We start from the raw sequence: 57,428 nt of genomic DNA, 5'->3' as shown, positions 1-57,428 counted from the left end.
GTTCTCCGGCTACGACCCGGAGACCGGGACCTACGATCCCGCGTCCTGGGCGTACTCCGCCCCGGGTGAGGACGGGAAGGTCTCCGACGCGAGCGCCTTCGAGGGCCGGGAGGGCTCCCACTGGACCGCCGGCCGCGCCGGCGCCGGCGAGGCCTTCGGATCGGGCGGCCCGCCGCTCGAGCACGGGGTCCCCGCACGCGACGAGACCCTGCAGGACCCGCACACGGTCCTCCAGATCCTCAAGCGCCACTACTCCCGGTACACCCCGGAGATGGTCACCGAGGCGTGCGGCATCTCCCGCGCGGACTTCGACTACCTCGCCCGCGCGCTCGTGGAGAACTCCGGGCGCGAGCGCACCACGTGCTTCGCCTACGCGGTGGGCTGGACCCAGCACGTGGGCGGCGCCCAGTTCATCCGCACCGCGGCGATGCTGCAGCTGCTGATGGGGAACGTGGGCCGTCCGGGCAGCGGGATCATGGCGCTGCGCGGCCACGCCACCATCCAGGGGTCGACGGACATCCCGACGCTGTTCAACCTGCTGCCGGGATACCTGCCCATGCCGAAGGCGGGGTCGCACGACGATTTCCAGACCTACGCGGACTCCATCGGCCGCAAGGAGCAGAAGGGCTTCTGGGCCGAGTCGCGCACGTACGCCGTGAACCTGCTCAAGGCGTGGTGGGGCGAGCACGCCACCGCGGAGAACGACTTCGCCTTCGACTACCTGCCGCGGCTCGACGGCCCGGCCGGCACCTACCAGACGCTGATGCGGATGCTCGACGACGGCGTGGACGGCTACTTCCTGCTGGGGCAGAACCCGGCGGTGGGATCGGCGAACGGCCGCATGCAGCGCATGGGCATGTCCCACCTGAAGTGGATGGTGGTGCGGGACTTCTACATGATCGAGTCCGCGACCTGGTGGAAGGAGGGCCCGGAGATCGACTCGGGCGAGCTGCGCACGGAGGACATCGGCACCGAGATGTTCTTCCTGCCGGCGGCGAACCACACCGAGAAGGCCGGCTCCTTCACCCAGACCCAGCGCCTCGTGCAGTGGCGCGAGAAGGCCGTGGATCCGCCGGGCGACGCGCAGAGCGAGCTCGAGTTCCTCTATGAGCTGGGCCATCGCATCCGCGAGAAGCTCCGGGGCTCGACCGATCCCCGGGACCGGCCGCTGCTCGACCTCACCTGGGACTACCCCGTGGACGAGGAGGGCGAGGTCGACCCGGAGGCCGTGATCGCCGAGATCAACGGCCGCTACGAGACCGGCCCGAAGGCCGGGCAGCCGCTGAGCGGCTACACGGAGATGGCCGACGACGGCTCGACCTCCGGCGGCTGCTGGATCTACACCGGCGTCTACGCCGACGGCATCAACCAGGCCGCCCGCAAGAAGCCCGGGTACGAGCAGGACGAGTTCGCCCACGAGTGGGGATGGGCCTGGCCGATGAACCGGCGCATCCTCTACAACCGCGCCTCGGCCGACCCCGACGGCAAGCCCTGGAGCGAGCGCAAGAAGCTCCTGTGGTGGGACGAGAAGGCGGAGAAGTGGGCCGGCTCCGACGTCCCGGACTTCCCCGCGGACAAGGCCCCGCACGATCCGGGTGACGTCGAGGCGGGCGGGGCGAAGGGCCTGGCCGGGAACGACGCGTTCGTCATGCAGTCCGACGGGCGCGGCTGGCTGTTCGCGCCGACGGGACTGGTCGACGGTCCGCTCCCGACCCACTACGAGCCCGTGGACTCCTCGATCCCGAACCCGCTCTACCCGCAGCAGGCGAACCCGACGCGGGAGTTCATCCAGGACCGGGACAACCTCAACGCCCCGGGGATGACGGGGGACGCCCGCGAGGACGTGTACCCGTACTACTTCTCGACGTACCGCGTCACCGAGCACCACACGGCGGGCGGCATGAGCCGCTGGCTGCCCTATCTCGCCGAGCTCCAGCCGCAGCTGTTCTGCGAGATCTCCCCGGAGCTCGCCGCGGAGGTCGGCATCGAGCCGTACGGCTGGGCGACGATCATCTCGCCGCGCGCCGCGATCGAGGCGATCGCCCTGGTCACCGAGAGGATGACGCCGCTGACGATCTCCGGACGCACGGTGCACCAGATCGGCCTGCCCTACCACTGGGCGCAGGGGACGCACGCGGTCGTCGAGGGCGACAGCGTCAACGACCTCATCGCGATGAACCTCGACGCGAACACGCAGATCCAGAACTCGAAGGTCACGGCCTGCGCGATCCGGCCCGGCCGTCGGCCCCGAGGTGCGGCGCGCCAGGAGCTCGTCGAGGAGCTCCAGCGCCGCGCCGGGCTCCAGCTCGACACCGGCGACCAGCTGCTCACGGCGCCCGACTTCCCCGAGGGCACCGAGAGGCAGGACATCGACCTGCAGAGCGGGGAGTCGATCGAGGAGACCTTCGACCTGCCGCCCCACGAGCGCGCCGACGAGGACCACCGCACCGCCGGAACGGAGGAGGACTGATGGGACTGCTGTCCGGACCCGAGGAGGACCCCGCCGCCGACTCCGGGTGGGGCCACGACCACGCGCGCAAGGGATTCTTCACCGACACCTCGATCTGCATCGGCTGCAAGGCCTGCGAGGTCGCGTGCAAGGAGTGGAACCGCAACCCGCAGGACGGCGACCTGAAGATCCTGGGCTCCTCCTACGACAACACCGGCTCGCTGGGCGCGAACACCTGGCGCCACGTGGCCTTCGTCGAGCAGAAGAAGGACCGCATCGAGGAGGCGCGCGAGTCGGGGCGCAAGCTCGTCTCCCTCGGCATGCCCACGATCGGGCCCCGCAGCGGCGCCGCCGCGCCCGGCGGGCGCGCGGGGGAGGACCTCACCGGGGTCGACACCACGCCCCCGGACACGCCGGAGTTCCGGTGGCTGATGTCCTCGGACGTGTGCAAGCACTGCACGCACGCCGGCTGCCTGGACGTGTGCCCCACCGGGGCCCTGTTCCGCACCGAGTTCGGCACCGTGGTGGTGCAGTCCGACATCTGCAACGGCTGCGGCACCTGCGTCGGCGGCTGCCCCTTCGGCGTCATCGAGCGGCGCGACGACGGCACGGTCTCCCCGAAGGAGGATCGCGGCCGCGTGCAGCAGGAGGTGCCGAACAAGGGCACCGCGAACAAGTGCACTCTGTGCTACGACCGGCTGGTCGAGGGCGAGGAGCCCGCGTGCGCGAAGACCTGCCCCACCACGTCCATCAAGTTCGGGGACCGCTCCGACATGGTCGAGCAGGCGCATGAGCGCGTCGCCCAGCTGCACGCGCAGGGCATGACCGAGGCGCGCCTGTACGGCGCGAACCCGGAGGACGGCGTGGGAGGCACCGGTTCGGTGTTCCTGCTGCTGGACGAGCCCGAGGTCTACGGACTGCCGCCGGACCCGCAGGTGCCCACGGCCGACCTGCCGCACATGTACCGCACCGCGGCCGTCGCCATGGGCGGCATGCTGGTCGCGACCGCTCTCGCGTTCCTGGGAGGACGTCGGTGACCCATTCCGAGTACGACGAGTACCGACCGCCCGAGCCCCCGCGCCGACGGCGGCGCGGCGGCCGGGGCGCGGGTCCCGGCGGCAGGGGCAAGCGCCGTCGCGACCTGACCGAGAGCGGGGGCGGCGACGGCTCGCGCGAGATGGCGATGGTCGAGGACGTCGAGTTCGAGTCCTACTACGGCCGTCCCGTCGTGAAGGCTCCGCCGTGGGAGACCCCCATCGGGATCTACCTGTTCGTGGGCGGTCTCGCGGGCGCCTCCGGGCTGCTCCAGGCCGGGGCCGCGCTCACGGGGAACGCCGAGCTGCGCCGCAGCGCCCGCCTGGTCGCGATCGCCGCGGTGGGCGTCGGCACGCCCGCTCTCGTCATCGACCTGGGCCGGCCCGAGCGCTTCCTGCACATGATGCGCGTGTTCAAGGTCAGCTCCCCGATGAGCCTGGGCACCTGGATCCTCAGCTCGTACGCGAGCGGCGCCGCGTTGACCGCGGCCAACGAGGTGGACCGGATGACGGGCGAGCGTCTGCCCTTCGGGCCGCTGCGCCCGCTGCTGCGCCTGGCGGAGGGACCGTCGGCCGCCCTCCAGGGCGTCATGGGCGCGCCGCTCGCGGCGTACACCGCCGTGCTGCTGGGCGACACCGCCGTGCCGACCTGGAACGCGGCCCGCCACGGGCTGCCCTTCGTGTTCGTCTCCTCGGCGAGCCTCGCCGCGGGCGGAATGGCGATGGCGCTGACCTCGCGGAAGAACGCGGGCCCGGCGCGGCTGCTCGCCGCGGCGGGCGTCGTCGGCGACCTCGTCGGCATGCACTTCACGAAGTCGACGATGCACCCGCTGGAGTCCGAGCCGCTCGAGGAGGGCAGGCCCGGCACCCTGCTCAGATGGGCCGAGCGCCTCGCGGTCGCGGGCGGCATCGGGACGCTGCTGGCGCGCCGGAGCCGGACGGTGGCCGTCGCCAGCGGCCTGGCCCTCGCGGGAGCCTCCGCCCTCACCCGCTTCGGCGTCCTGCACGCGGGCCACGAGTCGGTGAAGGACCCGCGGCGCGTGATGATCCCGCAGAAGGACCGCCTCGAGAAGCGCCGCGCCGCCGGCATCACGGACGACTCGATCACCACCGGGTGGTGAGCCGGCGCCCGGCACCGGCCGTCGGCCCGCAGATCAGGAGCGGATGCTGAGCGTCCCCGCAGGAGCGTCGGCCGAGGCGGGCACCGTCCGGCCGATGATCGGATACCCGGGCACCTCGCCGACCACGAGCAGGCCGCCGGAGGTCTGTGCGTCGGCGAGCAGCAGCAGATCGTCCTCGGTGATGCCGGGGCCGGCCTGCACGTGCTCGCGCACCCAATCCAGGTTCCTGCGCGTGCCGCCGGAGACGAAGCCGTCGCGCAGCGCCTCCGCCGCGCCGTCGACGAGCGGCACGGCGCCGCGGTCGATCTCCGCAGCGACGCCCGAGGCGCGCATCATCTTGAACAGGTGACCGAGCAGGCCGAATCCGGTGACGTCGGTCGCCGCGCGCACGCCCGCCGCGAGCGCAGCCTGCGAGGCGTCGCGGTTCAGCGTCGTCATCGTCTCGATCGCCGCGGGGAACACCTCGGCCGTCGCCTTGTGGCGGTTGTTCAGCAGACCCACGCCGAGCGGCTTGGTGAGCGTGAGCGGCAGACCGGCCCGGGCCGCGTCGTTGCGCAGCAGGCGCTCCGGATGGGCGGTGCCGGTGACGGCCATCCCGTACTTGGGCTCCGGATCGTCCACGCTGTGCCCGCCGATCACCGGGACGCCGGCCGCCGCCGCGACCTCGAGGCCGCCGCGCAGCACCTCGCGCAGCAGGTCGTAGGGCAGCGTCTCGCGCGGCCAGCCCACGAGGTTGATCGCGACCACGGGGTCGCCGCCCATCGCAAAGATGTCCGAGAGCGCGTTCGCGGCGGCGATGCGGCCCCAGTCGAAGGCGTCGTCGACCACCGGGGTGAAGAAGTCCGCGGTCGAGAGCACGGCGAGGTCCTCGCGCACGCGCACGGCCGCGGCGTCGTCGCCGTCGTCGAGGCCCACGATCACGTCGCCCGCGCTCTGGCCGGCCAGCGCCGAGACCGCCTCCTCGAGCTCGCCCGGGGGGATCTTGCTCGCGCAGCCTCCGCCGTGCGCCATGGTCGTCAGCCGCACCGAGACCGAGGGCAGCGCGGAGGGGATCGGTCCGGTGGGGGCCTGGGAGTCGTCGGGGCTCATGGGGGCGAGTCTAGGCAGTGCGCTCGCGTGCGGGGCAGCGCGACCGGGACCGAGGAGACCCAGGTGGGCGATAGGATCGACGACGGAGGCGTACGTGTCCTGGTGGGCGCCCCAGTCTTCAAAACTGGTGAGACCGAGCATCTCGGTCTGGCGGGTTCGATTCCCGTCCGCCTCCGCCAATCCGCCCATCCGCCCCGGCGACGCGGCCGCGCGCCGGACGCGCCGGGCACCCACCGTGGCACCGCGCCGAGGAGGAGCCGAGACCGTGGCAGAGTCCGATCCCCGCCGCCGCATCCCGCGCACCGACCGCCTGCTGGCGCTGCCGGAGGTCGAGCGGGCGAGCGCGCAGATGGGGGAGCGCGTGGTGCGCGAGCTGATCCGCGCGGTCCAGGACCGCGCCCGCAGCGGCCGGATCGCCCCCGAGCAGGTCGAGGCCGAGCTGCTCTCCGGGCTCGGCACCGCCGGCGCCCACTCCCTGCACCCCGTGCTCAACGCGACCGGCGTCATCGTCCACACGAATCTCGGGCGCGCGCCGCTCTCCGATGCCGCGCGTGCCGCCCTGCAGGACGCCGCCGGGTACACGGACGTCGAGTTCGACCTCGCGTCCGGTCGGCGCTCCCGCCGCGGGGCCGCCGCCCGGGCCGCCCTCCTCGCCGCGTGCCCCGCGGCCGAGGACGCGCTGGTCGTCAACAACGGCGCCGCCGCGCTCCTGCTCGCGACCACGGCGCTCGCCGGAAGCGGCGAGGTCGTCCTCTCGCGCGGGGAGATGATCGAGATCGGCGCCGGCTTCCGCCTGCCCGAGCTCATCGCCTCGACCGGCACCCGGATCCGCGAGGTGGGCACCACCAACCGCACCCACGCCGAGGACTACGCCGCCGCGCTCGACCCCGCGACCGGCTGCGTGCTGCGCATCCACGCGAGCAACTACCGCATCAGCGGCTTCACCTCCGCCGTCCCCGTCGCCGAGCTCGCCGGGCTCTGCCATGACGCCCGCCTGCCGCTCGTCGTCGACCTCGGCAGCGGCCTCGTCGACCCGGACCCCGCCCTGCCCGAGGAGCCCGCACTCTCCACGGCGCTGCGCGACGGGGCCGACGTCGTCATCGCCTCGGGCGACAAGCTGCTCGGCGGGCCACAGGCCGGGATCCTGCTGGGACGGGCCGACGTCATCGCCCGCCTCGCCCGCCACCCCATGGCCCGCGCGATGCGAGCCGACAAGCTCGCCCTCGCCGCGCTCGAGGCCACCCTGCGAGGCCCCGAACCGCCCGTCCCGTCGGCCCTCCACATCGATCCCGCGCAGCTGCGCGCACGCACCGAGGCCGTGTCCGCGCAGGTCGGCGGCCGCGTCGTCGACCACGACGGCCGCGTGGGCGGCGGAGGCGGCGCCGAGGTGCCGCTGCCCGGCGTCGCGATCGCCCTCCCCGAGGACCTCGCCGAGACCCTGCGCCGCGGCGACCCGGCCGTCGTCGCCACCGTGCGCGACGGCGCCTGCCTGCTGGATCTGCGCTGCGTCCCGACGGACCGCGACGAGGACCTGATCCGTGCGGTGAAGGCCGCGCAGGCCGCCCGGGCCGCGAGCGCCGCCTCGGAGCACCCATGATCGAGCGCGTCGTCGCCACCGCCGGGCACGTCGACCACGGCAAGTCCACCCTGGTGCGGGCGCTGACCGGCATCGAGACCGACCGCTGGGAGGAGGAGAGGCGCCGGGGCCTGACCATCGACCTCGGCTTCGCCTGGACGCGCCTGCCCAGCGGCCGCGAGGTCTCCTTCGTCGACGTCCCCGGCCACGAGCGCTTCCTGGGCAACATGCTCGCCGGGCTCGGACCCGCCCCCGTCGTCTGCTTCGTCGTCGCGGCCGACGAGGGCTGGCAGGCGCAGTCCGACGACCACCGCGACGCGCTCGCCGCCCTCGGCATCGAGACCGGCGTCCTCGTCATCACCCGCGCAGATCTCGCCGAGCACGGCGGCCGTCCCGCCCTCGCCCGGGCCCGCACGGAGCTCGCCGGCACCGGCCTCGCCGGCGCCCCCGCGGTCACCGTCTCCGCGCGCACCGGCCAGGGCATCGACGAGCTGCGCAGCGTGCTCGACGACGTCCTCGAGCACGCCCCCGCACCGAGCGCGGCCGCCCCCGTGCGGCTGTGGATCGACCGGGCCTTCAGCATCTCCGGGGCCGGGACCGTGGTCACCGGGACCCTCGCGACGGGGACGCTGCACCCGGGCGATCAGCTCACCCTGCTCGGCGCGCACGGGGAGTCCGCGGGCGAGCGGGGCACCCGCGTCACCGTCCGCGGTCTGCAGAGCCGTGAGGAATCGGCGCGCGAGCTCGGCCCGGTCTGCCGGGCCGCCGTGAACCTGCGCGGCACCGACCTCGAGGAGATCGGCCGCGGCGACGCCCTCGTCACCCCCGGCGCCTTCGAGGCCGTGGACCACGTGGACGTGCGCCGCACGACGGGCGAGGCGCTCGACGAGGTGCCGCGCGAGGTCATGGTCCACGCCGGCACCGCCGCGGTCCCCGCGCGCGTGCGCGACCTCGGCGCGCAGCACGCCCGCCTCGCCCTCGGGCGGCCGCTGCCGCTGCGCGTGGGCGACCGGATGCTGCTGCGCGGCAGCGGCGAGCACGCCGTCCTCGTCGGCGTGCAGATCCTCGACGTCGACCCGCCCGTGCTCACGCGGCGCGGCGCCGGGAAGCGCCGCACCGCTGAGCTCGGATCCATGGACCCGCACGGGGACGCCGCCCACGAGACCGTGCGCCGCGGCGCGGTCCGTGCTGACCTCCTCGTGCGAAGGGGGATCGCGGTGCTCGATCCGCTGCCGCGAGGGATCCTCCGGGCAGGGGAGTGGCTCGTGGCCGAGCAGGCGATCGCCGCCTGGGCCGGCGCGCTGCGCGAGGCCGTCCGCGCCGAGCACGCGAGGGATGCGCTCTCGGCCGGGATCACGCGCGGCGCGGCGCTCGACCTGCTGGCACGGGGCGGCACGGCCACGACGTCGGCTCAGGCGTCGGCCCTGCCGATGCCCGACGACTCGCTGCTCTCCCTGGTGCTGCCCGCCGCCGGTCTCGCCGCGGAGGGTGGCCGCATCGTCGACCCCGAGCGCGCTGCGGGCCTCGGCGCGGCGGAGACGCAGGTCGCCGCGCTCGAGGAGCGACTGCGTGCGCATCCGTTCCGGGCTCCGGAGGCCGACGACCTCGCCGCCCTGCGCCTCGGCGCCCGCGAGCTCGCCGCCGCCGCGAAGCAGGGGCGCCTGCTGCGCCTGCCTGACGGTGTGGTGCTGCTTCCGTCGGCCCCGGCCCTGGCGATGCGCGAGCTCGCCCGGCTCGAGCAGCCCTTCACCGCGAGCGCGGCCCGTCGGGCGCTGGGGACCACGCGCCGCGTCGCGATCCCGCTGCTCGAGCACCTGGACGCGCGCGGCTGGACCCGCCGCGTCGACGGATCCAGCCGTGAGGTGGTGCGCTGAGCGCGGGAGCGCTCTGTGTTAGCCCGGTGTCAGGTCTGTGTCAGCCCTGGTTCCGCGGCTTTTTGACCGGGGGCTCGCCGAGCTCGACGTCGCTGGTCGCGATGCCCTCGACCTCGCCGCCGGTGATCGTGAGCGCCTCGATCCGGCCCAGGGCCGTGAGGTCCCCGCGGGCCGCCTCGAGGTGCGCGATCGCGGACTCGGGGGCGGTGACGGTGACCTGCAGGATCGGGGTCTTCTGCGAGACCTTCGCATCGGACTTGATGCGCCGCAGCACGATCGCGGCCTGCTCGACGGTGCCCAGCAGCGAGGCGTCCTGCCCGGCCGCGGCCTCGCGCAGCGCGTCGGACGTCGGCCAGGACTGCGTGTGCACGCTTCCCTCGCGCCACCACGACCAGACCTCCTCGGTCGCGAACACGATCACCGGGGCGAACAGGCGCAGCAGCACCTCGAGGGCGATCGCGAGAGCGGCGCGCGCCGAGGCCGCACCCTCCTCGCCGCTCGCGGAGGCGCCGTGGGCGCGATCCTTGATGAGCTCGATGAAGTCGTCGCAGAACGTCCAGAAGAAGGGCTCGACGACCTCGAGGGCCCGCGCGTAGTCCATCTCCTCGAAGGCGGCCGTCGCGGAGTCCACGACCTCGGCGAGCGCGGCGAGCATCGCCCGGTCCAGCGAGTGCGTCACGGCCGACGGGTCCGCGGCCAGGCGGCCCGACGGGTCGGCCGGGGCCTCGCCGAAGCCGAGCGCGAACTTCGAGGCGTTGAGGATCTTGATGGCCAGGCGTCGACCGATCTTCATCTGGCCCTCGTCGAACGCGGTGTCCACGCCCTGGCGAGCGCGGCCGGCCCAGTAGCGCACGCCGTCCGAGCCGTGGTCGTGCAGCAGGCCGATCGGGGTGACGACGTTCCCCTTGGACTTGCTCATCTTCTTGCGGTCCGGATCCAGGATCCAGCCGTTGATCGACGTGTTGTACCAGGGCAGGGAGTCCTGCTGCAGGTGCGAGCGCACGATCGTGGAGAACAGCCAGGTGCGGATGATGTCGTGGCCCTGCGGGCGCAGGTCCATCGGGTACACCTTGCCGAACAGCTCCGGATCGGCGTCCCAGCCTCCCGCGAGCTGCGGGGTCAGGGAGCTCGTCGCCCAGGTGTCGAGGATGTCGGGATCGGCGGTGAAGCCGCCCGGCTGGTCGCGCTGGGACTCCTCGTAGTCGGCGGGCGCGTCGGTCGTCGGATCGATCGGCAGACGCTCGAGCTCGGGGGTGAGCACGGTGTCGTAGTCGGTCTCGCCATGGGCGTCGAGGGCGTACCAGACGGGGATCGGGACGCCGTAGAAGCGCTGGCGGGAGACCAGCCAGTCACCGGCGAGGCCCTCGACCCAGTTGCGGTACCGGGACTCCATGTAGGCGGGGTGCCAGGTGATCTCGGCGCCGCGGGCGATCAGCGCGTCGCGCAGTCCGCCCTCGGAGGCGTCGCGGCCGCCGTTGGTGAGGTACCACTGGCGGCTGGTCACGTACTCGAGGGCCTTGTCGCCGTTCTCGTAGAACTTCACCGGATGGGTGATCCGCTTCGGCTCGCCCACCAGGTCGCCGGTCTCGGTGACCATCTCGACCACGCGCTTCTGCGCGCTGAACACGGTGAGCCCGGCGAGCTCGGCGTAGCGCTCGCGGCCCTCGGTGGAGGTGATCCACGGGGCCTCGGGCAGGAAGCGGCCGTCGCGGCCGATGACGCTGCGGGTGGGCAGCTCGAGCTCGCGCCACCAGGTGACGTCGTTGGCGTCGCCGAAGGTGCAGATCATCGCGATGCCCGCGCCCTTGTCGGCCTGGGCGAGGGGGTGGGCCAGCACCGGCACCTCGACGCCGAACAGGGGGGAGGTCACCGTGGTGCCGAACAGCTCCTGGTAGCGCTCGTCGTCCGGGTGGGCGACCAGGGCCACGCACGCGGGCAGCAGCTCGGGGCGCGTGGTCTCGATGTAGACCTTCTCGCCGCTTCCATCGGCCTTCGTGAAGCCGATGCGGTGGTAGGCGCCGTCGCGCTCGCGGTCCTCCTGCTCGGCCTGGGCGACCGCGGTGCGGTAGGTGACGTCCCACATCGTGGGGGCCTCGGACTGGTAGGCCTGGCCCTTGGCCAGGTTCTCGAGGAAGGCGCGCTGGCTGGTCGCGCGGGAGCGCGCATCGATGGTCTGGTAGCTGTGGTTCCAGTCGACGGAGAGGCCGAGCGTGCGGAAGACCTCCTCGAAGGAGGCCTCGTCGATCTTCGTGAGCCGCTCGCACAGCTCGATGAAGTTCCGGCGCGAGATCGGCTTCTGGTTCGCGGCCTTCGCGGACTTGTTGTCCCCGCCCTCCTGCGGCGGGGTGAAGTCCTCCTCGTAGGGGAGCGAGGGGTCGCAGCGCACGCCGAAGTAGTTCTGCACGCGGCGCTCGGTGGGCAGGCCGTTGTCGTCCCAGCCCAGCGGGTAGAACACGTTCTTGCCGCGCATGCGCTGGTAGCGCACGATCATGTCGGCCTGGGAGTAGCCGAACACGTGGCCGATGTGCAGGGAGCCCGAGGCCGTGGGCGGCGGGGTGTCGACGCTGAACACCTGGTCACGGGTGGTGTCCGCATCGAAGGCGTAGACCTGCGCGGCGTCCCATACGCGGTCCCACTTGTCCTCGAGGCCCTCGAGGCTGGGCTTGTCGGGGAGAGCGGACGCGGCGTTCGGGCGCGGGGCGGTGTCGGTCATGGCGCCCATTGTTCCAGGCATCGTGCCTGAGAGCGCAATCCTGCGACGTGATCAGGGGCGCACGGAGCGTGCCGGGCTCCGGGCGGCCGTTCGCGCGATGGACACCGGGATGTCGCCCGGGCCATCGAGGGGGTTCACGCCGCACCTGTTGCATCGATCGGGTGCGTTCGGACGGCGCCCGCCCGGTCTCGTGCCCGGCGGCGTCGTCCCTCCCGACCCATCCGCCCGAGACCCAGGAGATCCCACCCATGTCGCAGGCCCCGCAGTCCCACCCCGCGCAGACGACGCAGCCGATGCCGAGGACCGCCTCCCGCCGAGCCGTCATCGCGGGTCTCGGCGCGTTCGCCGCGCTCCCTCTCGTGCAGGTCGAGGCCGCGAGCGCCGACGGGTCGTCGCACAGCTCGTCGATCGAGGACCTGGTGCTCCTGGTCGGGTCCGACGAGACGCAGCGCAACCTCGCCTGGTTCAGCACCGACGGCGGCCGACAGGAGGTGCAGCTGGTGCGTCGGAGCGAATACTCCCGCGGACACGGATTCCCGCGTGCGGGCACCCGGCGCGTGCGGGCCACGAGCGGCGAGGCGCTCACCGACGGCTACCACTTCCATCACGCGACGCTCGAGGACCTCCGGGCCGACACGCGCTACCTCTACCGCGTCGGGTCCGCGCGCGCCGGCTGGTCGGACGTCTTCGAGTTCCGCACGCTCGCCCGCAGCGGCTCCTTCGAGTTCCTGGTGGTCGCGGATCCGCAGATCGGAGCGAGCGGGGACAACGAGGCCGACGGCGAGGGCTGGGCCACCACGCTGCGCTTCGCCGAGAAGAAGTACCCGCGCGCCGCCTTCATCCTCTCCGCGGGCGACCAGATCAACACGACCGGGGACCTCGCGGCGATGGCGGAGGAGTACACCGAGCTCCTGGCCCCGCGACAGCTCGCCTCCCTGCCCGTGGCACCGGTCATCGGCAACCACGACGAGGGGTCGGACCTGTACAGGCAGCACTTCCACGTGGCGAACCAGTCGACGAGCGTGGGAGTGGTCGCCTCCTCGGGCAACGCCGGCGGCAACAGCTGGTTCCGCTTCCAGGACGTGCTCGTGGTGGCGCTGAACTCGAACAGCACCGACAACGCGGCCCATCTGGACTACGTCGCGCAGACCATGCAAGAGCACGAGGATGCGCGCTGGGTGCTCGTCACGTTCCACCACTCGGTGTTCAGCACCGCCGACCACGCGATGGACAGCGACATCATCGAGCGCCGCCGGGTGCTCCCTCCCGGGTTCTCCGAGCTCGGCGTGGACCTCGTGCTGATGGGGCATGACCACCACTTCACCCGCTCGTACCTCATGAACGTCACCGACGACGAGGACGGCGACGGCGTCCCCGACAATGCGCTCAGCTCCTTCGAGACGGCAGGGACCGTGCGGGGGCGCGTGGTCGCCGAGGACGGCGACGTCCTCTACCTGACCTGCAACTCGTGCAGCGGCAGCAAGTACTACGAGACCGACGAGGAGAACGTCGACTCGTTCTACTGGATCGCCGAGGACGAGCAGCGGCACCACCCCAACGTGACGCGGGTGCGGGTCGAGCGCGACGCCCTGACACTGGTGACCCACGACGTCACCGACGGCCGCGTCGTCGACGAGGTCGAGCTGGTGCGGGGATCGCGCGGCCACGGCGGCCACGGGCACGGCCATCATGGCCGGGGGAAGGGCCGCGGCTGAGGACGACGACGGTCCGCCGAGGCGCGTGAGCGGCGGGTGCGGCAGCAGCCGTCCCGCCGCTCACGGCACGCGCTGGGTCCACTCCTCGGTGGCGAACTTGGTGTCCACGAGGTCCCGCGCCGCGGCGAGCTCGCCCTCGGTGTACGCCGACTCGTGGGTGGCGTACTTCCCGCGGAAGTAGTCCAGGAAGCTGTCGATGATCGCCTCGCGGCTCATGCCGGTCTGCGAGCGCATCGGGTCCACGCGCTTGTTCGCGCTGCGGGTGCCCTTGTCGGAGAGCTTCTCGCGCCCCACGCGCAGCACCTCGCCCATCTTGTCGGCGTCGATGTCGTAGCTCATGGTGACGTGGTGGAGCACCACGCCGTCGGCGAAGCGGCGCTGGGCGGCGCCGCCGATCTTGCCCTTGTCCGAGGCGATGTCGTTCAGCGGCACGTACCGTGCGCGCACGCCGATCTCCGCGAGCGCGCCCATCACCCAGTCGTCGAGGTAGGCGTAGGACTGCTCGAAGCTGAGGCCCTCGACGAGGGAGGACGGCACCACGAGGGAGTAGGTGAGGCAGTTGCCGGCCTCCATGAACATGGCGCCGCCGCCGGTGATGCGGCGCACCACGCCGATGCCGTGCTTCGCGGCGCCCGCGGGGTCGATCTCGTTCTTCACGCTCTGGTAGGAGCCGATCACCACGAGCGGGGAGTCCCAGTCCCAGATCCGCAGCAGCGGCCGACGCCGACCCGCGGCGACCTCGTGGGGGATGACCTCGTCGAGCGCGACGTGCATGATCGGCGCCATGGTGACCGGCCCGATGACGTCGAACTCGTGGTCGTCCCAGCTGGTCGCGTTGCCCAGGGCACGGCGCACGGCGATCGCGACGGCGTCCGCGTCGAAGCCGATCATCTGGACGTCGCCGTGCCGGGCGGCGAGGCGCGCGGAGATCGCCTCGGTGATCGTGGCGGCGCTCGCCTTCACGGGCAGTCCGACGATCGCGGCGTCGATGTCCTCGAGGGCCTCGTCGGGCTCGAGGAAGAAGTCGCCGAACACGTGGGCGGAGGTGATCACCCCGTCCGAGGCCTCGACCTCGACCGAGACGAGCTTCCCTCCGCGGACCTTGAACGAGCCGTTCACCCTCGGTGCCTCCTGCGACCTGGTTGCGGCGCCCCGGTGAGGGCGCCCTCAGCTGTCATTGTCCCAGCCGCCGCGCGCCCGCGGGATGTGAGCCGCGCATCGTTCCCGGGGAGGCCCGCCCGCCGCGCGCCCGGAGCCGCGCTCAGGGCTTGGTCGCGAGCGAGTGCAGGGCCTCGTGGACGCTCGTGACGAGGTCCTGGACGGAGTCGGACTTCTTGGCCTGCACGACGTAGGTGCGGTGGTCGTACTCGCGGGTGACGCGCGGCAGCAGGGTGCGCCAGGTGCTCGAGCCGCCGATCGAGACGAGGAAGGTGCCCGAGCGCGGGATCGACGGGGCGTGCACGCGCACCGAGAGGCGGTCCGCGGTCATGTCGGGCTGCTGGCGGGGGACCAGCGGGAAGCCGCTCGCCTCGAGACGGCCCGGGTCGAGGACCTCCCAGAGCAGGGCGCGGGCGTCCTCGAGCTTCCGGGAGGCCGGGGTGCCGATGTAGGAGTCGGGCTCGAAGGTGAGGTCCGCGTCGTAGCGCCAGTCGGGGCGGGAGGCGATCGCGCGCAGGCGGGCGATCGCGGCCTCGCGCTCCTCGTCGTTGCCGAGCGCCCCGATCTCCAGCGGGAAGGACCGCTGGGGGCGGGAGCCGACGAGCCAGATCGCCGAGCCGTCCTCGACGGCGTCGAACTCGACGCCGAGGTCGTTGCCGCTCCCGCCCGCGTGCAGCCACGCCCGCGGGTGGCTGCGCGAGGAGGAGAAGCGCGGCGCGCGATGGATGAGCTCGTCGCTGATGAGCAGCATCGAGCGCAGGTGGTCGCGCAGCTCGGTGGTGACCTCCTCGTCGAGCAGGACCTTCGGCGCGACGGGCTGCTGGGCGTCCTCGACGGCCTGGTTCTCGCCGAACTCGGCGAGAGAGGTCCACAGCTCGGCGCTCTCGGGGTCGTGCGGCACGAGCCGCTTGGCGACCTGCGCCCAGGTCACCATGCGGATGCGGCCCGTGGGGTCGTCGACCTCGCGCACGGCGGACCGGCGCGAGCGCGGCACGATGAGCAGCAGGCGGCTGCCCGGGGTCCTCTCGAGGGAGTCCAGCAGGGACCGCAGACGCTCCTCGGAGAGGTCCCCGTCGATCACGAGCTTGACCGCGAGGATCTCGGAGGAGCCGGTCGAGGGCGACTGGCCCACCAGGTCGAAGGCGTCGGCCGCGCTGCGGGTGGTGGTGCGGAAGGCGGGGACGGAGCCGGAGACGTCGGCGATGCGGCGGGCGAACTGCCGGCGCGCACGGCGGTCGCGCAGCACGTGGTCGAGCATCCCTCGCGCCATCGCCTCGTGGCGGGTGCGCGGGGAGTCGTGGCGGAGCATCTTCGGCACGGCGTCCAGACCGCTCGAGATCATCCGGCCGACGGACGGGGTGGCGGGGCTCATGTGCTCTCCTCGCTCGCTGCGGGTGGGTGCTGCGGATGGATGCTTCGGGGTGCGACAGGGCCGACGGGCGGGCCCGCAGCGAGGATACGTGGCAGCGCGGCCCGTCGCCCGCCGCTCTCACCGGCCCCGGGCGTAGATCTCCCGCACGAGGTCCTCGATCGCGGGCTCGGCGAGGGAGAGATCGGCGATCTCGGCCTGCGCGCCGATCGCCGAGAGCAGGGCGGGCACCGTCATCTCGCTGCCGCGGAAGGCGACGCGATGGCGGATCCCGTCGGCCTCGACCGCGAGCACCTCGGCCTCGGGAGGGAGGGCGAGCGCCTCCCGCGGCGCGGCGAGATCGACGACGAGCTCGCGGGGCGCGCCGAGGGACTCGCGGAAGCCGGCGAGGGGACCGTCGAAGGCGACCGTGCCGGAGTTGACCACGACGATCCGCTCGCACAGCCGCTCCACGTCGCCCATGTCGTGCGTGGTGAGGAACAGGGTGGTGCCGCGCTCGTCGCGGTCCTCGCGCAGGAAGCGGCGCAGCCCCTCCTTGGAGATCATGTCCAGGCCGATCGTCGGCTCGTCGAGGATGACGAGGCGCGGGGAGTGCAGCAGCGAGGCCGCGACCTCGCCGCGCATCCGCTGGCCGAGCGAGAGCTGGCGCACCGGCCGGTCGAGGAATCCCTCGAGGTCGAGCCCCTCGACGAGTCGCCCCAGGCGCCGCACGCGCTCGGCCTCGCTCAGGCGGTGCATCGCCCCCAGGATCCGGAAGGAGTCGCGCAGGGGGAGGTCCCACCAGAGCTGGGAGCGCTGGCCGAAGACCACGCCGATCTCCCGGGCGAGGCGTCGGCGCTCGGCGACGGGGCGCCGACCCAGCACCCGCACGTCGCCGGAGGTGGGCTGGAGGATGCCGGTCATCATCTTGATGGTCGTGGACTTCCCGGCACCGTTCGCGCCCACGAAGCCGACCGCCTCCCCGGACTGCACCTGCAGGGTCACGTCGTCGACGGCGCGCACGACCCTGCGGGCGCGTCGGCCCAGCGGTCCCGAGCGCACCACGTAGTCCCGGCGCAGGGCGCGCAGGTCGATCGCGGGCTGGGTCGTGTCATGGATCGTCATCCGCCGGCTCCTGTGTAGCGACGGACCCCCGCGCGCCAGAGCAGCGCGGCGAGGATCCAGGTGAGGACCGCGACCGGCAGGCCCAGCCAGCCCGTCCACTGCGGCAGCAGCGGCGGGCCGGGCAGGTCCAGCAGGGCGAGGGTCGGGGTGTAGGCGACGAGGGTCGTCGGGATCACGAAGGTGAAGAATGCCCGCAGGGGCAGCGGGAACACCGCCCCGGGGTTCGTGGCCACGTAGTTGCCGCCGTAGGTGAACGCGTTCGCGAACTCGCGGCCGTCCACGAGCCAGAACTGCATGGCTCCGGCCATCGTGAACAGGGCGCCCATGATCGCGGCGCCCGCGAGCGGCGCGATCACCAGCAGCGCGAGCGTCTGCGGGGTGGGGGAGAAGCCCGCGATCGCGAGCGCCGTCACGGTCATCGCGATGCCGACGGCGATCCGGCCCAGCCGGCGCAGGGAGAGGTCGAGGCTCGAGATCTGCAGCAGCATCGGCACGGGGCGGATCATGAGGGTCTCGAGCGTCCCGGAGCGGATCGCCGTGGAGAGCCCGTCGATCTCGCCGAACAGCATGTCGGCGATCCCGAAGGCGAGGGCTCCGAGCCCGTAGACCACGGCGACCTGCGGAAGCGTCATCCCGCCCAGCACGTCGACCTGGGAGAGGATCACCCACAGCTCGAGGAACTCGGTGCCCACGATGAGCACCTGGCCCAGCAGGTCCATGAGGAAGCTCGTGCGGAACGAGGCCTGGGAGCGGATCCGCGAGCCGTAGAGCGTCGCCACCATCCGCAGGGTCGAGCCGGGACGGGCCGACGGGGTCCTCTCAGCCACCCTGCACCTCCAGCGAGCGGATCCCGCGCTGCAGCATCGCCCAGGCGGCCAGGGCGAGGACGCCCGCCCACAGCGCCTGCACGCCGATCTCGGGGAGGGCCTCGGCCGTGCTCACGCGCGCCGAGAGCACGTCGATCGGGGTCTGCACCATGGCGGGGAACGGGGTCGCGCGGGTGAGGGCGATCAGCCAGTCGGGGAACCAGGCGATGGGGATGAGGAATCCGGAGAGCAGGTTCATCACGGCCGTGTAGACGACGGTGAGCCCGCGGGTCTGCAGGATCCAGAACGCCGCGAGGTTCACCAGCATGTCCGCGAGGAAGGCGACGGTGATCGCGAGCAGGATCGCGAGCAGTCCGAGCAGCCAGGCCACGGGGTCCGTCGGCAGGGAGATGCCCGTGAGCGCCGCGCCCACGAGCATCGGCGGGATCCCACGGGCGAGCAGCAGGAAGGCGGAGCGGCCCAGCTTCTGCGCGTACTGGAGCCGGAGGAACCCGAGGGGCCGCAGCAGGTCGATGGCGACGTCGCCCTGGTGGACGCGCTCGGCGACCTCCCGGGTGCCGAAGGCCTCGACGGGGGCCAGCAGCGCCTGGCCCAGCCACACGTAGGTCGCGGCCTGCAGGGCGTCGTAGCCGCGCAGCTCGCCCCCGGCGGTGGAGACCGCGGCCAGCAGGATCGAGGCGCGGATCAGGCCGAACACGGAGTTGGTGAACACTCCGGCGACGGTGGCGACGCGGTAGGTGGAGTACTGCCGGAAGGAGGCGGCGAGGATCCTCCAGAAGGCGAGCACCCGCGCGAGTCTAGGGTGCGGCCGACGCGCGCGGGAGGGGTTCGGGGAAAGCGGTGCGGATCGGTACCCTGTGCCGATCCCTCTTCCCCCGACGAACCGGATGATCGATGACTCCTCCTGCCGACACCCCGCCCGCCGCTCCCGCGCCCGTCGACGGCGAGCCCGCCGCTCCCTCCCGCCGTCGGCCCCGCTTCGGCCTGCTGCCGCGGATCGTGGTCGCGATCGTGCTGGGCATCCTCCTGGGCCTGGTGATGCCCGAGGCACTCGCGCGCGTGTTCACCACCTTCAACGGGCTGTTCTCCGCCTTCCTGGAGTTCCTCATCCCGCTGATCATCGTGGGGCTCGTGACCCCGGCGATCGGCGAGCTGGGCCGCGGGGCGGGGAGGATGCTCGCCCTCACCGCGGGCATCGCCTACATCTCGACGATCCTGTGCGGGCTGCTCGCGCTCGCCGTCTCCGCCCTGCTGCTCCCGCGCATGCTCGCCGGCGCGAGCGTGGGGACCCTGGAGAACCCCGAGGACTCGGCGATCGCCCCGTACTTCACGATCGAGATGCCGCCCGTCTTCGAGGTGATGACCGCGCTCATCCTCGCCTTCTGCCTCGGGATCGGGCTGACGCTGGTGCGCCGCGGGGCGCTGCAGGAGTCCTTCGAGCAGCTGCGCACGATCGTGGTGCGCACGATCGAGGCGATCATCATCCCGCTGCTGCCGATCTATATCTTCGGGATGTTCCTGGGCCTGACCATGAACGGGCAGATCTGGACCGTCATCGGCACGTTCCTCGCGGTCGTGCTCATGGTCTTCGTCCTCACGGTGATCGTGCTGCTCGCCCAGTACTGCGTGGCCGGCTGGGCGATGCGCCGCAATCCCCTGAAGATGCTGTGGAGGATGCTCCCCGCCTACGCGACGGCGCTCGGCACCAGCTCGTCGGCCGCGACGATCCCCGTGACGCTCCAGTGCACCAAGCGCAACGGGGTGGCGGCTCCGATCGCCGACTTCGTGGTCCCGCTGTGCGCGACGATCCACCTCGCCGGCTCGACGCTCAAGATCACCTCCTTCGCCGTCGCGATCATGGTGGTCACCGGGATGCCGCTGGATCCTGCGAAGCTCGTGGGCTTCGTGCTCATGCTCGGGATCGTCATGATCGCCGCGCCGGGCGTGCCCGGGGGAGCGATCATGGCCGCCGCCGGGATCCTCTCGTCGATGCTCGGCTTCGGCGAGGCCGCCGTCGGTCTCATGATCGCCTCCTACATCGCGATCGACTCCTTCGGCACCGCCACGAACGTCACCGGCGACGGCGCGATCGCCGCGCTCGTCTCCCGCCTCGCCCGCGGGCGCGTCTCCGGGGACCTGGAGGCCGACGACGGGGTCGAGCTCGCAGGGGTCTGAGAGGGGCCGGCGCCGCCGCGCTGGCATCCCTTGACCGCTTCTTCGCCGTGGACCTACCCTGAACGTATGAACACATCGTCATATGTGCAGACCCCGGAGCTCGCGGAGAGCGCTGAGCCCGCGGAGGGCTGCGCGAGCGACGTCGTGGACGCCGGGCGCGTCGCGCTCGCCGCCGAGCACCTGCCGCGCCCCCGCGACGTGGCCGACACGGCCGACGTGTTCTCCCTGCTCGGGGACCCCAACCGTCTCACCCTCCTGCTCGCCCTGCTCGAGGGGGAGCTGTGCGTGCACGACCTCGCCGCGCTCACGGGGCAGTCGGACTCCTCGACCTCCCATGCGCTCAAGCTGCTGCGCGCCCATCGCGTGGTCGCCACCCGCCGCGACGGGCGGCGCATGTTCTACCGGCTGGACGATCCGCACGTGCGGATGCTCCTGGACCTCGCGGTCGCCCACACCGCGCACACCGAGCAGACGCATCCCGAGATCACCGCGGCCGGAGGGGGCGGCGCCTGATGGGGGCCGACGAGCACGGCGGGTCGCACGGGGCAGCACACTCCCATTCCCACGCCTCGGCCGCGCAGGCGCTGAGCGCGGGCGGGAAGCACCGGCGCCGCCTGGCGTGGGCGCTCGTGCTGATCGGCGGCTTCTTCGTCGTCGAACTGGTCACCGCGCTGCTCACGGGCTCCCTCGCGCTGCTCTCGGACGCGGGGCACATGGCGGCCGACGTCCTCACCCTCGCCGCCGCGCTCGGGGCGACCGTGCTCGCCGCCCGGCCCGACCGCACGGGCAGGCGCAGCTTCGGCAGCTACCGCCTCGAGGTGTTCGCCTCCCTGCTCGCCGTCCTCGTGATGCTGGGCGTCTCGGTCTTCGTGGTCCTCGAGGCGATCGGCCGGATCGGTGCGGGAGCGGACGGCGCGCACGTCGACTCGGTGCCCATGCTCGTGGTGGGCGCGCTCGGACTGGTCGTGAACCTCGCGGTGATGCGGCTGCTGCGGGCGGGCGCGCAGGAGAGCCTCAACGTCAAGGGCGCCTATCTCGAGGTCCTCGCCGACACCATCGGCTCGGTCGGCGTGGTCGCGGCCGCGATCCTCGTGGGCGCGACCGGGAGCACGCTCTGGGACACCGCCATCGCCCTCGCGATCGGCGTGTTCGTCGCGCTGCGCGCGCTGATCCTGGGCCGCGAGGTCCTCTCGGTGCTGGGCCAGGAGACCCCGCGGCATCTGGACCCCGGGTCCGTGGGGGAGGACCTGCGCGCCGTCCCGGGCGTCACCGACGTGCACGACCTGCACCTGTGGACGGTCACCTCCGGGATGGACGTGCTCACCGTGCACCTGCGGGTGCGCGAGGGGGCCGACGGCCACGCCGTGCTCGACGCGGCCGAGTCGATGCTCCGCGAGCGCCACGGCCTGGACCACTGCACGCTGCAGATCGAGCCCGAGGACCACCGCACCGATCAGGAGACCACCTGGTGACCTCGGAGGTCCGCGAGGTCAGCGCCCGGGCGCGAGCAGCAGGGTGAGCTCCGCGAAGGAATCGACGACGGCGAGCGGGCCCTGCGCCTCGAGCGCCGGCCGCGTGCCCGCGCCCCAGGTGACGCCCACGGCCGCCATGCCCGCGGCGTGCGCGGCCTGCAGATCGGTCGCCGCGTCGCCCACGTAGACGGCGTCCTCGGCGCGCGCGCCGAGCACCTCGAGCGCGTGCCGCAGCGGGGCGGGGTCGGGCTTGTGGGCGAGCGTGTGCTCCTTGCCGATCACCACGTCGATCGAGGGCATCGCGGTCGCCGCGAGGCCGCGCCGGGCGAGCTCGGAGCCCTTCGAGGTCACCACGCCCACGTCGGCCCCGGCGTCGAGGAGCGCGCCCACATGGGCGTCGGCCCCGAGGTACGGGGCGATCCGCTCGTCGTGGTGGCCCACGTTGAACTTGCGATAGGCCTCGGCCATCGCCGGCGCGCGCTGCGGATCCAGCGCCTCGAAGGTCTCCTCGAGGGCGAGCCCGATCCAGCTGCGCACCTCCGCCTCCTCGATGCCCGCGATCCCGAAGCGCTCGAACACGTGCGCGTAGGAGTCGACGATGAGGCCCACGGTGTCCACGAGCGTCCCGTCCAGGTCGAAGAGGACGACGGGGCGCAGCAGCGCGGGGGAGTCGGTGCGGACGGGCGAGGTCATGACCCCATCCTCTCGCGGAACACGGCCCTGCGCGCATCCGTCCGGCCCGTATCCTCGGGGCCATGACCTCCACCGCTTCCTCCTCTGCATCCTCCGCCGCCCCTCTCACCGCCGTGGTCACGGGCGCCTCCTCGGGCATCGGCCGCGCGAGCGCCGTGCGCCTCGCCGCCGACGGCTGGCGCGTGCTCGCCGTCGCCCGCCGCGAGGACCGGCTGGCATCCCTCGCCGAGGAGTCCGGCTGCGAGACCCTCGCCGTCGACGTCACGGACGACGACTCGGTGGCCGCCCTCGTGGCCCGCGTCGACGAGCTGTTCGACGGGCGCCTGAACGCGGTCGTGAACGTCGCGGGCGGCGCCTTCGGGCAGGAGCCCGTGGCGGAGGCGGACCTCGACGCCTGGCAGCGGATGTACGAGGTCAACGTGCTCGGCGCCGCTCGGGTCACCCGCGAGCTGCTGCCCGCCCTGCACGCGAGCGGCCGCGGCGACGTGCTCGTGCTCTCCTCGACGGCCGCCCAGGGCGCCTACGAGGGAGGCGCCGGCTACAACGCCGCCAAGGCGGGGGAGCACATGCTCGCCTCCGCCCTGCGCCTCGAGCTCAACGGCGCACCGATCCGCGTCATCGAGATCGCACCCGGCATGGTCCGCACCGAGGAGTTCTCCCTGGTCCGCCTGGGCGACACGGAGCGGGCCGAGAAGGTCTACGACGGCGTCGAGCAGCCGCTCACCGCCGAGGACTGCGCCGACGTCATCTCCTACGCCCTGAACGCCCCGCACCACGTGAACCTCGATCTCGTCACCGTCCGCCCGCTCGCGCAGGCGGCGCAGCACAAGGTGGCGCGCCGTGCGGGTCTCTGAGGGCGCGGGCGCCCGATGAGCATGGCGGGCGGACCCGGCGGCCCCGGCGGACCCGGCGGCGGGGTCCGCGGCATGGCCTCCATGCCCGGGGCCGACGAGCGGCGCCTCGCGCCGGGGCAGCGCGCCGACGTCGGCCGGATCCTGCGCCTGTTCACCCCGTACCGCGGCACCCTGCTGGTCGTGCTCGTGCTCATCGCGCTCGCCGCCGCCACCGGGGTGGTCTCGCCTTTCCTGGTGCGCGAGGTCGTGGACGTCGCCCTGCCGGACCAGCGGCTGGACCTGCTCGCCTGGTGCGTGGCCGGGATGATCGCGGTCACCGCGATCTCCTCGGTGCTGGGAGTGCTGCAGTCGCTGCTGTCCACGCGCGTGGGCCAGGCGATCATGCACGATCTGCGCGTCGCCGTCTTCTCGCACCTGCAGCGGATGGGGCTGGGCTTCTTCACCCGCACGCGCACCGGCGAGGTGCAGTCGCGCATCTTCAACGACATCGGCTCGATGCAGGCCGTGGTCACGAGCGTGGTCACCCAGATCGTCTCCGCGAGCGCCGGGATCGTGATGGCCGTGGTCGCGATGCTCGCGATGGACTGGCGCCTCACCCTGTTCTCGGTGATCACCGTCCCGCTCGCCGTGTGGATGAACCGGCGGGTGGGGCTGCGGCGCCGCGCGATCACCCGCATCCAGCAGGAGACCGCCGCCGACCTCTCCGCCTCGATCCAGGAGTCGCTCTCGGTCTCGGGGATCCTGCTGGGCACCACGATGGGCCGCACCGACGCGCTCACCGGCCATTTCACGGGACTCTCGGGGCGTCTCGCCAAGCTGGGGCTCTCCTCGACGACGGCCGGCCGCTGGCAGATGGCCCTCTACTCGACGCTGATGTCGGTGATCCCCTCGCTCACCTACCTGCTGGGCGGCTACCTGCTGTTCGGGCACGTCCCCGGCGTCACCATCGGCACCCTGGTCGCCTTCATCGCCCTGCAGTCGGGGCTGTTCCCGCAGATCAACTCGCTGCTGCGCGTGGCCACGCAGGTGAACTCGTCCTTCGCGCTGTTCACCCGCGTCTTCGAGTACCTCGATGCTCCCGTGACCATCACCCAGCGCGAGAACGCGACCGCGCTGGATCCCGCCGCGGTGCGCGGCGAGGTCCGCCTCGAGCACGTGGCCTTCCGCTACCCGGGCGAGGACGCGGGCGGGGCATCTGACACCGACGCGGCCGACGGGGCCGACGGCCCGACCCGTCCCGTCCTCGACCCCGAGGATCCCTCGTTCACCCTCCACGGCATCGACCTCACGGTCCCCGCCGGCACGCACACGGCGCTCGTCGGCGCGACCGGCTCGGGCAAGACCACCACCGGCTACCTCATGGCGCGCCTGTACGACCCGACGCTCGGTGCGGTCACCCTGGACGGCCACGACCTGCGCGACCTCACTCTGCGCTCGGTCTCCGACTGCATCGGCGTGGTCACCCAGGAGACCTACCTGCTGCACGCGAGCATCGCCGACAACCTGCGCTTCGCCGCGCCCGACGCGAGCGACGAGGAGCTCGAGCGGGCGTGCCGGATCGCGCAGATCCACGACCACATCGCGAGCCTCCCCGAGGGGTACGGCACCACGGTGGGGGAGCGCGGCTATCGATTCTCCGGCGGGGAGAAGCAGCGGCTCGCGCTCGCCCGCACGATCCTGCGCGACCCGCCCGTGCTCCTCCTCGACGAGGCCACGAGCGCCCTGGACGTGCGCACCGAGCAGGCGATGAGCGGCGCGCTCGCCGCGCTCAGCCGCGGCCGCACCACGATCTCGATCGCGCACCGCCTCTCCACGATCCGCGACGCCGACCAGATCGTGGTCCTCGAGAAGGGGCGCATCGTCGAGCGCGGCACCTTCGAGGAGCTCCTCGTGCAGGACGGTCCCTTCGCCGAGCTCGCCCGCCGCGACGCGAGCCTGCCGTTCTGATCCTGCCGTCCCGGGTCTGCCCCGTCGGCATCTCGGGGGCATCCCGGATACGACCCGGGTATGGCCCGGATTCATCCGTCCGAAGGATGCGGGAGCGGCGGACGACGGGGGAGAGTAGGGGTGTTCGCGTAGCACCGGCGCGATCCCCGCACGGCAGCACAGCACTCGTCAGGAGACGGTCATGGACCAGGGCAGGATGCGCACGATCCCCTCGCACACGCTGTCCTCGAGCGATGCGCCGGCCTCGCGCGGAGCCGGGCGTCCGGCGGTGTTCACGGCGATCGTGATGGTCGCGCTCGCGGTGCTGATGACGGTCCTGCTCGGCGGCCCGACGATGCCTCTCGCGGCCTCGATCGCGATGGCGGGGGTGTCTGTGCTGCTCGTCGCGATCGGCTGGGTGGTGGCGGGCCCGCGGCGGCCCTGACCCGTCGGCCCTCAGACGTCGAGCTCGATCTCGCCGACCCCGCGGGACACGCACACGGTCATCCGCTCCTCGCGCTCGTCCTCCATGAGGAACTCGTCCTCGTGGATGACGTCCCCGGCCAGCAGCGGCAGCACGCACGTACCGCACACTCCGCCCTCGCACGAGTAGTCGACGTCGATGCCCGCGTCCAGGAGCGCCTGCAGCAGCGTGTGCTCGCCGTCGACCTCCACGGTCGTGCCGGACTTCCGGCACTTCGCGGTGAACGGTTCGCCCAGCGTGCCCATGGGTGCTCCTCCAAGGATCGAGTGGGGTGGATCGGGTGGTCGGTGCGCGCGGCCGGCGCCTGCGCCCGGCCCGCCCTCCAGCATCCCACGCCCGCGCGCACGAGGCGTGGTGAGCGTGCTCTCACCGGGCGCCTCCTGACTGGGCAGTGCTGCGCGCGGGGCTGTGCGCGGGCTGTGCGGGACGGATCGGTGTGCTGTGGCGGGGGCGCGGAGCCTGTGCGGACGGATCGTGGACGACTAATCTCGGTGTCACCACCTCGAACGGGAGCTGAACATGTCCAACACCCCCGCCGCGCTGTCCGCGCTGCCGCCGCTGGCGCACCCGGACGGGTCCCCGATCCGCGCGCTCGTCGTCGAGGACGAGCCCACCATCGCCGACCTCCTGCGCTTCCCGCTGCAGATGATCGGCTGGGAGGCGACGGTCGTGGGCGACGGCCTCGAGGCCGTGCGTGTGGCCCGTGAGATGCGGCCCGACGTGCTGGTGCTGGACCGCATGCTCCCCGGCATCGAGGGCCTCGAGGTGCTGCGCCGCATCCGCGCGCTGCAGCCCGACGTCCCCTCGCTCATGCTCACCGCGATGGACGCCCCGGCCGACCGCGTCCAGGGCCTCGCCTCCGGGGCCGACGACTACGTGACCAAGCCCTTCACGATGGAGGAGGTGCTGCTGCGGCTGCACCGTCTGGTGCAGCGCGCGGGGGCGACGTCCCCGCAGAGCAGCGAGCTCGTCGTCGGCGATCTGGTGATGAACCTGGACACCCACGAGGTCACGCGCGGCGGCGAGGAGATCGCGCTGACCGCGACCCAGTACCAGCTGCTGCAGTACCTGATGGAGAACCCGCAGCGCGTGCTCTCCAAGGCGCAGATCCTCGACGCGGTCTGGAACTACGACTTCGGCGGGCAGGCGAACATCGTCGAGCTCTACGTCTCCTACCTGCGCAAGAAGATCGACGTGGGCCGCGAGCCGATGATCCGCACGGTCCGCGGCGCCGGCTACATGCTCAAGCCCGCATGACCCGCGCCTCCCGCAACTCGAGCGTCTCCCGCTCGCACGCTCCGGCGCGCACGCCCCTGGCGCCCGCCGCGCCGACTCCCGCGGCGACGCCGCGGCGGCATCGACTGTCGCTGCGCGCGACGCTCGTGATCCTGCTGGTGAGCACCGTGGCGGTGCTGTGCCTGCTGGTCGGGGCGGTCACGCACGTGTCGGTGCGCGGGCAGCTCGAGGGCCAGCTGGACGCGCAGCTCACCCGTGCCGCCCACCGTGCCGGCGACACGGGCGGTCCGGGCGCGCCCAACGGGCCGACGAACGGCGAGGACGGGTCCAACGGCACGGGGAGCACCAGCGGCACCAGCGGTACGAGCGGGACCGGGGCCGACGAGGCCGATGGCGGGGACGCCGAGGCCACGGGCCCCGGCGGCGGCGAGTTCGAGCTCGCCGCCATCCTCGTGGACGACCAGGTCGTGAGCGCCGCGTGGCGGGACACCGACGGCCAGGTCGAACAGCTGGGCGCCTCGGACCGCACCGAGGTCGCCGACGTCGCGAAGGGACTGGACAGCGACGAGCACGCGGACGTGAAGCTCTCCATCGGCCAGTACCGGGTGATGACCGCGACCGACGCCTCGGGCGCCGTGATCGTCACCGGCCTGCCGCTCACCCAGGTCCACAGCACGCTGACACGGCTGGACATCACGCTGGTGACTGCGGGAGTGCTCGCGACCGCGCTCTGCGGGGTGGCGGGATCGCTGATCGTGCGGCGCACGCTGCGTCCCCTCGAGGAGGTCTCCGCCGTCGCCGGCCGGGTGGCCGACATGCCGTTGTCCCATGGCGACGTGGCCCTGGGGGACCGGGTCGACGAGCGCATCTCCCATTCGGGGACCGAGGCCGGCGAGGTGGGGCGGGCCCTCAACCTGCTGCTGGACAACGTGGAGGGAGCGCTCGAGACGCGCCAGCACAGCGAGGAGTCGATGCGACGCTTCATCGCCGATGCGTCCCATGAGCTGCGCACCCCGCTCACGGCGATCCGCGGCTACAGCGAGATGCTGCGGATGACGGAGGACCTCAGCGATCGCGGCGAGCAGTCGGTGGACCGCATGGACGCGCAGTCCCGGCGCATGACCTCGCTCGTGGAGGACCTGCTGCTGCTGGCCCGCCTCGACGAGGGCGCGCGTGACGAGCGCTCCGAGACCGACCTGGGTGAGCTCGTGCTCGATGCGGCGATGGACGCGCGCGTCACCGCGTCGGAGCACCGCTGGGTGCTCGAGGTCCCGGAGGAGCCGGTGACGGTGCTCGGCAATGCGCGCCAGCTGTCGCAGGTGATCGTGAACCTGCTGTCCAACGCCCGCAAGCACACTCCCGCGGGCACGACGGTGGCTGTGCGACTGAGGTCGGGGTCGGGGTCCGACGGACCCGGCTCGGCGGCCGCCTCAGGGGCGGTGGGTCGGGTCGGCATCCTCGAGGTGGTCGACGATGGTCCCGGCATCGAGCCGGAGATCGCGGGCCGGGTCTTCGAGCGCTTCACCCGCGCGGATGCCGCCCGCTCGGGCGGGGACGGGACGACGGGGCTGGGGCTGCCGATCGTCAAGGCGATCGCCGAGGCGCACGGCGGCTCGATCACTCTGGAATCGGAGCCGGGTCGGACGGCTTTCATTCTGCGCCTGCCGCTCGTCGCCCGCTGAGCGGAGTCCTCGTCGTAGATCGCGGACTGGCGACGAGCGGACCCGATCCCGGAGGCGCTGATTGATTTCGCGGGCGTGCCTGTAGAGGGGCACGGTGGTGTGCCCCTCTACAGGTGGGGGTGGAGCTGCTGATGGGGTTCTGACCTGGATGCCTTGCGAAGGCCGGCCACGCCGGGGTCAGAAGGGTGGTGGTCCGGGGTCGAACTTGGGTGGCGGGTCCTGGCGTTTGCGTGGTTTTCGGGTGGTGGCGCTGATGGGGATGTCGCCGTCGTAGTGGAAGGTCGGGAGTGGTTGGTACCTGCGCCTGACGGGTTTCTCGACGGGGATTTCTTCGAGGTCGGGGGCGCCGGCGTGGTCCATGTCCACGCGTGGCCACGGGTCCGGGACACCGGGCCGGATCGGCCAGGGCGAGTCCAGCCGAGCGGGATCGGGAGACGGCGACTCTGCGCTGCTTCCGTCCTCGGCATCGCGTTGCTGCTCGTAGTCGTCTTGCCTGCGTTGCGTCGAGTCCCAGACGGCGTCGAGTTGGGCGACGGCTTGTGGGGTGAGGAGGTCGGTGTCGTCCTCGCGGAACACGCGGAAGCGTTCGTGCATCTCCCACACCGTGCCCGCGGTCCCTGCCGGGGCCTCGTCGGCCTCCACGCGGATGGGGTCGAGTCGCCCGGCGGTTTTCATCGCGTGGTGGAACCAGCACAGGAAGTGCAGGTTCTCCACCGCCGTCCGACCACCACACACCGGGTCCGCATGGTTGTACTCGACGATGTGGTCCGCTTCGGAGGCCACGGAGGCTGTGCGTTCGCATCCGGGGACGCCGCAGGATTGGCCGCGGAGTCTCAGGTGTTCGAGCATCGCCGCAGTCGGCCGGTACTTGTCCGCAGGCCGGGGCAAGAACTCACCCGACGAGGGATCCGTGAGGACTCGGAACCATTCCTCGCTCTTGCCCGCGATCTCACGGGCCATCTGCGCGGGAATCGGCGTCCCGTCCACCAGCACGCCCGGTGCGTCGTCCCCGCCGACCAGGGTGAGGAAGGGAACGAGGACGTTCAACCGGAACCGTGCCTCCGGGACGGTGATGCCGCCGGTGTTGAGCTGCGCGGCGTGGGCGAGGTGGTAGCGGATCAGGTTGAGCGACAGGGGCATGCCCTCGTTCTCCACCCGACGATCCGGATCCAGGGGGATCTCGGTGCCCTCCATCAGGGCGTGGCGCTGGGCGTTCTGGATCGCACGCGCCGCCTGATCGAACTTCCCGGCGAGGGCTTTGATCTCGGGGGCGGGGCCGATGATCCGCAGGGACGCGACGCCGTCGAGAGTTCCGGGGTCCAGGACCATGCGGCGGCGGGTGGCGGAGACTTCTTCGGGTTCTTTCGGGTGTCGCTGCTGAATCTTCGTCACAAGCAGGTCGAGGCATTTCGTGAATACTCTCGGCATGATCGCCAGACACCACGAGGCGACCGTGACATCCACCAGCACCATTTCCGCCGGGGTGAAATCCGCGGTGCGCCGCAACAGGGTCCGGAACCATTCCGCAGGGAATTCCCCCGCCTCCAGGGCTTGGGTGCAGCGTGGGAGGAGGTCCACGGCCCGGTGGGCGTCGGTGATGGCTTTGGCGGCCTGGCCGCGGGTGCAGCGCATCGCCACCGCGACCATGAGGTCCTGCTGCTCGACCTCGTAGGGGTCGGCGTCCATGTCCTCGCGCCCCGCCCAGAACGGCGCCAGGGCCACGAAACGCCGGGAGAGTTCATAGGACTCATCGACACCCTCATCCCACAGGGCACGGACCTGCGCGGTCAGCTCCGCATCCGGCCTCGCCTTCACCCTGCGCGCCACGACATCCCTGCACACCGGCTTCTTGGATTCCTTCACGACGAACAGAGGCTTGACGCCCTCCGGGGGTGCGGCGACGAAGCGAGGCGTGTGGACATGCATGTCCTCGCGCTGACGCTCGGTCATCTTCTCCAGATCATCGAGGATCGTGAACGCCGACTCGACCGCCGGCTCCCCGGGCAGGTCCAGACGACCCTGCGACTCCGGCTGCTCCACCGCACTCACACCACCCACCCCCTTCCCCGGCATTCCACGACCCCGCGCGAGACTGCGCGGCACGAGAACTCTGAATCGATAGACCGGTCACCGAACCCGACGACTTCACCAGTGAAGCCGCAATCCCTCACGCCCGATCGATATGTCCAATTCTATGCCGGCGCACACCAGAAAACCAGACCCCAGGCAAAAAAGTGGATAAACCCGCGACCATTTCCTGCACTTCCGCATCCGCCACGTCCGCAGTGGATAACCCCGTGGAAAACACCCCCGTGTGGAGGAACCACGGATACCGAGCAGACGCGCACGCGACACCAGAACGCGACGCACGTCGAGAGCGACACGAGTCGAACCCTCACTCCGAGGCATCGCACCGCACCGGCACGCCCACCCGCCCCCACCGCACGACGAGACCGATTCCACCGCGGACCCCGGTGACCCGTCCGTCGGCCCCGACGTAGACTGACGCCCATCGGCATCGACCCGGCCATCACCGGCGAGCCGCGGGAAGAACGGTCAGGGCCCGAGCGCGCAGCGCGAGCGGGCCGTCGGCCCAGTAGAACCCGCCGGGACCAGCCCGTCACAGCTGAGGAACGAGGGGACGCCTTCCGGGGCGTCAACCGAGGTGGTACCGCGCACGCGCACCGCCCCGCCGCAGGTCGGCAGGGGAGGGGAGCGGCGTCCTCGGACAGCACAGTCGCCGTCCGCCTACGCCCCGCTCGGAGGTCCTCATGGTCTATCCGGTCTCCGGAGACCCGCTCGTCCCCTCGCCGAACCTTCCCGATCTCGAGAGCCGCATCCTGCGGTTCTGGGACAGGGACGACACTTTCCGCGCCTCGATCGCGCAGCGCGAGGGCGCCCCCGAGTACGTGTTCTACGACGGCCCGCCCTTCGCCAACGGGCTCCCGCACTACGGGCACCTGCTCACGGGCTTCGTCAAGGACGTGGTCCCGCGCTTCCGCACGATGGACGGGTACAAGGTGGACCGCCGCTTCGGCTGGGACACGCACGGCCTGCCCGCCGAGCTAGAGGCCATGCGCGAGCTGGGCATGACGGAGAAGTCCGAGATCGAGGAGATGGGCGTCCAGGCGTTCAACTCCGCCGCGCGCTCCTCGGTGCTGAAGTACACCAAGGAGTGGGAGGAGTACGTGACCCGGCAGGCGCGCTGGGTCGACTTCGAGAACGGCTACAAGACCCTCGACGTCTCCTTCATGGAGTCCGTGCTGTGGGCCTTCAAGACCCTGTGGGACAAGGGCCGCGCCTACGAGGGCTACTACGTTCTGCCCTACTGCTGGAACGATCAGACGCCGCTGAGCTCCCACGAGCTGCGCATGGACGACGACGTCTACCAGGACCGCCAGGACCCGACCGTCACCGTCACCTTCCCCTTCGAGGGCGAGAAGGCCGACGAGCTGGACCTTGCGGGCGTCAAGGCCCTCGCCTGGACGACGACCCCGTGGACGCTGCCCACGAACTTCTCGCTGGCCGTCGGGCCGGAGGTCGAGTACGCGGTGGTGCCCGCCGGGCCCGAGGGGGCGGCCGACGGCGGCGCCGCAGGCAGCGACCGGTACCTGCTGGCCGCCGCCCTGATCGGCGAGTACGCGAAGGATCTCGGGTACGCGAGCCCCGAGGACGCCGTCGCCGCGATCGAGGAGCGCACCTACCGCGGCGCCGAGCTCGAGCACATGGCCTACGAGCCGCTGTGGACCGTCTACTCGGAGGACCGCGAGCGCTGGGGCACGCAGAACGCGTGGATCGTGACGGTCGCCGACTACGTCTCGACCGACGACGGCACCGGCGTGGTCCACCAGGCCACCGCCTACGGCGAGATCGACCAGCAGGTCAACGCCGAGTACGGGATCCCCGTGATCGTCTCCGTCGACGACGGCGCGCAGTTCCTCGACTACTTCCGCGGCACCGCGCTCGACGAGATCGCCGGGCTGCAGGTGTTCGACGCGAACCGGCCGATCATCCGGAACCTGCAGCGCGAGCACCGGCTGCTGCGGGAGAAGAGCCACGTGCACTCCTACCCGCACTGCTGGCGCTGCCGGAAGCCGCTCATCTACAAGGCCGTGAGCTCCTGGTACGTGAAGGTCGCCGATCAGCGCGAGCGGATGCTCGAGCTCAACGAGCAGATCGACTGGGTGCCCGGCAACGTCAAGCACGGACAGTTCGGCAAGTGGCTCGAGGGCGCGCGCGACTGGGCGATCTCCCGCAACCGCTACTTCGGCTCGCCGATCCCGGTGTGGAAGAGCGACGACCCGAACCACCCGCGCATCGAGGTCTACGGCTCGCTCGCGGAGCTCGAGGAGGCCTTCGGGACCCTCCCGCGCGACGAGTTCGGCGAGGTCAACCTGCACCGGCCCTACATCGACGAGCTCACGCGGCCGAACCCCGACGATCCGAGCGGGACGTCGACGATGCGCCGCATCACCGACGTCTTCGACGTCTGGTTCGACTCCGGCTCGATGCCGTTCGCGCAGGTGCACTACCCCTTCGAGAACGCCGAGTGGTTCGAGAGCCACAACCCCGCGGACTTCATCGTGGAGTACATCGGCCAGACCCGCGGCTGGTTCTACATGATGCACGTGCTGGCCACGGCGCTCTTCGACCGGCCCGCGTTCACCTCCGTCATCTGCCACGGCATCGTGCTGGGCGAGGACGGGCAGAAGATGAGCAAGTCCCTGCGCAACTACCCCGACGTGCGCGACATGTACGCGACCTATGGCGCGGACGCGATGCGCTGGTTCCTCATGAGCTCGCCGATCCTGCGCGGGGGCAACCTCATCGTCGACGAGGCGAAGATCCGCGACGCCACCCGCCACGTGGTGCTGCCGCTGTGGAACGTCTGGTACTTCCTGGGGCTGTACGCCAACGCGGCCGGCCCGAAGGACGCGGACGGCCGGCCCCAGGGCTACCAGGGGCGGACGCGGTACGAGTCCGCCGACGTCATGGACCGCTACCTGCTGGCCCGCACGGGCGTGCTCGCACGGGGCGTGCGGGAGTCCTTCGAGGCCCTCGCGATCGCCGACGCCGCCGAGAAGGTCCAGGACTACCTGGACATGCTCACCAACTGGTACGTGCGCCGCTCCCGCGACCGCTTCTGGGAGGGCGACGAGCAGGCGATCGACGTGCTCTCGACGTGCCTGGAGACGCTGTGCCGCGTGGCCGCGCCGCTGCTGCCCATGGTCTCCGAGGAGATCTGGAAGCAGCTCACCGGCGGCCGCTCGGTGCACCTCACCGACTGGCCGGACGCGGAGCTGTTCCCGGCCGATCCGGAGCTGGTGGCGCAGATGGACGACGTGCGGCACGTGGCGAGCGTCGGCAACTCGCTGCGCAAGAAGGAGGGACTGCGGGCGCGTCTGCCGCTCGCGCAGCTCACCGTGGTCCACCACGACCCGGCCTCGCTCGCGCCCTTCGCGGAGATCATCGCCGATGAGCTCAACGTCAAGGACGTGCGGCTCGTGGACGTGGCGAGCGAGGAGTCGCGCTCGATGGGCGTCGAGCAGCGCCTGAGCGTGAACGCGCGCGCCGCCGGGCCGCGCCTGGGCAAGCAGGTGCAGACCGTCATCAAGGGATCGAAGACAGGCGACTGGTCCGTGGCCGAGGACGGCACGGTCACCTCCGGCGGGATCGCCCTGGCCGAGAGCGAGTACTCGCTGGACCTCGTCGCCGGCTCCGACTCGGCGGCCGAGGGCCGGGCGATCGGCGTGCTGCGCGGCGGCGACTTCCTGGTGCTCGACACCCGGGTGACGCCCGAGCTCGAGGCCGAGGGCACCGCCCGCGACGTGGTGCGCGCGATCCAGTCTGCCCGACGGGACGCGGGGCTCGACGTCTCGGACCGCATCACCCTCACGGTCTCGGGCGATCAGGCCGTCGTCGACGCCGTCGCCGCCCACCGGGATCTGGTGGCCGGCGAGGTCCTCGCGACCGAGCTCGAGGTGCCGGCCGAGCCCGCTCCCGGGGCGCACGAGGCGAGCGAGAAGGTCTCCGGCGGCACGGTGAAGGTGTCGGTCGCCAAGGCGTGAGGCGGCGGGGACCCGGCGCGTCGGCTCGATACGGGCGGCGCCGGGTCCCAGACTGTCGGGGCGGTCCGCGCGCTGGGCGCCGCCGCGGAAGGAGCCCCGGATGACCACCATCGCGCACCGCGGAGTCCCCGCCGACGCGTCGATCGACGCCCTGGCCGGGGTGGCCCTGGAGAACCTCTCGCGACAGTTCCCGTTCGCCGCCCACCACGTGCAGACCTCCGCGGACGATCTTCACCAGCCCGCCCTGCTGCACCCCGCCTTCGCCTCCTCCTTCGACTGGCACTCGAGCGTGCACATGCACTGGCTGCTGGCATCTCTCGTCGAGGCCACGGCCGACGCCCCCTGGCGAGAGCGAGCGCTGGAACTCCTCGCGGACCACCTCGCCCCGCAGAAGCTCGCGGTCGAAGCCGCCTACCTGCGCGAGAACCCCACCTGGGAGAGGCCCTACGGATGGGCGTGGGCGGCGCAGCTCGTCGTGGTGCTGGGGGAGGCCCGCACATCGGAGCTGCGCCCGCTCGCCGGCGCCGCCGCCCCGCTGCTGGACGAGGTGCTCGCCCTCGTGCGCAGCTGGCTCCCGCGGACCCCGCTGCCGGTGCGGCACGGACTGCACACCAACACCGCGTTCGGCCTGCGCCGCCTGCTGCTCTCGGCCCGCGCGGCCCGCGCGACCTCCGCCGACGAGGCGAGCGGCGAGATCGAGCAGGCCGCGCGGCGCTTCTTCCTCGACGATGCGGACTGGGCCTTCGACCAGGAGCGCAGCGGCCAGGACTTCCTCTCCGCCGGGCTCAGCGAGGCGGACCTCATGATCGAGGTGCTCGACGAGGACGAGCTCGCCGCCTGGCTGCCCCGCTTCCTCTCCCGCCTGCATCCCGGATCCGACGTGCTGCGCCCCGTCCCCGTGATCGATCCGAGCGACGGGTACCAGTCGCACCTCGACGGGCTCGGCCTCACCGCCGCGGCGAGCGGACTGCGCATCGCCGACGCGCTCGAGCGGATCGGATCCGAGGACAGCCGGGAACTCGCCGCAGCCCTGCGCGAGGCGGCCCCGCCCCTCATGGAGCCCGGTCTGCGCTCCGCCGTCTCCGAGGAGTACATGGCCTCCCACTGGCTGGCCACGTTCGCCTGGGAGGCGCACCTCGCCCTCGCATCCCGCACCCACTGAAGGAAGCGCCCATGTTCGTCCTCATCGGGGTCGCGCTGGTGATCATCGGCTTCGCCCTGCGCATCAACCCCCTCCTGGTGGTGACCGCCTCCGGCATCGTCACCGCCCTGATCGGCGGCCTCACGCCGCTCGAGATCCTCAACACCTTCGGGACCGGGTTCGCCGGGTCCCGCTCCATCACCACCTTCGTGCTCGTGCTGCCCGTGATCGGCCTGATCGAGCGCTACGGCCTGCAAGCCGCGGCCGGCAACCTCATCCGCAGGCTGAGCGGTCTCACCGCCGGCCGGCTCCTAGCCCTGTACATGCTGATCCGCCAGGCGACCGCCGCGATCGGCCTGCAGTCCGTCGCCGGTCCCGCCCAGACCGTGCGGCCGCTGGTCTTTCCGATGGCGGAGGCCGCCGAGGAGCGGCGCCGAGGATCCGCGCCGAACGAGAAGGCCACCGAGACCATCAAGGGATACTCGGCCTCGGCCGACACCGTCGGCGTCTTCTTCGGGGAGGACGCCTTCGTGGCGATCGGGTCGATCCTCCTCATCACCTCCTTCGTGGACACCACCTACGGGCTCACGCTCGAGCCCATCCAGCTGGCGCTGTGGGCAGTGCCCGTGGCCGTGATGGCCTACCTGGTGCACGGCACGCGGCTGCTGCGGCTCGACCGCAGGCTCGACCGGCTCGCCGGCGCCGTCCCCGTCCCGCAGGGAGGCGCGAAGTGATCTCCAACGAATGGCTCTACTGGCTGATCGGCGCCTTCTTCCTCCCCGTCGCCGTGCTCGTCGCCACCCACGAAAACCACTCCCGCAGACTCGGCTCCGCCGCCTTCTGGGGCCTGCTGGGCCTCTCGTTCTTCTACTCCACGTTCGTGGCAGCGGGATCCGCGCCCGCCTGGGTGCTGGGCCTCGCGGTGCTCGCGATGGTGGCGATCGCCGGCTTCGGAGGTCTCGGCAAGGGCACCGAGCACACCACCTCGGAGCAGGAGAGGGAGGGGTTCGCGGCGCGGCTGCGCGGGCGGCTGTTCATCCCCGCGCTGCTCGTGCCGGTCGTCACCGTGATCGTGGCGCTGCTCGGCCCGCGACTCAGCGTGGGCGGCGAGCCGCTGCTCGCGGAGGGGTCGGCCACGCTCACGGGCCTCGGCGTGGGCGCGCTGGTCGCCCTCGTCGTCGCGTGCATCATCCTGCGGCCGCCGCGGCTGTCCGTGCCGTTCACCGAGAGCACGCGCCTGCTCGAGGCCATCGGCTGGGCGGCGCTGCTCCCGCAGATGCTCTCGACCCTCGGAACCCTGTTCACCGAGGCCGGCGTCGGCACCGCCGTCGGCGACATCTTCGGGTTCATCGTCCCCGAGGACGTCCTGGTCTGGGGCGTGATCGCCTACTGCGTCGGCATGGCCGTGTTCACCGTGATCATGGGCAACGCCTTCGCGGCCTTCCCGATCATGACCGCTGCCGTGGGCTGGCCCATCCTCGTGGAGAACTTCCACGGCAACGCCCCCGCGGTGTTCGCCCTCGGGATGCTCGCCGGCTTCTGCGGCACCCTGTGCACGCCGATGGCCGCGAACTTCAACATCGTGCCGGCCGCCCTGCTGGAGATGAAGAACAAGTACGGAGCGATCGCCGTGCAGATCCCGACGGCGCTGATCATGCTCGTGCTCATCACCGTGTTCATGTGGGGCTTCGCGTTCTCGCACTGAGCATCGGCCTGCGGGGCCTGCGGGGCCTGCGGGGAGGGCGGCGGCGCCGCGACGGTCGGCCCTGATCCGGGATGGCCCGACCGGACGCCGTCACGGCTCGCCGCGCCCGACGTCGACCACGGTCGAACGGGAGACGTACGTGCCCTCGCCGATGTACCGGCCGTCGAGATCGCCATGGAGCGCGGACAGGACGGGGTCGGAGGCGGTGTGCTCCTGGATCGATCCGTAGTAGAAGGCGTCCGGGGAACCGCTCTCGAAGGACTCGTGGTTCGCCTCGATCCCGGGGACTCCGTCGCTCGCATGCTGCGTGCTCCCGGGCAGCATCACCTCGTGCACGTTCGGCGCGCTCAGGGAGCCGCCTCCCATCTGGGCGCCCTGCAGGTCCAGCTCCGCGATCGGATCGCCGGTGTACTCGAGGTCCGGGCGGTGGGACGTGCCGGGGGAGAGGCGGGGGTCCAGGCCGACGGGGCCGTGCGCCACGTTCACGACCTGGGTCGAGTCCTGGGACGGGATCACCGTCTGCACCGGGGAGCCCGCCGAGAAGCTGTGGGTCACGTTGAAGGTTCCCTCCGCGCCGCACGCGCTGTTGAAGCTCGGGTCCGCCGCGAGGTGCGAGGTGATGATCCCGCCCTGCGAATGGCCGACGAGCATGACGTCGGCCCCGGCGGGGACGTCGGCGGCCGTCATCGCCGCGCGCACGTCGTCCATCGCGGCGGGATCCTGGCCCGCGACGAGCCGCAGGTTCGAGCCCCAGTCCCGGGAGTTGCCCGTCTGCCCGTAGGCGCCGGAGAGGTCCAGGACGTCGGGGCCCTCGGTGGGCGGCACCTGCACGATGTACACGGGATCGCCGCCGGACGCGCCGCGCACCTCCTGCACCCCGATCCGTCCGGTCGCGAGCGCGCCGGAGGAGTCCGCGCCGCGGCCCTTCATCCGCAGGGAGTCGTTGTCGACGAGGAGGTCGCCCAGATCCTGTGGGCTGGCCGACGGCGCGTCGTCGACCCGCACATCGGAGACGATCCCGCCGGGACGGTCGTCCAGGAAGGCGGTGTCCTGGTCGTGGTCGGGGCTCGCCTCGAAGGTCACGGCACCGGCGGAGCCCAGCGTCACGATCCCGGAGGCCCCGAGCTCCGCGTACGTGGGGGCCCGCTCGCCTGCGGCCCAGTCCTCGAGGATCCCCCCGAACCGGTCGCCGTCCCGGCGCAGCTGGCCGACGGCGTCGCTGCGTCGCCCGGAGCGGTCCAGCCCCCACTCGAGGACGTCGAGCCCCGAGCCCCAGCCCTGACCGATCGCATCCGAGACCGAGTGGGCGGTGCCGGAGAGGAGCTGCTCGCCGGGATGCTCCAGCCAGTCGGCGATGAACGGGTTGTCGTCCCGCAGGTACCCCTGGCGCATGTCGGACGACGGCGCGTCCGGGATCCCCGACACGGGGCCCGAGGCGCCGGGCGCGCAGACGCCCACAGCTCCCGGCTCCGCGCCGCCCGCGCCGTCCCCGCCGCCCTGGGCGCTCGAGGCCGCGTCCTGGTCGTCCGCCTGCGCGGCGGCCTCCTCGCCACGTGAGGCGAGAGCCGCGGAGGCGGCCCGGAAGGCGTCCAGGGAGAGCAGTGCCCACAGGGAGCGGAAGGCCTCCGCATCCGGTCCGCTCCATGCGGTGCGCGCGACCGCTGCATCCAGACGCACCTGCCATGCCTCGAGCCGATCGGAGGCCCCGCGAAGCTGCTCGGCATGCACGCGCACCTGTGCGGTGTCCATGCCGCAGAAGCCGGTCATCGTCCGACCCCCGCTGCCCCTGCGACCCCCGGGCCCGCCGCCGCCCACCGGCTCGCCCGTCGTGCCGCCAGCTCCTCGGCCATGTGCCTCTCCTCGCCCGCCGGTCGCCCCGCGGGACGGACCCCGCAGCGCATGCCGATCACGCTAGGAAGACGGCGCCGGCGCCACCACGGCCCGCCGCCCGTTGTGGATGGGCGCACGATGGGGAGGGCCCGTGAGGGCGTTCCCCGGGGCGCGCTCGTAGACTGGAGGGCGGCCGTCGGCCGATCCGGCGCGAGCCGCCGCCCCGTCGACCCACCCCGCCCCGCCCCGTCCCGAGGAGCCGCAGTGCCACGTCCGTCCCGTCCGGAGCTCGGCCCCCAGCTGCGCGAGGTCTACGCGGCGCTCCTCGAGCGTGCGCCCGAGAACCGCATCGAGCCCGACCTGAGCCGCATCCGCCGGGTCATGGAGCTGATGGGGGACCCCCAGAACTCCTACCGCTCCATCCGCATCGCCGGCACCAACGGCAAGACCACGACCGCACGCATCGCCGAGGCGATCCTGCGCGCGGCCGGTCTGCGCACCGGCCGCACCACGAGCCCCCACCTGCACTCCCCGGCCGAGCGGATCGCGATCGACGGCGAGAGCGTCGACGAGGAGACCTTCGTCCAGGCCTACCGGGACGTCGAGCCCTTCGCGCTGATGGTCGACGAGGAGTCACGTGCGGCCGGCGGCCCGCCCCTGACCTACTTCGAGTACCTCACCGCGATGGCCTACCAGGCCTTCGCCTCCGCGCCCGTCGACGTCGCCGTCGTCGAGACCGGCATGGGCGGCACCTGGGACGCGACCGGCGTCGTCGATCCCGACGTCGCCGTCATCGCGCCCATCGGCTTCGACCACCAGGAGTACCTGGGCGAGACCATCGAGGAGATCGCGGGGGAGAAGGCCGGGATCCTCACCTCCCGCGCGCTCGCCGTGATCGCCGAGCAGAGCGAGCCCGGGGCCTTCGACGTGATCCGCGAGCGCCTGCTCGAGCTGGGCACCGAGGCGGCGATCGAGGGCGACCAGATCGGCGTGCTCTCGCGCACCCCCGGCGTCGGCGGGCAGCTCGTGACCTTCCAGGGGATCGCCGGCCGCTACGAGGACGTGTTCCTGCCGCTGCTCGGAGAGCACCAGGCCCACAACGCCCTGCTCGCGATCGCCGCCTGCGAGGCGCTGCTGGGCGGTGGCGAGCAGGTGCTCGGCGCCGAGCTGCTCGCCGAGGGCCTCCAGACCGTCACCTCCCCGGGCCGCGCCGAGGTGGTGCGCCAGGCGCCGACGGTCCTCGTGGACGCCGCCCACAACCCGGCGGGCGCCGAGGCGCTGGTCGCGACCGTCCGGGAGAACTTCCGCTTCACCCGCACGATCGGCCTGGTGGGGATCCTGCAGGAGAAGGACGCCGAGCAGCTGCTCGCGACCCTCGAGCCCCTGCTGGACTCCGTGGTCATCACCCAGTCGTCCTCGCCGCGCGCGATCCCCGCGGACCGCCTCGCCGACGTCGCCCGCGACGTCTTCGAGGACGAGGACCGCGTCATCGAGTCCGCCTCCCTGCCCGATGCGATCCAGCGGGCCGTGGACCTCGCGGAGGCCTCCGGCGACCAGTTCGGCGGCGTGGTCGCCGTGGGCTCCGTGACCCTCGCCGCCGAGGTCCGCGACCTCCTCGGCGTCGCCGAGGAGGCGTGAGCATGGCCCTGCGCCTCACCCCGTCCCAGCGCCCCCACGGGGCGCAGCGCATGTTCAGCTCCACGACGCTCACCGTCGAGGCGCTCATCGTCTTCTTCGCGGCGCTCGTCTCCCACCAGCTGAACCCCGAGGACCGCGTCCCCGTGTGGACGATCTCCCTGATCAGCGCCGTGCTCCTGCTCGCCTGCGCGGGCATGCTGAAGAAGCGCGCCTGGCCGTACGCGCTCGGCGCCGTGCTGCAGATCCCGATCCTGCTGCTGGGGCTGTGGGTGAGCGCCATGTGGATCGTGGGCGTCCTGTTCGCCGTGCTCTACGTGTACGGCGTGCTCAAGGGGCATGCGCTGGACCGGGAGAAGGACGCGGTCGACGCCCGCTACTGGGCCGCCCATCCCGAGCAGGCGGACACCCCGGGCACCTGATCCCCCGGCCGAGGGTGTGCCGAGGGCGGGCCGAGGGCGGTGAGGCGCCGCGCGGGCACGACCGATACAGTGCCCTGCATGACCGAACGCACTCTGATCCTGCTCAAGCCCGACGCCGTCGAGCGCGGCCTGCGCGGCGAGATCCTCCGCCGCCTCGAGGCCAAGGGGTACGGCATCGTCGCCCTCGACCAGCGCGTGGCCGATGCCGACACCCTCGCCGCCCACTACGCCGAGCACGAGGGCAAGCCCTTCTACGGCCCCCTGGTGGAGTACATGGGCTCCGGCCCGCTCGTCGCCGTCGTCGCCGAGGGCGAGGGCGTCATCGCCGGCTTCCGCTCGCTCGCCGGCGCCACCAACCCGACCGCGGCGGCGCCCGGCTCGATCCGCGGCGACCTCGCCCGCGAGTGGGACGCCCCGGTGATCCAGAACCTCGTGCACGGCTCCGACTCCGTCGAGTCCGCGACCCGCGAGATCGGGATCTGGTTCCCCGCGCTCGGCTGAGCCCGCTCCGCGCCGACGACCTGCCGACGGCCCCGCTCCCGCCCTCCCGGGCGGGGGGAGCGGGGCCGTCGCGCGTCTGTTCTGTGATCAAGGCGACACGCGGTCGTCCTCTCGGATGATGGAAGCGGACGCCCCTCCCGCTGAGAATGAACCCATGGGCATCGTCATGATCGTCTTCCTCCTCTTCGCCGTCCTCGTGGGGGCGCTCGTCCTCGTGCTGACCGCGCTGAGCTCGCGCGCCGTCGAGCGCGCCGAGGACGGCACCGTGCTGCGCGGCTCCTCCCGCACCCGCCGCGACGCCTGAACGCGCGGTCCGCGCCTCCCTCCGTCCCGCCTACACTGGGCGAGGCCTGCGCCGCCCGGCGCCGTTCGACCCGGAGGTGACCTGTGGACCCCAATGACATCCTCGCCGCCCTCGCCGGCACCGGCGGCGGCATCGTCGTCATCGGCGCCGGAGCCTGGGCATGGGTGCGCAGCCGGCGTCGCCGCGGCCAGGGCGGGGATCAGGACGACCGGGGCCGCCAGGACTCCCAGGGCGCCGGCCGCGCCGATCGCTCGGGCGGCTCGACCGCGACCGCGCAGAAGCCCCGCGCGGACCGGCCCTCGGCCCCGACCTGGGGCGACACGCTCTCCAAGCCCTCCTCGCCGTCCGCCCCCGCGACGCCCACGGCCGGCAGCGCCTCCGCGCGCGCCGCCCACCCCTCGAACCCCGTCATCCCCGGCACCGAGCCGGGCCGCACCGCGACGCCCGACTCCGCGTCGACCAGCGCCTCGCCGTCGGCCCCGACCGATGCCCCCGGGGCCACGGAGGCGCCCGGGGCCACGGAGACGCCCACCGAGCTGCCGGAGACCGACGCCCAGGCGCCCGCGGACGCCCAGAGCGCCGAGACCGCGCCGCCGCTGGAGACGCCCGAGCCCGCGGGCAGCCGCATGGAGCGCCTGCGCGACCGGCTCGCGCGCTCCGGATCGCTCGGCCGCGGCCTGCTGGGACTGCTCACGAGCGGCACCATCGACGAGAGCACCTGGGACGAGATCGAGGAGACGCTGCTGCTGGCCGACCTCGGCCCCGACGCGACCGACGAGCTCATGGAGAACCTGCGCCGCCGGATCCAGGTCATCAGCACCGACGACCCCGCGCAGATCCGCGAGGCCCTGCGCGCCGAGCTCCTCGCCCTCGTCGATCCGAGCCTGGACCGCCGCCTCGCCGCGACCCGCCGCGAGGCGCCCGACGGCACCGAGGTCCCGTCGGTCGCCCTGATGGTCGGCGTCAACGGCACCGGCAAGACCACGACCGTCGGCAAGCTCGCCCGCGTGCTCGTCGCCGAGGACCGCAGCGTCGTCCTCGGCGCGGCCGACACCTTCCGCGCCGCGGCAGCCGACCAGCTCGCCACCTGGGGCTCCCGCGTGGGTGTGGACACCGTGCGCTCGGACCACGACGGCGCCGACCCCGCCTCCGTCGCCTTCGACGCCGTCGCCCAGGGCATCGCGCAGGAGGCCGACGTCGTCATCATCGACACCGCCGGACGCCTGCAGAACAAGAAGGGCCTCATGGACGAGCTCGGCAAGGTGCGCCGGGTCGCCGAGAAGGCCCTGCACGGCGACGGCGTCGCCGAGGTGCTGCTCGTGCTGGACGCGACCACCGGCCAGAACGGCATGCAGCAGGCGAAGGTCTTCTCCGAGGTCGTCGACGTCACCGGCATCGTGCTGACCAAGCTCGACGGCACCGCCAAGGGCGGCATCGTCGTCAACGTGCAGCGCGCGCTCGGCGTCCCGGTGAAGATGGTCGGTCTCGGGGAGGGCATGGACGATCTCGCCCCCTTCGACCCGCACGGCTTCGTCGACGCCCTCCTGGAGGCCTGAGCCGGCCACCCGCCCGCCTCGCCGCCTGCGCAGTACCTCCCTCGCCGTCCACGCCCCGGACCCGAGGTCACGAAAAGATCACGGCGGGCCCTGGGGAGGCGGCCGGAGGGCGACCGACCGCACCATGTGACCACGATCCTCCCGGGTCGCGCCGGGCTCCCGCCCCGGCCCCTCCGAGCCAGGACTGGACATGGAGCCCTTCACCCTCGACACCGGAGCCACCGCGTGGCTGCTGGTGAGCGCGTCGCTCGTGCTTCTGATGACGCCCGCCCTCGCCTTCTTCTACGGCGGCATGGTGCGCGCGCGCACCGTGCTCAACATGATGCTGATGTCCTTCGCGGCCCTCGGGGTCGGCGCGATCGTGTGGACCCTCCTGGGCTACTCGATCGCCTTCGGCGACGACATCGGCGGCCTCCTGGGCAACCCGTTGCAGTTCTTCGGCCTGCACGGCGAGGACGCCCAGTCCCTGCTCGCGGGCTCCGGAGTGCCCTTCCTGGTCGCCGCCGGCTTCCAGATGACCTTCGCGATCATCACGCTCGCGCTCATCTCCGGGGCGATCGCCGACCGCGTCCGCTTCGGCACCTGGATCGCCTTCAGCGCGGTCTGGATCATCCTCTGCTACGCCCCCATGGCCCACATGGTCTGGGGCGGCGGGCTGCTCTCGGCCGACGGCCCCTTCGCCGCGATCGCCGAGCCCATCGACTTCGCCGGCGGCACCGTGGTCCACATCAACGCGGGCACCGCGGGCCTCGTCCTCGCCCTCATCGTCGGCAAGCGCCTGGGATGGGGCCGCGACCCCATGAAGCCCCACAGCCTGCCGCTGGTCATGCTCGGCGCGGCGCTGCTGTGGTTCGGCTGGTTCGGCTTCAACGCCGGCTCCGCCGGGACGGCCGACGGCACGGCGGGCCTGGCCTGGGTCAACACGACCGTCGCGACCGCCGCCGCGATGCTGGGCTGGATGATCACCGAGAAGATCCGTGACCGCAGGGTCACGAGCCTCGGCGCCGCCTCGGGCGTCGTCGCGGGACTGGTCGCGATCACCCCGGCCGCCGCGGCCGTGAGCCCCATCGGGGCGATCGTGCTGGGCGCTGTCGCGGGCGCCGTCTGCGCCCTCGCCGTCGGCCTCAAGTACCGCCTGGGCTTCGACGACTCCCTCGACGTCGTCGGCGTCCACCTCGTCGGCGGCCTCGTGGGCACCGTCCTCATCGGCCTGCTGGGCACCGACACCGGCCTGTTCTACGGCGGCGGGATCCGCCAGCTCCTCGTCCAGATCCTCATCGCGATCGCCGCCATGGTGTTCTCCGCGGTGGTCACGGCGATCATCGCCCTCGTGCTGAGGGGCATCATGGGGTGGAGGATCACCGAGGACGAGGAGCTCGCCGGCATCGACGTCACCCGCCACGCGGAGACCGCCTGGGACCTGGTGGGCGGCCCCGCCTCCCGCCGCAGCCCCCACGCGGCCCCGGGCCACGTCGGCCCGGCCGCGGGGACCGGCTCGGTCCCGCACGATCACGGTCGGCCCGCGCCCCTCGAGCCCGCCGCCGTCGAATCCGCCCCCGTCGACCCCGCATCCGCGGAGCCCGCCTCCGCGGATCCCAGCCCCGTCGCCGCCCAGCCCGCCACCACAGGAGAGCCCCGATGAAGCTCGTCACCGCCATCGTCCAGCCGCACGCGCTCAACGACGTCGCCGACGCCCTGCGCGAGTACGGGATCGCAGGGATGACCGTCACCGGGGTCGCGGGCTACGGCCGCCAGGGCGGGCACACCGAGGTCTACCGCGGCGCCGAGTACCGCATCGACCAGATCCCGAAGTCCCGCATCGAGATCGTCCTGCCCGACGAGAGCGTCGCCGAGGCCGTGGACCTCATCGTGCGCACCGCGCGCAGCGGACGCATCGGCGACGGCAAGGTCTGGGTCACCGACGTGGTCGACGTGGTGCGCGTGCGCACGGGGGAGCGGGGCGCGGATGCCATCTGAGCCGCTGCCCGGCAGGCGTCTCACCCACGTCCTGCACGCGGGCTTCGCGGACCCGCAGGCCGGCCCCTCCCGGCGCCGCGAGCACGCCGTCCTGGTGGACGAGTGGCTCGGCGAGCTCTGGGAGGCGGCCGGCCCGCCGTCGTCCGGCGCCGCCCTCGCCGCGATCGGCTCCCTGGGTCGACTCGACCTGGGGCCGATGAGCGACCTCGACCTGATCCTGCTCGTGGACCGCGAGCAGGTCGACGAGGAGGAGGCGTCCCGTCTGGCCGCGGGGCTGTGGTACCCGATCTGGGACTCGGGGACCTCCCTCGACCACGCCGTGCGCAGCCCCGCAGAGTGCGCCGAGGTGGCCCGCGAGGACCTGCGCGCGGCGATCTCCCTGCTCGACCTGCGCCCCGTCGTCGGCGACGTCGCGCTCGTCGACGAGTCCGCGGCGCGGGTGAGGGCGCAGTGGCGCCGCGACGCCCGGCGCTTCACCGAGGACATGATCCGCATCGCCGAGGACCGCGAGGGCCGCTACGGCCAGCTCGCCCACTCCACCGAGCCCAATCTCAAGTCCGATCGCGGCGGTCTGCGCGACGCCGTCGTCATCCGCGCCTTCGCGGAGTCCTGGCTCGCCGACCACGACCACCGCGTGCTCGAGGAGGCATCCGGCGTGCTGCTGGACGCCCGCGACGCCCTGCAGACCGTCACCGGTCGCAGCACCACGCGGCTGGCCCGCGCGGACCAGGACGCCGTCGCCGCCCTCACCGGCCACGACACCGCCGACGACCACCTCGCCGCCCTCGCCGACGCCTCCCGCGCGGTCGCCTGGCAGCTGCACCGCACCGTGCGCGCCGCGCGCGCCGCCGCGGCCCCCGGCGGGCGCGGCACCCGGGGCCTGGGCGCCGACCGCCGCCCCGTCCTCACCCGCCACCCCCACGGCGTCATCGTCCAGGCCGACGAGATCTCGATCGACCCGCGCGTCACCGACCCCCTGCGCGACCTGGCCGCGGTGCGGCTCGCCGCCACCACCGGCATGCCTCTCTCCGATGCCACCCTCACCCGTCTCGCCGCCGGCTCGGCGCGCGCCTCCCTGAGCTCCGTGCAGCGCGACGTGCTCGTGGACGCGCTCGCCGGGGAGCACATCGGCGCCGCCTACGAGGCCCTCGACGTCCACGGGGCATTCGGCCGCTGGGTCGCCGGCTGGGACGGGGTGCGCAACCGCCCCCAGCGCTCCCCGGTGCACCGCTTCACCGTCGACCGCCACCAGATCGAGACCGTCCGCGAGGCCCAGACGATGCTGGGCGCCGTCGACCGGCCCGACATCCTGCTGGTCGCCGCCCTCCTGCACGACCTCGGCAAGCGGGCCGGCAGCCGGGACCACGCCGCCGAGGGGGCGCCGCTCGCCCGCGCCGCCGCCCTGCGTCTCGGCTTCGACGCGAGGGACGCCGACCTCGTCGAGCTGCTCGTGCGCGAGCACCTCACCCTGGTCGAGCTCGCGACCGGACGCGACCTCTCGGACGCGAGCACGCTCGAGGCCCTGCTCCAGGCCGTCGGCCGCGATCTCACGACCCTCGAGCTGCTGCGCGCCCTCACCGAGGCCGACGCCCGCGCGGCCGGCCCCGCCGCCTGGTCCGCGTGGCGCTCCCAGCTCGTCGACCACCTCACCGCGCAGGCCCGCGATGCCCTCACCGGCACGCCCCGCGCCCCGCGCGACCTGCTCGCGCCGCAGCGCGCGGTCCAGGAGGCCGTGCGCGAGGCCGTCGTGCGCACCGGTGCCGCCCAGGTCCTCTATCCCGCCCCGACCGACGAGGAGCCCATCACCCAGGTCTGCCTGGGCGCACCCGACGGGCCCGGGGTCTTCGCCGCCCAGGCCCGCGTCCTCGCCCGTCACAGGATGGACGTGCGCAGCGCCGTCGTGCTCACCCTCGACGGCGTCGCCGTGAACACGTGGTGGGTGACGGGCCGGCCGTCGGACCAGCCGCACCCGACCGCGCTGCGCACGGCTCTCGAGAGGGAGCTGCAGCGACGGGAGGACCCGGCGGCGCGCGTCCTGGACGTCGACCCCGGGGCCCCGCCGCGCACCGCCGAGGACGCCCCCGTGGTGACCCTTCTGCCCGGCGCCTCGAGCGAGGCGACCGTGGTGCAGGTCAACGCCCGCAACCGGGCGAGCCTGCTCGCGGACGTCGCCGCGATGATCACCCTGCACCGCCTCCACGTGCGCAGCGCCCACGTGATGACCCTCGGCCAGCGCGCCGTCGACGTCCTCTACCTCACCGATGCGCGCGGGCGCCCGCTCGAGGCGCCGATGGTGGGCCGGGTGATCGCCGCGCTCATGGACGCCGCCGCGACCTGAGCGACGCGCGTGTGCTGTGTGCGCGAGGGGTCCGAGGGTGAGGTGGGCCGCGCCGGGGCCTCCCGGCCAGGATCCGCACCGGGCGGCTGACTACACTGGGGCGGTCCGTCCGAGCAAGGGGAAGCCGCTTTCGTGTTCAACAACCTCTCCGACCGCATCACCGCGTCCCTCAAGGGGCTGCGAGGCCATGGCCGTCTGAGCGAGGCGGACGTCGACAAGACGATCCGCGAGATCCGCCGCGCCCTGCTCGACGCCGACGTCGCCGTCCCCGTCGTCCGGGACTTCACCGGGCGCGTGCGCGAGCGCGCCCTGGGCGAGGAGGTCTCCAAGGCCCTCAACCCCGCCCAGCAGGTCGTGAAGATCGTCAACGACGAGCTGGTGGACGTCCTCGGCGGCGCGACCGGCGAGCTCACCTGGGCGAAGAACCCGCCCACGGTCATCATGCTCGCGGGCCTCCAGGGCGCCGGCAAGACCACCCTCGCGGGCAAGCTCGCGAAGTGGATGAAGGACCAGGGCCACACGCCGATGCTCGTCGCGGCCGACCTCCAGCGGCCCAACGCCGTCAACCAGCTGCAGATCGTCGGCGAGCGCGCGGGCGTGCCGGTGTTCGCGCCCGAGCCGGGCAACGGCGTGGGCGACCCGGTGCAGGTCGCCCTCAACGGCGTCTCCACCGCGCAGTTCCAGCAGCACGACGTCGTCATCGTCGACACCGCCGGCCGCCTGGGCGTCGACGAGGAGATGATGCAGCAGGCGCGCGACATCCGCGACGCCGTGCACCCCGACGACACCCTCTTCGTGGTCGACGCGATGATCGGCCAGGACGCCGCGCGCGTCGCGGAGGCCTTCCGCGACGGCGTCGGCTTCACCGGCGTCGTCCTGTCCAAGCTCGACGGCGACGCCCGCGGCGGCGCGGCCCTCTCGATCACGGGCGTCACCCAGCGCCCCATCCTCTTCGCCTCCACCGGCGAGCAGCTGGGCGACTTCGAGCGCTTCCACCCCGACCGCATGGCCGGGCGGATCCTCGACATGGGCGACGTGCTCACCCTCATCGAGCAGGCCGAGCGCACCTTCGACCAGGCCGAGGCCGAGAAGACCGCGAAGAAGCTCCAGAGCGGCCAGGACCTCACCCTCGACGACTTCCTGGGCCTCATGCAGCAGGTCAAGAAGATGGGGAGCCTCAAGAAGATGCTCGGCATGATGCCGAACATGGGGCAGTTCCGCGACCAGCTCGACAGCTTCGACGACAGCCAGCTGGGCCGCATCGAGGCCATCATCCACTCGATGACCCCCGCCGAGCGCTCCGACCCCAAGCTCATCAACGGCTCGCGCCGCTCCCGCATCGCCAAGGGATCCGGCTCGACCGTGCAGCAGGTCAACCAGCTCCTCGAGAACTTCAAGAACGCCCAGCAGGCCATGCGCTCGATGGGCCGCGGCGGCGGCGGAGGCATGCCGGGCATGCCCGGGATGCCCGGCATGGGCGGCGGCAAGAAGTCCCGCGGCCGCATGCAGGCCCCGGCGAAGAAGGGCAAGAAGTCGAAGTCGAAGAACCCGGCGAAGGCCGCGCGCGAGGAGGCCGAGGCCGCGCGACGCGCCGCCGAGGAGCCCGCGGAGTCCGGCTCCGCCTTCGGACCGGGCGCAGGCGCCGGCGGATCCTCCGACCTCTCGGACATCGATCCCTCGCAGCTGCCCGCGGAGATGCAGAAGCTCTTCGGCCGCGGCCGCTGAGCGGCTGAGCCGCCGAGCCGCCGAGCCGCCGAGCGATCCTCGGGGGCCCTCAGGCGCCGAGCACCTCGGCGAGCTGGTCCACCGTGGACTCCCATCCCTGCCGGTAGTTCTCCGGCAGGGAGTCCTCGGCCCACGGGCCCGTGTGGCGCACGCGCAGACGGGTGGCCTCCGGGGTCGTCCCCTCGGGCTCCAGGCGCAGGTCGATCGCCTCGTCGACCGAGGTGCCGCTCGCCTCGGACCACACCCACGTCGCCGCGAGGCGGGCGGGGCGCTCGGCCACCAGGCGCTCGAGGCCGAGGGTCGTGGCGATCCGCGGGGCGGTGATCCGCACCGCGCCGCGCTCGCCGTCGAGCTCGACCGCGACGTCGTCCCAGTGGCGCCACCACCAGGACGCGAGCCCCTCGCGCGTGGTGAGCGCCTCCCACACCCGCTCGGGGGAGGCGGGCAGCGTGCGCTCGATCTCGACGGGGCGCTGCGTCATCAGGTGCCAGCGCTCGGCGGCGGCGGTCTCGATCGCCGCATCGTCCTCCGCGTCGGCCGCCTCGCAGCCGAGCTCCCGGGCGAGGGCCTGGAGGACCTGCTCCCAGCCGCCGCCGTATCCCTCGACGTGATCGGGCTCGGCGAGGGAATGGCGCATCCAGATCTCGCTGCCCGCGCCGTCGGGCCCGGGGCGCACCCGCGCCTGCAGGACGCTCTCGCGCTCGCCCTGCCAGGACCACGTGGCCGCCAGGTGCTCCGGGTCCAGCAGCAGGAGCCGGCCGACGGCGGCATCCGAGGCCTCGTCGCCCAGTCTCAGCTCGAAGGGGTCGCCGGGCGCGGCCGGGCCGCCGTCGAGCGCGCCCAGCCAGCGTCCGCGCCGCTCGGCGTCGGTGAGGGCCTCGCGCACGGCCGCCGGCGCGGCGGTGACGCGGCGGAGCAGCACCAGCTCGGGGGACTCCGCCGTCCCCAGCAGGAAGCGGGAGGTCGGATGGGTGCCCATGGGTGCTCCTTCGACGATGGCGAGTGATACAGGGCACATCTAGTCAAGCACTCGGGGGTCCCGAACGACAGCCCTCGTCCTCGCGGGGCCCCTTCGCTCGATAGCCTCGGGGCATGCGCACCGATGCCCCCTCCGTCCGCGCCGCCCGCGAGTCCTTCGCCGCAGGGCGACGGCCCGCCGCCGACGGCCCCGCCTACGACCGCGCCGAGGCGACGGGGCCACCCGTCCTGCACCTGACGGGCCCCATCCTGCTCGGGCCCGAGGATGAGCTCGCCGAGGCCTGGGTGGCGGGAGGCCGCATCCACCACGAGGAGCCGGACCTCCCCGCCGGGACCGGGATCGAGCGGATCGACGGCTTCGTGCTGCCCGGTCTCGCGGATCTCCACTGCCACGTGGGCATCAGCGACGAGGGCACGGCGACGGGACTCGAGGGCGCGCGCGCCCAGGCCCGCGTCGACCGCGACACCGGCGTGCTGCTCATCCGCGACGCCGGCTCCATCACCGACACCGCGCCCCTGCAGCGCGAGGCCGATATGCCCCGCATCGTCCGGGCCGGACGGCACGTCGCCCGCACCCGGCGCTACCTCAAGGGGTACGCGCACGAGGTCGACCCCGAGGATCTTCCCGCGACCGTCGCGGCGGAGGCCGAGCGCGGCGACGGCTGGGTGAAGCTCGTCGGCGACTGGATCGACCGGCAGGCCGGGGACCTCACGCCGACCTGGTCGGCCGACGACTTCCGGGCCGCCGCCGAGGCCGCGCACGCCCACGGCGCCCGCATCACCACCCACACCTTCGACGAGGAGACCCTCCCGCTGGTCCTCGACGCCGGATTCGACTGCCTCGAGCACGCGACCGGTCTCACGGGCGACACCATCGCCCGCGCCGCCGAGGCGGGCGTGCCCGTGGTGACCACGCTCGTGAACGTCGACGAGTTCGAGACCTACGCGAGCCAGGGCGAGCGCAAGTTCCCCGACTACGCGGCGCACATGCGGCGCCTGCGCGCACGCCGGTTCGAGCGCACCCGCGACGCCCACGACGCCGGCGTCCAGCTGCTCACCGGCACGGACGCCGGGGGAGTGCTGGGCCACGGCATCATCCACGACGAGCTCGACGAGCTCGCCGCGTGCGGGCTCGATCCACTCGCGATCCTCCAGGCCGCCTCCTGGGGGCCGCGCGCGTTCCTCGGCGCGCCCGGCCTCGAGGACGGCGCCCCCGCCGACCTCCTCGTGGTGCCCGAGGATCCCCGCCGCGACCACCGCGCGCTGCGGGATCCCGCGCGCATCGTGCTCGGCGGCGCGATCATCCGCTGACGGGGGAGGCGGCCTCCGCCGTCCTTCCGTCCTTCCCTCCTTACCGCCCTCCACCCCGTCTCGCACCTCACCGGGAGAACCCCATGACCGTCGACCCCTCCGCCTCCTCCGACGCCGCCTCCTCCGACGCCGACGTCGTCGCGCTGCTCACCGGGGCGCGCTTCGCGAGGGTCAGGGCCTTCGGGTCCGGCTACGACTGCGAGGAGGTCGACCAGTACCTCGACCGCCTCGCGCGGGAGGTCGGGTCGTCCGGGCGACGTCGCGACCTCGAGCTGCTCGGCGGGATCGCCGACGTGCGCTTCACCCCGCGCATGTCCGGCGTCCGCTACGCGATGGACGACGTCGACGACTTCCTGGACTCCCGGGCCGCTCCCGCCGTCACCGCCGTGGTGGCGCGGACGCAGGGGGCGAGCCCCCGGATCGCCGAGGACACCGCGACGGGCGCGATCGCGGCCGAGCTGCAGGGGTCGCGCTTCGCCGCGGCGCGCCGCGGCGACCGCTACGACATGGACGGGATCGACGAGCTCCTGGACCGGGCCTTCGAGGCGCTCACGGGGGAGGGCGACGAGCACGACCGCGCGGACGCCGCCCTGCAGGTGCTCCTTTCCGGGCAGCCCGTCGCCGTCGGCCGCCTGCGCGAGGGATACCGCAGCGCGGACGTCGACGGCTTCCTCCGCGGCATCGTCGAGCGCCTGCGCGCGATCTGAGCCCGGCGCGCCCCGTCCGACGGGCGGTCGGCGTGATGCCCGTCGCCCTCACGGCGCAGGACTGGCCGAAGGACGAGCCGCGTCGCACAATGAATTGGTGCACCAAGCATTGGTGCGCAAGGCACTGACGTCGACGGAGGGCACATGGACAGGCCTCGCGGCACCGACTCCTTCTCCTGGCTGTACCGCACCGGGTTCCGGACGAGCTATATCCTGCTGCACATCATGGGGCCGGCCACGCTCGACGCGGCCATCGACCCCCGCGCCCGGCGCAAGCGCGAGTACCTGCGCCGACGCGAGCTGCATCGGCAGTGGCGCGAGAGCAGGCGGACGGACGAGCGGACGGACCAGCAGGAGGGAACCTCGGCGTGAGCAGGACCCGAGCCGACGCGGGAGCGGAGCGCGAGAGTGCGCGCGAGGACACCGATCCCCTCGCGCTCGAGAGCCAGGTGTGCTTCGCCATCACGCGCGCGTCCCGCGGGATCGTCGCGGCGTACCGGCCCGTGCTCGAACCCCTGCGACTGACGCATCCGCAGTACCTGGTCATGCTCGCCCTGTGGCAGGAGTCCCCGCTCTCCCTGAAGGAGCTGAGCTCCCGGCTCGCGCTGGACCCCGGAACCCTGTCGCCCCTGGTGAAGAGGCTCGAGGCCACCGGCTACCTCGAGCGGACACGCGCCTCGGAGGACGAGCGCTCGCTCGCGATCGTGCTCACCGACAGCGGTCGCGCCCTGCGCGAGCGCGCGAAGGCCGTCCCCGGCATCATGCGGGAGCGCCTGGGCATGGACGAGGCCGAGGTGCAGGCGCTGCACGCCGGGATGATGAAGGTCGTCGAGCTCGCGGCGCGGTCCGAGCAGGGCGCGACCGCGGAGATCTGACGCCCTCCCTGCGGGCGGCGCGCCGCTGCGCGCGGACAGCGGCCACGGCCCTGTAGCGTCGGCGCATGCACTCCGAGGACGCAGCGCACCCCTCCCCACGCCCCTCAGATCGCCGGGACGCGCCCTCGACGTCGGCGGCGCCCACCGCCGTCGACGCGGTCGAGGAGGCCTCCGGCCCCGCCCGCTGGCGGATCATCGGCCCGGGCCTCGTCGTCGCCGCGACCGGCATCGGCGCGGGCGACCTCGTGGCGACCCTCGTCGCCGGGTCCCGCTACGGCTACGCCCTGCTGTGGGCCGCGGTCGCCGGCGTCATCATCAAGATCTTCCTCGTCGAGGGCGCGGGCCGCTGGACGCTCGCCACCGGGCACTCGATCTTCGAGGGCTGGCGGCGCGTGGGCCGCTGGACCTCCTGGTACTTCGGGCCCTACATCATGGTCTGGGGCTTCGTGTACGGGGCGACGGCGATGAGCGCCTCCGCGCTGCCGATCGCCGCGCTCGTCCCGCAGTTGCCGGTGATAGGGGACATCGGCCTGTTCGCCCACATGCCCCTGGCCGTCTACGCGGCCTTCTCGGGCCTGGTCGGCGCGGCGCTCGTGTGGTTCGGCCGCTACCACGCCCTCGAGAAGGTCGTCGCGGTGCTGGTCGCCATCATGTTCGTGACCGTCGTCGGCGCGGCCGTCGTCACCCTCCCGAACATCCCGGACATCCTGGGAGGGCTGATCCCGCGGATCCCCGAGGGCGGTCTCTGGTACACCCTCAGCATCGCGGGCGGCGTGGGCGGCACCATCACGCTCGCCGCCTACGGCTACTGGCTCACCGAGAAGGGCTGGTCGACCCCGCGCTGGATGCGCGTGATGCGGATCGACAACGCGATGGCCTACGTCATCTCCGGCATCTTCGTGGTCGCGATGCTCGTCGTCGGCGCCGAGCTGCTGTACTCCAGCGGCATCGCGATCGGCGAGGAGGACCGCGGGCTGCTCGACCTCGCGGACGTGCTCGCCTCCCGCTACGGCACCGCGATGAGCTGGATCTTCCTCCTGGGCTTCTGGGCCTCGTCGTTCTCCTCCGTGCTGGGCGTGTGGAACGGCGTCTCCATCATGTTCGCCGACTTCTGGGGCAGCGCCCGCAAGCTCCCCGAGGACCATCCCAGGCGGCGCATCGGCGGCACCTACTACCGCTTCTTCATCCTCTGGCTGACGTTCCCGCCGATGCTCCTGCTGCTGCTCGGCAAGCCCGTGCAGGTGATCGTGGCCTACGGCGTGCTGGGGTCGCTGTTCATGCCCTTCCTCGCGATCACCCTGCTGGTGCTCATGAACTCCCGCCACATGCCCGAGCGCTGGCGCAACGGCTGGGTGCTCAACGCGATCCTGGGGATCGTCGCCATCGTGTTCATCGCGCTCGGCGGCAATCAGCTGGTGGGCGCGATCGCCGGCGCCTGAGGCCGGGGAGGCGGCATGTGCCTCGGGGCACACGCCCTCGCCTGGCGACCTCCCGTCGGGCCTGGCATAATCGACCCCTGTATGCGCGCCGACCGGCCCTCTACCCGTCTTCGCGCGACACCCCGAGACGCGTCAGCGCCCGCATGACCCCACAGGCTGCGGCGCGGCTCACCCGAACATCGCCGAAGGAGTCCACACTCGTGGCCGTCAAGATCCGTCTCAAGCGCATGGGCAAGATCCGTGCACCGTTCTACCGCATCGTCGTGGCCGACTCGCGCAAGAAGCGCGACGGCGCCGTGATCGAGGAGATCGGCAAGTACCACCCCACCGAGCAGCCCTCGTTCATCGAGGTCCAGTCCGAGCGCGCGCAGTACTGGCTCGGCGTGGGCGCGCAGCCCACCGAGCAGGTCGCCGCGATCCTCAAGGTCACCGGCGACTGGCAGAAGTTCACCGGTGAGGGCGACGCCGCCGGCTCCCTGCAGGGCGCCGGGTCCAAGCAGTCCGCCGAGGACCTCATCGCCGAGGCCGACAAGGCCGCCGCCGCGTCCCGCGAAGGCGCGAAGAAGGCCAAGGACGCGGATGCGGCCGAGCAGCCCGAGGGCCAGGACGTCGAGCCCGGCTCCGAGGAGGCTCCCGCCGAGGGCGAGACCACCGCCGAGGCCGACGCCGCCGCCGACGACGCGAAGTCCGACGAGGCCTGAGATGAGCGCGCGCGCTGAGGCTCTCGACCACCTGGTCCGCGGCATCGTCGACAGCCCCGACGACGTCCGCGTCACCGAGAAGGACACCCGGCGCGGCCCGCTCCTCGAGGTGCGTGTCAGCCCCGAGGACCTGGGGCGCGTGATCGGCCGCTCGGGCCGCACCGCCCGCGCCCTGCGCACCGTCACCGGAGCGATCTCCGAGGACGACGTGCGGGTGGACATCGTCGATGTCGACCGGCGCTGAGCAGAGCGCATCTCGCACCGCACACGGAGGCGGCACCGGTCACCGGTGCCGCCTCCGTCGCGTCACGGCCCGTCGGCCCCACTCCCACCGGCAGAAAGCGATCCCATGAACGCACTGGACGTCACCGTCGCGACCATCGGCAGGGCCCACGGCCTCAAGGGCGAGGTCGCGCTGATCCTGCGCACCGACCAGCCCGAGGAGCGCCTCGCCGCGGGCACCGCCTTCACCGCCGCGACGAGCGCCGGCGAGCGGGACCTCACCGTCGCCGCCACCCGCATCCAGCAGGGACGCTGGTACGCGCGCTTCTCCGAGGTCTCGAGCCGCACCGACGCCGAGTCCCTGCGGGGGGTCGAGCTGACCCTCGCCGTGGACACCGAGGTCGAGGCCGAGGAGGACCCGGAGGCCTGGTACCCCTCCGAGCTCAAGGGCCTCGCCGTGCGCCATGTCGACGGACGCGAGCTGGGCACCGTCATCGATCTCGAGCACTACCCGGCCCAGGACCTGCTCATCGTGCGCTCCGCCGAGGGCCGCCGCGTCATGCTGCCCTTCGTCGAGGAGCTCGTGCCCGAGGTCGACGTGGAGGCGGGCACGGTGATCGCCGACCCGCCCGGGGGCCTCTTCGAGCCGTCGGGCGAGGACGAGCCGGGAACCGGGGCCTGAGTCGTGCGCATCGACGCGATCACCATCTTCCCCGAGTACCTCCAGGCCCTCGACCTCTCCCTCATCGGGAAGGCCGCGCGCGACGGCCTGATCTCCGTGCACCGCCACGACCTGAGGACCTGGACCCACGACCGCCACCGCACCGTCGACGACTCGCCGCTGGGCGGGGGCGCCGGCATGGTCATGAAGCCCGAGCCATGGGCCGAGGCCTTCGCCGCCGTGATCGCCGAGGGCCGCGACGAGCTCGGAGCCGACGCCCGCCCGCTCATCGTCTTCCCGAACCCCGCGGGGCGGGTGTTCCGACAGGACCTCGCCCAGGAGTGGTCCGCGCGCGAGTGGATCGTCTTCGCGTGCGGGCGCTACGAGGGCATCGACGAGCGGGTCTACGAGCACCTGGCCGACGAGGGGCACGAGGTCGCCCTGGTCTCCCTCGGCGACTACGTGCTGAACGGGGGAGAGGTCGCCGTGCTCGCCCTCACCGAGGCGATCGTGCGCCTGGTCCCCGGCGTCGTCGGGAACGCGGCGTCGCTGGTGGAGGAGTCCCATTCCGACGGGATGCTCGAATATCCCCTGTACACGCGGCCGGCGCGCTGGACGGACCCGTCCGGCGCCGTGCGCGAGGCCCCCGAGATCCTGCTCTCCGGCGATCACGGGAGGATCGCCGCCTGGCGCGCCGTGCGCTCGGCCGAGCGCACGCAGCAGCGCCGTCCCGACCTCTGGGACGCTCGGGGCTGACCTCCTCCCGTCGCCCTCCCCGCCG

The 57,428-nt window shown here is 72.8% G+C and carries 48 protein-coding genes and 1 tRNA gene (1 of these 49 cut by a window edge); 37 read left to right on the top strand and 12 right to left on the bottom strand.

Annotated features, from left to right (window positions below):
* The 3 genes in view from fdh to nrfD are tightly spaced (each overlapping or abutting the next) and all read left to right on the top strand, a layout consistent with a single transcriptional unit that may run on beyond the window.
* Positions 1–2,470, top strand: the 3' portion of a protein-coding gene (gene fdh / locus M4486_RS08845) for a formate dehydrogenase (protein ID WP_249480796.1). It extends 950 nt beyond the left edge of the window; the window shows 2,470 of its 3,420 coding nt (coding positions 951–3,420); the start codon falls outside the window, past its left edge; it ends in the stop codon at positions 2,468–2,470.
* Positions 2,470–3,486 (top strand): 4Fe-4S dicluster domain-containing protein, encoded by a 1,017-nt coding sequence (locus tag M4486_RS08840; RefSeq protein WP_249480795.1) that lies wholly within the window; start codon positions 2,470–2,472, stop codon positions 3,484–3,486. Before fdh ends, M4486_RS08840 begins: the two co-directional genes overlap by 1 nt.
* Positions 3,483–4,604: an NrfD/PsrC family molybdoenzyme membrane anchor subunit gene (gene nrfD, locus M4486_RS08835; protein ID WP_249480794.1), complete on the top strand. Its 1,122-nt coding sequence runs from the start codon at positions 3,483–3,485 to the stop codon at positions 4,602–4,604. Before M4486_RS08840 ends, nrfD begins: the two co-directional genes overlap by 4 nt.
* Positions 4,605–4,637: 33 nt before the next feature.
* On the opposite strand, the gene selD is transcribed toward nrfD, so the two are convergent.
* A complete protein-coding gene (gene selD, locus M4486_RS08830; RefSeq protein WP_283257970.1) occupies positions 4,638–5,693 on the bottom strand; it encodes a selenide, water dikinase SelD in 1,056 nt (351 codons plus the stop codon).
* Positions 5,694–5,777: 84 nt separating this feature from the next.
* Here selD and M4486_RS08825 point away from each other — a divergent pair.
* The 3 genes from M4486_RS08825 (at position 5,778) to selB (ending at position 9,143) form a co-directional block, all read left to right on the top strand.
* Positions 5,778–5,872: transfer RNA gene (locus M4486_RS08825), tRNA-Sec, on the top strand.
* An 86-nt stretch (positions 5,873–5,958) separates the two neighbouring features.
* On the top strand, positions 5,959–7,290 hold the full coding sequence (selA, locus tag M4486_RS08820) for an L-seryl-tRNA(Sec) selenium transferase (protein ID WP_249480793.1): 1,332 nt from the start codon (positions 5,959–5,961) through the stop codon (positions 7,288–7,290).
* On the top strand, positions 7,287–9,143 hold the full coding sequence (gene selB, locus M4486_RS08815) for a selenocysteine-specific translation elongation factor (RefSeq protein WP_249480792.1): 1,857 nt from the start codon (positions 7,287–7,289) through the stop codon (positions 9,141–9,143). The genes selA and selB overlap by 4 nt, the downstream gene beginning before the upstream one ends.
* Before the next feature lie 40 nt (positions 9,144–9,183).
* On the opposite strand, the gene valS is transcribed toward selB, so the two are convergent.
* Positions 9,184–11,856 (bottom strand): valine--tRNA ligase, encoded by a 2,673-nt coding sequence (gene valS, locus M4486_RS08810; RefSeq protein ID WP_249480791.1) that lies wholly within the window; start codon positions 11,854–11,856, stop codon positions 9,184–9,186.
* Between the two features lie 248 nt (positions 11,857–12,104).
* Here valS and M4486_RS08805 point away from each other — a divergent pair, with 248 nt between their 5' ends.
* Positions 12,105–13,571, top strand: coding sequence for a purple acid phosphatase family protein (locus tag M4486_RS08805; protein WP_249480790.1), 1,467 nt, complete (start codon positions 12,105–12,107; stop codon positions 13,569–13,571).
* Between the two features lie 60 nt (positions 13,572–13,631).
* On the opposite strand, the gene lplAB is transcribed toward M4486_RS08805, so the two are convergent.
* The 5 genes from lplAB to M4486_RS08780 all read right to left on the bottom strand — a co-directional run bounded on the left by lplAB (position 13,632) and on the right by M4486_RS08780 (position 18,816).
* A complete protein-coding gene (gene lplAB / locus M4486_RS08800) occupies positions 13,632–14,690 on the bottom strand; it encodes a lipoate-protein ligase LplAB (RefSeq protein ID WP_249480789.1) in 1,059 nt (352 codons plus the stop codon).
* Between the two features lie 142 nt (positions 14,691–14,832).
* Positions 14,833–16,101, bottom strand: coding sequence for a hypothetical protein (locus tag M4486_RS08795; RefSeq protein WP_249480788.1), 1,269 nt, complete (start codon positions 16,099–16,101; stop codon positions 14,833–14,835).
* A gap of 117 nt (positions 16,102–16,218) precedes the next feature.
* Positions 16,219–17,202 carry an ABC transporter ATP-binding protein gene (locus M4486_RS08790; RefSeq protein WP_249480787.1) on the bottom strand — a complete coding sequence of 328 codons (984 nt, stop codon included), beginning with the start codon at positions 17,200–17,202 and terminating at the stop codon, positions 16,219–16,221.
* Positions 17,199–18,029, bottom strand: a complete 831-nt coding sequence (locus M4486_RS08785) for an ABC transporter permease (protein ID WP_249480786.1) — start codon at positions 18,027–18,029, stop codon at positions 17,199–17,201. The genes M4486_RS08790 and M4486_RS08785 overlap by 4 nt, the downstream gene beginning before the upstream one ends.
* On the bottom strand, positions 18,022–18,816 hold the full coding sequence (locus tag M4486_RS08780; RefSeq protein ID WP_249480785.1) for an ABC transporter permease: 795 nt from the start codon (positions 18,814–18,816) through the stop codon (positions 18,022–18,024). Before M4486_RS08780 ends, M4486_RS08785 begins: the two co-directional genes overlap by 8 nt.
* Before the next feature lie 107 nt (positions 18,817–18,923).
* Here M4486_RS08780 and M4486_RS08775 point away from each other — a divergent pair, with 107 nt between their 5' ends.
* The 3 genes from M4486_RS08775 (at position 18,924) to M4486_RS08765 (ending at position 21,676) form a co-directional block, all read left to right on the top strand.
* Positions 18,924–20,204, top strand: coding sequence for a dicarboxylate/amino acid:cation symporter (locus tag M4486_RS08775; protein ID WP_249480784.1), 1,281 nt, complete (start codon positions 18,924–18,926; stop codon positions 20,202–20,204).
* A gap of 66 nt (positions 20,205–20,270) precedes the next feature.
* Positions 20,271–20,717 carry an ArsR/SmtB family transcription factor gene (locus M4486_RS08770; RefSeq protein WP_249480783.1) on the top strand — a complete coding sequence of 149 codons (447 nt, stop codon included), beginning with the start codon at positions 20,271–20,273 and terminating at the stop codon, positions 20,715–20,717.
* Positions 20,717–21,676, top strand: coding sequence for a cation diffusion facilitator family transporter (locus tag M4486_RS08765; protein WP_249480782.1), 960 nt, complete (start codon positions 20,717–20,719; stop codon positions 21,674–21,676). Before M4486_RS08770 ends, M4486_RS08765 begins: the two co-directional genes overlap by 1 nt.
* Before the next feature lie 18 nt (positions 21,677–21,694).
* Here the strand turns inward: M4486_RS08765 and M4486_RS08760 are convergent, their stop codons facing one another.
* Positions 21,695–22,369 carry an HAD-IA family hydrolase gene (locus tag M4486_RS08760; protein WP_249480781.1) on the bottom strand — a complete coding sequence of 225 codons (675 nt, stop codon included), beginning with the start codon at positions 22,367–22,369 and terminating at the stop codon, positions 21,695–21,697.
* 62 nt (positions 22,370–22,431) lie between these two features.
* Here M4486_RS08760 and M4486_RS08755 point away from each other — a divergent pair, with 62 nt between their 5' ends.
* The 3 genes from M4486_RS08755 to M4486_RS08745 all read left to right on the top strand — a co-directional run bounded on the left by M4486_RS08755 (position 22,432) and on the right by M4486_RS08745 (position 25,594).
* Positions 22,432–23,223, top strand: coding sequence for an SDR family oxidoreductase (locus M4486_RS08755; protein ID WP_249480780.1), 792 nt, complete (start codon positions 22,432–22,434; stop codon positions 23,221–23,223).
* Positions 23,224–23,295: 72 nt separating this feature from the next.
* Complete coding sequence (locus M4486_RS08750) at positions 23,296–25,170, top strand: ABC transporter ATP-binding protein (protein ID WP_249480779.1); 1,875 nt, start codon at positions 23,296–23,298, stop codon at positions 25,168–25,170.
* 181 nt (positions 25,171–25,351) lie between these two features.
* Positions 25,352–25,594, top strand: coding sequence for a hypothetical protein (locus tag M4486_RS08745; protein ID WP_249480778.1), 243 nt, complete (start codon positions 25,352–25,354; stop codon positions 25,592–25,594).
* An 11-nt stretch (positions 25,595–25,605) separates the two neighbouring features.
* Here the strand turns inward: M4486_RS08745 and M4486_RS08740 are convergent, their stop codons facing one another.
* Positions 25,606–25,878 (bottom strand): 2Fe-2S iron-sulfur cluster-binding protein, encoded by a 273-nt coding sequence (locus M4486_RS08740; RefSeq protein WP_249480777.1) that lies wholly within the window; start codon positions 25,876–25,878, stop codon positions 25,606–25,608.
* A gap of 274 nt (positions 25,879–26,152) precedes the next feature.
* Between M4486_RS08740 and M4486_RS08735 the strand changes: the two genes are divergently transcribed.
* On the top strand, positions 26,153–26,890 hold the full coding sequence (locus M4486_RS08735; RefSeq protein WP_249480776.1) for a response regulator transcription factor: 738 nt from the start codon (positions 26,153–26,155) through the stop codon (positions 26,888–26,890).
* Positions 26,887–28,551, top strand: coding sequence for a sensor histidine kinase (locus M4486_RS08730; protein WP_249480775.1), 1,665 nt, complete (start codon positions 26,887–26,889; stop codon positions 28,549–28,551). Before M4486_RS08735 ends, M4486_RS08730 begins: the two co-directional genes overlap by 4 nt.
* A 177-nt stretch (positions 28,552–28,728) precedes the next feature.
* Here M4486_RS08730 and M4486_RS08725 read toward each other — a convergent pair whose 3' ends face one another.
* Positions 28,729–30,591, bottom strand: coding sequence for an HNH endonuclease signature motif containing protein (locus tag M4486_RS08725; RefSeq protein ID WP_249480774.1), 1,863 nt, complete (start codon positions 30,589–30,591; stop codon positions 28,729–28,731).
* A gap of 731 nt (positions 30,592–31,322) precedes the next feature.
* On the opposite strand from M4486_RS08725, the gene ileS reads away from it, so the two are divergent.
* From ileS to M4486_RS08705, 4 genes are all read left to right on the top strand, one after another.
* Positions 31,323–34,619 (top strand): isoleucine--tRNA ligase, encoded by a 3,297-nt coding sequence (gene ileS / locus M4486_RS08720; RefSeq protein ID WP_249480773.1) that lies wholly within the window; start codon positions 31,323–31,325, stop codon positions 34,617–34,619.
* Between the two features lie 100 nt (positions 34,620–34,719).
* A complete protein-coding gene (locus tag M4486_RS08715) occupies positions 34,720–35,781 on the top strand; it encodes a DUF2891 family protein (RefSeq protein WP_249480772.1) in 1,062 nt (353 codons plus the stop codon).
* 11 nt (positions 35,782–35,792) lie between these two features.
* Positions 35,793–36,494 carry a DUF969 domain-containing protein gene (locus tag M4486_RS08710; protein ID WP_249480771.1) on the top strand — a complete coding sequence of 234 codons (702 nt, stop codon included), beginning with the start codon at positions 35,793–35,795 and terminating at the stop codon, positions 36,492–36,494.
* Positions 36,491–37,465 (top strand): DUF979 domain-containing protein, encoded by a 975-nt coding sequence (locus M4486_RS08705; RefSeq protein WP_249480770.1) that lies wholly within the window; start codon positions 36,491–36,493, stop codon positions 37,463–37,465. The genes M4486_RS08710 and M4486_RS08705 overlap by 4 nt, the downstream gene beginning before the upstream one ends.
* 90 nt (positions 37,466–37,555) lie before the next feature.
* On the opposite strand, the gene M4486_RS08700 is transcribed toward M4486_RS08705, so the two are convergent.
* Positions 37,556–39,214: a WXG100 family type VII secretion target gene (locus M4486_RS08700; RefSeq protein ID WP_249480769.1), complete on the bottom strand. Its 1,659-nt coding sequence runs from the start codon at positions 39,212–39,214 to the stop codon at positions 37,556–37,558.
* Between the two features lie 345 nt (positions 39,215–39,559).
* Between M4486_RS08700 and M4486_RS08695 the strand changes: the two genes are divergently transcribed.
* The 9 genes from M4486_RS08695 (at position 39,560) to ffh (ending at position 49,753) form a co-directional block, all read left to right on the top strand.
* Positions 39,560–40,933 (top strand): bifunctional folylpolyglutamate synthase/dihydrofolate synthase, encoded by a 1,374-nt coding sequence (locus tag M4486_RS08695; RefSeq protein WP_249480768.1) that lies wholly within the window; start codon positions 39,560–39,562, stop codon positions 40,931–40,933.
* Between the two features lie 2 nt (positions 40,934–40,935).
* Positions 40,936–41,352 carry a DUF4233 domain-containing protein gene (locus M4486_RS08690; protein ID WP_249480767.1) on the top strand — a complete coding sequence of 139 codons (417 nt, stop codon included), beginning with the start codon at positions 40,936–40,938 and terminating at the stop codon, positions 41,350–41,352.
* A gap of 78 nt (positions 41,353–41,430) precedes the next feature.
* Positions 41,431–41,853: a nucleoside-diphosphate kinase gene (gene ndk, locus M4486_RS08685; protein WP_249480766.1), complete on the top strand. Its 423-nt coding sequence runs from the start codon at positions 41,431–41,433 to the stop codon at positions 41,851–41,853.
* A 154-nt stretch (positions 41,854–42,007) separates the two neighbouring features.
* Entirely contained in the window at positions 42,008–42,157 is a 150-nt protein-coding gene (locus tag M4486_RS08680) for a hypothetical protein (protein WP_193636296.1), read from the top strand.
* Between the two features lie 83 nt (positions 42,158–42,240).
* Positions 42,241–43,713 (top strand): signal recognition particle-docking protein FtsY, encoded by a 1,473-nt coding sequence (gene ftsY / locus M4486_RS08675; RefSeq protein ID WP_249480765.1) that lies wholly within the window; start codon positions 42,241–42,243, stop codon positions 43,711–43,713.
* 190 nt (positions 43,714–43,903) lie between these two features.
* Positions 43,904–45,355, top strand: coding sequence for an ammonium transporter (gene amt, locus M4486_RS08670; RefSeq protein ID WP_249480764.1), 1,452 nt, complete (start codon positions 43,904–43,906; stop codon positions 45,353–45,355).
* Complete coding sequence (locus tag M4486_RS08665; protein WP_249480763.1) at positions 45,352–45,690, top strand: P-II family nitrogen regulator; 339 nt, start codon at positions 45,352–45,354, stop codon at positions 45,688–45,690. Before amt ends, M4486_RS08665 begins: the two co-directional genes overlap by 4 nt.
* Positions 45,680–48,028 carry a [protein-PII] uridylyltransferase family protein gene (locus M4486_RS19820; protein WP_283257969.1) on the top strand — a complete coding sequence of 783 codons (2,349 nt, stop codon included), beginning with the start codon at positions 45,680–45,682 and terminating at the stop codon, positions 48,026–48,028. Before M4486_RS08665 ends, M4486_RS19820 begins: the two co-directional genes overlap by 11 nt.
* Positions 48,029–48,160: 132 nt before the next feature.
* Positions 48,161–49,753, top strand: a complete 1,593-nt coding sequence (gene ffh / locus M4486_RS08655; protein ID WP_249480762.1) for a signal recognition particle protein — start codon at positions 48,161–48,163, stop codon at positions 49,751–49,753.
* Positions 49,754–49,802: 49 nt separating this feature from the next.
* On the opposite strand, the gene M4486_RS08650 is transcribed toward ffh, so the two are convergent.
* Positions 49,803–50,732 (bottom strand): SRPBCC family protein, encoded by a 930-nt coding sequence (locus M4486_RS08650; RefSeq protein WP_249480761.1) that lies wholly within the window; start codon positions 50,730–50,732, stop codon positions 49,803–49,805.
* Positions 50,733–50,845: 113 nt separating this feature from the next.
* On the opposite strand from M4486_RS08650, the gene M4486_RS08645 reads away from it, so the two are divergent.
* The 9 genes from M4486_RS08645 to trmD all read left to right on the top strand — a co-directional run bounded on the left by M4486_RS08645 (position 50,846) and on the right by trmD (position 57,403).
* Positions 50,846–52,042, top strand: coding sequence for an amidohydrolase family protein (locus tag M4486_RS08645; RefSeq protein WP_249480760.1), 1,197 nt, complete (start codon positions 50,846–50,848; stop codon positions 52,040–52,042).
* Positions 52,043–52,125: 83 nt separating this feature from the next.
* Positions 52,126–52,749, top strand: coding sequence for a DivIVA domain-containing protein (locus M4486_RS08640; RefSeq protein WP_249480759.1), 624 nt, complete (start codon positions 52,126–52,128; stop codon positions 52,747–52,749).
* Between the two features lie 144 nt (positions 52,750–52,893).
* Positions 52,894–53,121, top strand: coding sequence for a hypothetical protein (locus M4486_RS08635; protein ID WP_249480758.1), 228 nt, complete (start codon positions 52,894–52,896; stop codon positions 53,119–53,121).
* Complete coding sequence (locus tag M4486_RS08630; RefSeq protein WP_249480757.1) at positions 53,118–53,624, top strand: MarR family winged helix-turn-helix transcriptional regulator; 507 nt, start codon at positions 53,118–53,120, stop codon at positions 53,622–53,624. Before M4486_RS08635 ends, M4486_RS08630 begins: the two co-directional genes overlap by 4 nt.
* A gap of 65 nt (positions 53,625–53,689) precedes the next feature.
* Complete coding sequence (locus M4486_RS08625; protein ID WP_249480756.1) at positions 53,690–55,063, top strand: Nramp family divalent metal transporter; 1,374 nt, start codon at positions 53,690–53,692, stop codon at positions 55,061–55,063.
* A gap of 200 nt (positions 55,064–55,263) precedes the next feature.
* Positions 55,264–55,764, top strand: coding sequence for a 30S ribosomal protein S16 (gene rpsP, locus M4486_RS08620; RefSeq protein ID WP_152353610.1), 501 nt, complete (start codon positions 55,264–55,266; stop codon positions 55,762–55,764).
* 1 nt (position 55,765) lies between these two features.
* Positions 55,766–56,008: an RNA-binding protein gene (locus tag M4486_RS08615; protein WP_152353609.1), complete on the top strand. Its 243-nt coding sequence runs from the start codon at positions 55,766–55,768 to the stop codon at positions 56,006–56,008.
* Positions 56,009–56,113: 105 nt separating this feature from the next.
* Positions 56,114–56,668, top strand: coding sequence for a ribosome maturation factor RimM (gene rimM, locus M4486_RS08610; RefSeq protein WP_249480755.1), 555 nt, complete (start codon positions 56,114–56,116; stop codon positions 56,666–56,668).
* 3 nt (positions 56,669–56,671) lie between these two features.
* On the top strand, positions 56,672–57,403 hold the full coding sequence (gene trmD / locus M4486_RS08605) for a tRNA (guanosine(37)-N1)-methyltransferase TrmD (protein ID WP_249480754.1): 732 nt from the start codon (positions 56,672–56,674) through the stop codon (positions 57,401–57,403).
* Positions 57,404–57,428: the final 25 nt, after the last annotated feature.

Source organism: Brachybacterium kimchii (genome assembly GCF_023373525.1).
Taxonomy (GTDB): domain Bacteria; phylum Actinomycetota; class Actinomycetes; order Actinomycetales; family Dermabacteraceae; genus Brachybacterium; species Brachybacterium kimchii.
The sequence above is the reverse complement of the archived record's forward strand: the minus strand, read 5'-3'. Positions and strand labels throughout refer to the sequence as shown.

Coding starts and splice junctions, on each gene's coding strand:
- M4486_RS08840 (WP_249480795.1), top strand. CDS start 2,470: ATGGGACTGCTGTCCGGACCCGAGGAGGACCCCGCCGCCGACTCCGGG.
- selD (WP_283257970.1), bottom strand. CDS start 5,693: ATGAGCCCCGACGACTCCCAGGCCCCCACCGGACCGATCCCCTCCGCG.
- selB (WP_249480792.1), top strand. CDS start 7,287: ATGATCGAGCGCGTCGTCGCCACCGCCGGGCACGTCGACCACGGCAAG.
- valS (WP_249480791.1), bottom strand. CDS start 11,856: ATGACCGACACCGCCCCGCGCCCGAACGCCGCGTCCGCTCTCCCCGAC.
- M4486_RS08805 (WP_249480790.1), top strand. CDS start 12,105: ATGTCGCAGGCCCCGCAGTCCCACCCCGCGCAGACGACGCAGCCGATG.
- M4486_RS08795 (WP_249480788.1), bottom strand. CDS start 16,101: ATGAGCCCCGCCACCCCGTCCGTCGGCCGGATGATCTCGAGCGGTCTG.
- M4486_RS08790 (WP_249480787.1), bottom strand. CDS start 17,202: ATGACGATCCATGACACGACCCAGCCCGCGATCGACCTGCGCGCCCTG.
- M4486_RS08775 (WP_249480784.1), top strand. CDS start 18,924: ATGACTCCTCCTGCCGACACCCCGCCCGCCGCTCCCGCGCCCGTCGAC.
- M4486_RS08770 (WP_249480783.1), top strand. CDS start 20,271: ATGAACACATCGTCATATGTGCAGACCCCGGAGCTCGCGGAGAGCGCT.
- M4486_RS08765 (WP_249480782.1), top strand. CDS start 20,717: ATGGGGGCCGACGAGCACGGCGGGTCGCACGGGGCAGCACACTCCCAT.
- M4486_RS08760 (WP_249480781.1), bottom strand. CDS start 22,369: ATGACCTCGCCCGTCCGCACCGACTCCCCCGCGCTGCTGCGCCCCGTC.
- M4486_RS08755 (WP_249480780.1), top strand. CDS start 22,432: ATGACCTCCACCGCTTCCTCCTCTGCATCCTCCGCCGCCCCTCTCACC.
- M4486_RS08750 (WP_249480779.1), top strand. CDS start 23,296: ATGGCCTCCATGCCCGGGGCCGACGAGCGGCGCCTCGCGCCGGGGCAG.
- M4486_RS08745 (WP_249480778.1), top strand. CDS start 25,352: ATGGACCAGGGCAGGATGCGCACGATCCCCTCGCACACGCTGTCCTCG.
- M4486_RS08740 (WP_249480777.1), bottom strand. CDS start 25,878: ATGGGCACGCTGGGCGAACCGTTCACCGCGAAGTGCCGGAAGTCCGGC.
- M4486_RS08735 (WP_249480776.1), top strand. CDS start 26,153: ATGTCCAACACCCCCGCCGCGCTGTCCGCGCTGCCGCCGCTGGCGCAC.
- M4486_RS08730 (WP_249480775.1), top strand. CDS start 26,887: ATGACCCGCGCCTCCCGCAACTCGAGCGTCTCCCGCTCGCACGCTCCG.
- ileS (WP_249480773.1), top strand. CDS start 31,323: ATGGTCTATCCGGTCTCCGGAGACCCGCTCGTCCCCTCGCCGAACCTT.
- M4486_RS08715 (WP_249480772.1), top strand. CDS start 34,720: ATGACCACCATCGCGCACCGCGGAGTCCCCGCCGACGCGTCGATCGAC.
- M4486_RS08710 (WP_249480771.1), top strand. CDS start 35,793: ATGTTCGTCCTCATCGGGGTCGCGCTGGTGATCATCGGCTTCGCCCTG.
- M4486_RS08700 (WP_249480769.1), bottom strand. CDS start 39,214: ATGGACACCGCACAGGTGCGCGTGCATGCCGAGCAGCTTCGCGGGGCC.
- M4486_RS08690 (WP_249480767.1), top strand. CDS start 40,936: ATGGCCCTGCGCCTCACCCCGTCCCAGCGCCCCCACGGGGCGCAGCGC.
- ndk (WP_249480766.1), top strand. CDS start 41,431: ATGACCGAACGCACTCTGATCCTGCTCAAGCCCGACGCCGTCGAGCGC.
- M4486_RS08680 (WP_193636296.1), top strand. CDS start 42,008: ATGGGCATCGTCATGATCGTCTTCCTCCTCTTCGCCGTCCTCGTGGGG.
- amt (WP_249480764.1), top strand. CDS start 43,904: ATGGAGCCCTTCACCCTCGACACCGGAGCCACCGCGTGGCTGCTGGTG.
- M4486_RS08665 (WP_249480763.1), top strand. CDS start 45,352: ATGAAGCTCGTCACCGCCATCGTCCAGCCGCACGCGCTCAACGACGTC.
- M4486_RS19820 (WP_283257969.1), top strand. CDS start 45,680: ATGCCATCTGAGCCGCTGCCCGGCAGGCGTCTCACCCACGTCCTGCAC.
- M4486_RS08650 (WP_249480761.1), bottom strand. CDS start 50,732: ATGGGCACCCATCCGACCTCCCGCTTCCTGCTGGGGACGGCGGAGTCC.
- M4486_RS08645 (WP_249480760.1), top strand. CDS start 50,846: ATGCGCACCGATGCCCCCTCCGTCCGCGCCGCCCGCGAGTCCTTCGCC.
- M4486_RS08640 (WP_249480759.1), top strand. CDS start 52,126: ATGACCGTCGACCCCTCCGCCTCCTCCGACGCCGCCTCCTCCGACGCC.
- M4486_RS08635 (WP_249480758.1), top strand. CDS start 52,894: ATGGACAGGCCTCGCGGCACCGACTCCTTCTCCTGGCTGTACCGCACC.
- M4486_RS08625 (WP_249480756.1), top strand. CDS start 53,690: ATGCACTCCGAGGACGCAGCGCACCCCTCCCCACGCCCCTCAGATCGC.
- M4486_RS08615 (WP_152353609.1), top strand. CDS start 55,766: ATGAGCGCGCGCGCTGAGGCTCTCGACCACCTGGTCCGCGGCATCGTC.
- rimM (WP_249480755.1), top strand. CDS start 56,114: ATGAACGCACTGGACGTCACCGTCGCGACCATCGGCAGGGCCCACGGC.